Below are 56,085 nucleotides of genomic sequence, written 5' to 3' on the forward strand. Positions count from 1 at the left end.
ATGACAAAAGATCAATGGGGTCAACTTAAGCAGGACCTGCTCAAGACAATCGGCAAGAGCAACTATAAGAGCTGGATCGAGCCGCTGGAGCTGTCTCATGTTGATGAGGGTGTTGCGATCTTTGCGGTTCCCACCAGTTTTGTCGGCAATTACGTCTCGCAGAAGTATGGCGACCAAATTCTCTATCATGCGCAGGGTATTTCACCAGAGATCCGCCGCGTGCATTTCCAAGTGCCTGCAAATCAAGCCCGCCGCCCTGCGGCCGCCCCGCGCGCGGCAGCCAAGGTCGAAGCCGCGTCCAAACGGGACGCAGGCATCCCGGCAGCACCGCTTGACCGCCGCTTCACCTTTGATACGTTTGTGGTGGGCAAGCCGAACGAGTTGGCTCATGCGGCGGCCAAGCGCGTTGCAAATGGCGGGCCAGTCACGTTCAACCCTCTCTTTCTCTATGGCGGCGTGGGACTGGGTAAAACGCACCTGATGCACGCCATCGCGTGGGAGCTGTCACAGCGCCAGCCCGAGTTGAACGTCGTCTACCTGTCGGCCGAGCAATTCATGTACCGCTTTGTGTCGGCATTGCGCGAACGAAAGATGATGGATTTCAAATCCATGTTCCGCTCAGTTGATGTGTTGATGGTTGACGATGTGCAATTCATCGCCGGCAAGGATAGTACACAAGAAGAATTTTTCCATACATTCAACGCACTTGTCGATGGTGGAAAGCAGATTATCATTTCTGCCGACCGCGCACCGGGCGAGATCGAGAACCTCGAAGAGCGGATTAAATCGCGCCTGCAATGTGGCCTTGTTGTCGATCTACATCCCACCAATTACGAACTGCGCCTCGGCATCCTGCAATCCAAGGTCGAGTATTACCGCGCGCAGTATCCCGGCCTCGTGCTGGCCGATGGCGTGCTGGAATTTCTGGCCATGCGGATCACCAAGAACGTGCGGGTTCTGGAAGGCGCGCTGACGCGCTTGTTTGCTTTCGCGTCCCTTGTTGGCCATGAAATCACGCTGGAGCTGACGCAGGATTGCCTCGCTGACGTGTTGCGCAGCAGCGAGCGCCAGGTGACTATCGAAGAAATCCAGCGTCAGGTCTCAGATCATTACAACATCCGCCTTAGCGATTTGATCGGACCCAAGCGGGTGCGGATCTTTGCCCGCCCGCGCCAAGTCGCGATGTACCTCAGCAAGCAGATGACATCACGCAGCCTGCCGGAGATCGGGCGCCGCTTTGGCGGGCGCGATCACACCACGGTCATGCACGGCGTTCGCCGCATTGATGAGCTTCGCATAGCGGATAACCAGATCGCTGAGGATATCGACCTGCTGCGCCGCACACTGGAGGCGTAAGGCGGCAGGTATTGACCGCCTTGCTATTCCAGCCCAAAAAGCCAACAAATGACTTGCACAGCAAGGCGGTGTTGATACCGTGCCATTCCCGGCGCGGCGTCGGCGCCTTTTAGGGAGTATCGGCATGAAGCTCAGCATCGAACGCGGAACACTGCTCAAGGCCGTTGCCCAGGCGCAATCGGTTGTGGAGCGGCGCAATACGATCCCGATCCTCGCCAACGTACTGATCGAGGCCGAGGGAAATACTGTTAGCTTTCGCGCCACCGATCTGGATATTGAGGTCACCGACAAGGCCACTGCGCAGGTCGAGCGTCCCGGCGCGACGACTGTATCGGCCGTCACTTTGCACGAAATCGTGCGTAAGTTGCCCGATGGCGCGCTGGTCACGCTGATTGATGACAGCGCCGCGGGCCGCCTGACGGTCGAGGCTGGCCGCTCTAACTTTAACCTCGCCACGCTGCCGAAAGAGGATTTCCCGGTGATGGCGTCGTCCGAGTACGCCTGCAATTTCTCGGCCAAGGCGCCGGTGCTGCGGCGGCTGTTCGACAAGTCGAAGTTCGCCATATCTACCGAGGAAACGCGCTACTATTTGAACGGCGTCTATATGCACGTCTCGGATGCTGAGAGCGGCAAAGTGCTGCGCTGCGTTGCGACAGACGGTCACCGTCTTGCCCGCATTGACGCAGATCTGCCTGAGGGCGCATCGGACATGCCGGGCGTGATCGTGCCGCGCAAAACGGTGGGCGAGTTGCGCAAGCTGCTGGAAGACGACGATATGATAATCGCCGTGTCGGTTAGCGAGACCAAGATCCGTTTTGCCACGCCTAATCTGACACTGACATCCAAGGTAATCGACGGCACGTTCCCCGATTACACCCGCGTCATCCCGCAGGGCAACACCCGCAGGATGGAAGTGGACGCCGCCGAATTCGCGCAGGCCGTCGACCGTGTGGCGACTGTGAGTTCCGAACGCTCGCGCGCGGTCAAGCTGTCGCTGGACGAGGATCGCCTGATCCTGTCAGTTAATGCGCCCGATAGCGGCGCCGCCGAGGAGGAGCTCGCCGTTGCTTACGGCGATGAAAAGCTGGAGATTGGCTTTAACGCCAAATACCTGCTGGAAATTGCCTCTCAGGTTGATCGCGAAAACGCGGTTTTCCTGTTTAACTCGGCCGGCGACCCCACGTTAATGCGAGAAGGCAATGACCTGAGCGCCGTTTATGTCGTTATGCCGATGCGCGTGTGACGCCGACCGAATTTTGAGTAATCTTGCCAAGATGAAAGGCCGGGCATGACGGAGCTTTACCTGTCATCGCTCGGCCTTTCGCATTTCCGCTCGTACAAGTCGGGGCGGCTTGACTTGGATGCGCGCCCGATTGCGATCCATGGACCTAACGGCGCGGGCAAAACTAACCTGATTGAGGCGGTATCGCTCTTTTCGCCCGGGCGCGGGCTGCGCGGGGCGTCGGCGCAGGATATGGTGCGACGCCCTGAGGCGCTGGGATGGAAGCTGTCGGGCATCTTGCACTCGCTGGACATTACCCGCGAAGTGGTGATCTGGGCCGAAGGCGGCGGGGCGCGGCAGGTGCGCATCGACGACAAGGCAGCGCCGCAACTTGCGCTGGGACGTATCGCGCGTGTGCTGTGGCTGGTGCCGTCAATGGACCGCCTGTGGATAGAAGGGGCAGAGGGGCGGCGACGGTTTTTGGACCGCGTCACGATGAGCTTCCTTCCGTCACATGCCGAGGCGGTGCTGGATTTTGATAAGGCCATGCGCGAGCGCAACCGCCTGCTAAAGGATCAGGTGCGAGATGCCCATTGGTATCAGGCGCTCGAAGCGCAAATGGCCCGCAGCGGCGCCCAGATTGATGCAGGTCGGCGCGCCGCGCTGGTGGAATTGCACCGCGCGCAGGGCGAGGCAGAAACTGCCTTTCCTGTGGCCGAGCTGGAGTTGACAGCAACGGACGGCGAGATGCCCGGCAGTGAAGATGATTACCGCGCCGCACTGGCCGAGAGTCGGTTTCGCGATTTGATGGCTGGGCGCACTTTGGTCGGGCCACACCGGGCGGATCTCTATGGCGTCTATGCCGCCAAAGGTGTTCCTGCGCGCGATTGCTCGACCGGCGAGCAGAAGGCGCTGCTTGTTTCGCTGATTCTGGCCAATGCGCGCGCTCTGGCAAAGTCCTTTGGCGCGCCGCCCATCCTGCTATTAGACGAGGTCGCCGCGCACCTGGATGCAGGGCGCCGCGCCGCGCTGTATGACGAGGTCTGCGCTCTTGGCGCTCAGGCGTGGATGACCGGCACAGGAGCGGAACTGTTTGCAGAACTTGGCGCGCGCGCCCAGCATATCGAAGTGACGGACGAGGCTGGGATCTCGCGCGTCACGCCGCTGTAGCGCGGAGCGGAAATTGCCGCATAGCTGCGTGACATCCCCCAGCGAAACCCTTATAAAATAACAAAATCACTAAGGAAATTCCGCATGTCCGAGGCTGTGACCGCGCCCGAAGAATACGGCGCCGATTCTATCAAGGTTCTCAAGGGTTTGGATGCCGTGCGCAAGCGCCCCGGCATGTATATCGGTGACACCGACGACGGGTCGGGCTTGCATCATATGGTGTATGAGGTCGTCGACAACGGCATCGACGAGGCGCTGGCAGGCCACGCCGACCGCGTGACCGTTACTATCCACGACGACAGCTCAGTTTCGGTTAGCGACAATGGGCGCGGCGTGCCCGTCGCGATCCATGAAGAAGAGGGCGTCTCGGCCGCTGAGGTCATCATGACCCAGTTGCATGCGGGCGGCAAATTCGACCAGAACTCTTACAAGGTGTCGGGCGGTCTGCATGGCGTTGGCGTCTCAGTGGTCAATGCGCTCAGCGATTGGCTGGAACTGCGCGTCTGGCGAAATGACAAAGAGCACATCGCGCGCTTTGAGCGCGGCGATACGGTGAAGCATCTTGAGGTCGTCGGGCCGGCGAATGGCCGCAAGGGCACCGAGGTTCGCTTTCTTGCGTCAACCGACACATTTTCGAACCTTGAGTATGTTTTCGAAACGCTGGAGAAACGCCTGCGCGAATTGGCGTTTTTGAATTCTGGCGTGCGCATCCTGCTACGGGATGAGCGTCCAACAGAGCCACTAGAATCGGAGCTGTTCTACGACGGCGGCGTCAAGGAATTCGTCAAATATTTGGATCGCCACAAGATAGCGATGCTGCCTGAACCAATTTTCATCACCGGCGAGCGTGACGACATCGGCGTCGAGGTCGCGATGTGGTGGAACGACAGCTATCACGAAACGGTGCTGCCTTTTACCAACAACATCCCGCAGCGGGACGGCGGCGCGCACTTGGCAGGTTTCCGGGGCGCGCTGACGCGGACGATTAACAACTACGCGCAGTCCAGCGGCATCGCCAAGAAGGAAAAGATTAACTTTACCGGTGACGACGCGCGCGAGGGTTTGACGTGCGTTTTGTCGGTCAAAGTGCCCGATCCGAAATTTTCTAGCCAGACCAAGGACAAGCTGGTCTCCTCCGAGGTGCGCCCTGCGGTTGAAAACCTCGTGTCTGAGAAGCTGGCAGAATGGTTCGAAGAGAACCCGGCTCAGGCCAAGATTATTACCTCCAAGATTGTAGAGGCCGCTTTTGCCCGAGAGGCGGCGCGCAAGGCGCGGGATTTGACGCGGCGAAAATCGGCGATGGATGTGAATTTCCTTGCTGGCAAGCTTAAGGATTGCTCGGAAAAAGACCCGACCAAGACCGAGGTTTTCCTGGTCGAGGGTGACAGCGCCGGTGGCAGCGCTCAGACAGGCCGCGATCGTGGCACGCAGGCGATTCTGCCGCTCAAGGGCAAGATCCTGAACGTTGAGCGCGCGCGGTTTGATCGGATGCTGGGTAGCCAGGAAATCGGCAATCTGGTGATGGCCCTGGGCACAGGCATCGGCCGCGATGAATTCAACCTCAGCAAGCTGCGCTACCATAAGATTGTCATCATGACGGACGCCGACGTCGACGGCGCGCATATTCGCACACTGCTGCTGACCTTTTTCTACCGCCAGATGCCACAACTAATCGAAAACGGTCATCTCTATATCGCGCAGCCGCCCCTATATAAGGTATCACGTGGCAAGTCCGAAGTGTATCTCAAGGACGAGGCCGCGATGCAGGATTACCTGATCGAGCAGGGCGTTGACGGCGTCACTCTGCGGCAGGGCAACGGCGAGGATATCGCCGGCGCCGATTTGACCCGCGTGGTCGATACCGCCCGCCAGTTGCGCCGCGTGCTTGAGGCGTTTCCGACCCATTATCCGCGCCACATTTTGGAACAGGCCGCTATTGCGGGTGCGTTTACTCCGGGCGCGGTCGAGGCCGACCTGCCCGGCGTGGCCGCTAAGGTCGCCGACCGTCTGAACCTTATCGCGCTGGAATACGAACGTGGCTGGACGGGCCGGATTACCCAAGATCACGGCATCCGCTTGGCCCGCATTTTACGCGGCGTCGAAGAGGTACGCACGCTGGACGGCCCCGCTCTGCGCGGCGGCGAGGCGAAGCGCACAGGCTCGTTCACCAAAGCCCTGCAGGAGGTCTACGACCTTCCCGCAACGTTGATGCGCAAGGACCGTACTCAGATGATTTATGGTCCGATGGACCTTCTTGATGCCATCTTGACCGAGGGCGAAAAGGGTCTGTCGCTGCAGCGTTACAAGGGTCTGGGAGAGATGAACCCAGATCAACTGTGGGAAACAACGCTGGACCCTGACGCGCGCACTTTACTGCAAGTGAAGGTTGATGACGTGGCCGAGGCGGACGATCTATTTACCAAGCTGATGGGCGATGTCGTCGAGCCGCGCCGCGAATTTATCCAGCAAAACGCACTTAATGTAGAAAATTTGGATTTCTGATTTTGTAGAGAAGCGCATAAATCGGTGCAGCATGTAAGCTTTGCAAAGATCTCAAATGCAATCTGCCCGGCCGAAAAATTTAGTACTTTCATGCGTTTCCGCGCCTCTCCCAGCGCAGGAGATGGGGTATGTCTAAGGTGCCGATATCATATGGTTATTTTCATAGTCGCTCATGCTCAATCTCTCAGGCGCGCAAGCACATAGGCGCGCCGCCGCTTGGGGCCTCTTCATTTGGGTTGATGAAAGAGCGTGTCCAGATAGCTGCGTGTGTCGCCGAACATCTCCTCGAAGACTGACATTGGTGTTGGCCAAGAAGGGGCAAGCGTGGCCTCGACGTTGCCGACGTCGATCTCCAGATGTGCACTATGCTTTTTCGCCAAGCTCCGCATACTCATATTTTCGCGCAGGCAGAGCATATGAAGCGTTTTAACCCCGCGATTCTGCGCGGCAGCGATCAGGCGGCTGAGCAGGGCCTCGCCGATGCCCACGTCCTGCCATGCGGGTTCAACAAGTAGCGCAACTTCGGCGTTTCGAGGCCAACTATTGATGAGGCCACGCAACTCTGCGACACCGCGCAGCTCATCATCAGGAAAAGAGCCGAAAATCACCGCGTCAGTCGACAGGACCTGCTCGGCATATTCGCTGACAAACCCATCGCTCACCATGCCGCCAAACCTAAGGCGACGTGTTTCGTCGTCGAGCCTTTGAAAATGGTCGATCAACTGTGGCTGATCAGACTTCCACAGTCGCCTGATTCCCGGCTGGATACGTGCAGTTTCGTGAAACACAAGTAAGGACCTCGTACTTCCATCGGACAAAGCCGACGGGCATGTTGCCCTCCCGCGCTAAAGGTAATGCTGCAGTGCAGCGTCGTCCAGTGGTTTGGAAAAATTCTTTTTCGGAGCAGTTTTCAGCCATTGGGCGCGCGGGTCGAACTTTTCCGCTACTTCAATGATGCTTGTATTGGCGGTGTTACACGCGGTGACCTGCGCGCAGAAGAAAACAGGTCAAACGGGCTTTTGCGCCAGTTGCCATTTAATGCGGGCAAACCCCATTTGAAGTGCAAGGCCTAGGAAGACGTAGCCCATGTCAAAGATCCAAGGATCATAGATCAAAGCGGCTTTGATTGACTGGCCAAGGATCGACAACACGGTCCCCACCGCGAAGCAGGCAAGCCCAAACCGCCCCATCAAATCAATGGGCCAGACCCAGCGACTGGCGGACAGGCGTATCACCCAGCTTTGAGTGGACAGGAAATACACCAAAAGCAAAATGTGCAACAAACGCGGTGCAGCGAGGAAAGTTTTGTCAAAATCAGTGATGTAGAACGGGAAACCATGATCTCTTAAAAACGATAGGCCAGCGCGTCCGGTGCTTTGGACTATGTCGATTTTCATCCAAGCCAAAACAAAGACCAAAGCTGCCAAAGACGCCCATTTGGCCCAAGCCACATTAGGCAAAAGCCGTTGACCGGATTTCAGCCGCATCCCTGTGGCCAGCCCTATGGCAAAGAGAAACTGCCATGCGAATGGATTGAAGAACCAGCCCCCCGAGTTGGGAAACGCGGGCATATTCAGCCTCGTCTCGCCAGTGATGATCCACAATAAGAACGAGCCACCGAGCATGATCCAGATGTGGCGTTGCGCGACCAAGATCATCACCGGTGTCATTAGCAAGAGCGCCGCATACATTGGCAGGATGTTAAGATAGCCAAACTGGTGCCCCAAAGTCGCGATACCGATGGTGGCCTGAACGGGGGCTTTCATCCACGGGCCGACATTGTTGACCTGCCACATTTTTTCGGCGCCAAACCAATAGGCCGCACCCATCATTATCGCCAGACAGATGATCGAGATCACCAGATGCACGGCGTAAAGCGTCCATGCCCGCCCCCAGCATTTGGCCACAGCGCGCCAAAGCGGCAAGTGGGCAAAGGCTGCTGGATATGCCAGCCCCGCCGCCATGCCAGACATAAAGACGAAGCCTTCGGCGGCGTCGGAGAAGCCAAAATTGCGGTTGGTGAATATCTCAAGGGGATTGCCGGGAACATGGTTGATGAAAATCATCACAAGCGCGAGGCCACGAAAGAAATCGAGGCGCGGATCGCGAGGAGAGCCCGGAAGGCTGGTTGGCGACACAAGTCCAGACATATCAGGCGGAAATTCCTACGGCAGGGGCGATGGGTTCCGCTGTGGTTTGGGCCCACTTGTGCATGATCCGGCGGTAATCTGCGATAACCCGCGGTAGGGCGATTTCTTCCGGGGTCAGAAAAACAGGCGGTTTAGAGGGCTGTGAGGTGAGCCATATCACCAGCGGGGCCAAGACCAGAGGCGCCCCAATCGGCAAGACCCATAGCATGAGATTGGCAGCGAAGTTGTAGGTGAGAAAGATCACCGCGATCCCCCAAAGCTGGATCCACCAGCCAGCGGCGAAGGCATCTGGCAGTGTGAGCCGCCCATCACCCCGAGATTGAGCGGGCCAGCCGCCGTCGTGCCCCCTCAAAACCTGAAGCACCGCCCGCGTTTGCCACATCAGCATGATCGGCGCGTTAATCGATGACATTACTAATTCGCGGATCATGCCGCGCAGGGCGATCACGGTGCCGCCAAAATGCGAAACCCGGCCCCGCGCCGCCGCGTCCAACAAGATGAGCACCTTTGGAAAGACCAAGAGGCCAAACACACCGACCGCTACGCTGACTGCCTTTGAGGTCTGATCGGAGGGAAAGACCGGGAACAGCTGGAATGGGTCGGGAAAGAAATCCGGTTCGGGAGCGGTCGCCGCCGCGTAGAGGCTGGAGGCCAGAAACATCATCCAAAACAGCGGTGCGATATAGCTCAGGATGCCTTGGAAAAACACAAACCTTGACCACGCTTTGAGGCCCGGCGCCGAGATAACCCTGATATGTTGCAGGTTCCCCTGACACCACCGTCGGTCGCGTTTGGCAAAGTCGATCATGTTCTCCGGGCCTTCCTCATAGGAGCCACCGAGATCGGGATCGACGCGCACAGACCAACCTGCACGCGCCAAAAGCGCGGCTTCGACGTAATCGTGGCTGAGGATATGGCCGCCAAAGGGAGGCGGTCCGGAAAGCTCTGGCAGCGCACAACTCTCGGCAAAGGCACGCACCCGGACCAGAGCGTTGTGGCCCCAAAACGGGCCTGTGACACCCTGCATCGCGGCCTGACCGCGAGCGAAAATAGGTGAATAGAACCCAGCGGCGAACTGCATGGCGCGGCCGAATCGCGACTGCGCCCCTGTGATGCGTGGCAAAGTTTGCAACAGGCCCAAAGTTGGATCGGCCTGCATCCGGCGCACCATCTCGGCTATGGTGGCTCCTTCCATAAAGCTGTCCGCGTCCAGAATCAAAGCGAAGTCATAATTTGCGCCAGAGGTTTCAAAGAAATCCTGGATATTGCCCGCCTTGCGCCCTGTGTTGCGACGGCGACGACGGTAGAAGAACCTTGGCGCTTCACCTACCGCTTGGCGTGCAGCTTGGTGACGATCGTCCCACAGGCGGACGAACCAACGCTCTTCCTCAGCGCCCAATCGGTCGCTTTGCGTGTCAGACAGGATGGCGAAATCAAAATATTCCGTCAGTTCCAGCCGCGCTATGGCGTTATCCATCGCCGCCACGCGGGCAAACACCGCACCGGGATCTTCGTTGTAGACGGGCATTAAAATTGCGGTGCGAGCGGTAATGGGCGTCGTAAGCGGGGGGGCGGGCTTGCGTGATGAAATCAGCCCCTCGACCGACTGCACTGCACCCCATGCAAGCCAAAACGTGGTGATGAACACCAAAGCTGCGCGCACGCCGTCAACCATCTGATAGCCGTCGGCTGCGCCAAACTGCAAAAATAGCGCTGCTGCACCAGCCCCAAGGCCGACGCTTGTCACCAATGCAAACGCCCGCGCCGATAGCACGCGGCCAAAGGACGTTTTGCGGGTCATCAGTTAGCGGCCACGCGCCGTCCGGCCAAAGCCTTGGGCAAGCAAAGATAGCAGGCGATTTAGCCCGCCTCCTGCGGCGTGGATTGCGTTGGGACGTGAGGACTCAATCACCTGACTTGGCATCGCCAAGGGTGCATCGGGCAGCCCCGCGTCGCGTAAAATGGCCGACTTGCGGACTTCAACCGCAAGCGCATCGGACAAAAACGAAGAGGAACTCTGAATCATCATTCGCGTAGCCATTGATAAATCCATGTTTCGGTCAGTTTTCGACCAAAACCCGCGACATGGGCCACAAGTTCCACGACGCTTTCATTTTGTCCGTCCACATCAATCACAAGACGCCACTTGGTGGTGTTTCTGATCTTAGACAAGGCGACGTGCTGAATTTTTCCCTGCGACAGAGTGACAACAGGCTCCATCTTTGCGTCGTCCGAAAGTCCCGCCATCAATCCGCCATCAAAGTCGATGACAAATTTGCGCAACGAGGCTGTGGCTCCCGACACACCTGACGTGCCGCCTTTGCCGGCTAACGTGTTGACAATCCACGCGCGGTCGCCGTCGCGGTCAGTTCCAAGCGCGCCCCAACGCAAACGATAGGCGTACTCACGGCTTTCCCCTGCTCGCGGTTTTTCCGAGGGCACCCAAAAGCTGACAATGTTATCGTTGCCTTCGAGATCAGAGGGAATTTCGACCAATCGGATCGCCCCAGCGCCCCAGTCTCCCTGAGGTTCGACTAGAACGGATGGACGGTCTTGATACTGCGCGCCTGCGTCTTGGTAGTCGTCAAAGTCGCGATCCCGCTGGATCAGCCCAAAAGATTTCAGATTGGGTTCATTGAGATAGGTACTGGCCAGGCGCGGCGGGTTGTTGAGCGGGCGCCACAACACATCCCCGTCTGTGCGCATGACCATCAGCGCGTTGCTGTCATGGACCTGAGGGCGATAATCATCGAAGATATTGCTGTTTTTCTCATCGAACAGGAACATTGAGGTCAGCGCCGCCACGCCCAATTGTTCCACATCACTGCGGAAGTGCAGTTTGGCGGTGACGTCGATGGTCGTCTCAGCGCCGGGGCGGATAACAAAGCGGTAGGCCCCAGTGCAAGACGGGCTGTCGAGAGCGGCATATAATACAACTTCTTCTTGACCTGCGTTCGGGCGCTCCAGCCAGAATTCGGAAAAGCGTGGGAATTCTTCTTCGCCGGCAAGACCTGTATTTATCGCAAGGCCGCGCGCCGAAAGGCCATAGCTGCTGTCACGGCTCAACGCGCGGAAATAGGAGGCTCCGACAAAGGAGATCAATTCATCAAATTTATCGGCGCGGTTAAGCGGCGTGTTCAGACGAAACCCTGCCACGCCGGGCAATTCGGCGTGCTGAGGCACGCGAGGTAAAAGGTCGTCGAAATAGATGAAATCATCGGTGGAAAAGGCCATTGGGGTCTGAACCCCGTCCACGACCTCGTGGATCGCCACCGTTTGTTTATAGAGCCAGCCCGGATGAAACGCATGCAGCCGGAATAATACGCCGCCTTCATCCCAGCGGGCGCGTTTCGGATCAAACTGAATTTTACGGTAGTCGTCGTAGTCGAGGTCCGCGATCACTTCGGGCGCGTCAACAGGTGCAACGTACTCAGTCTGCGCGGTTTGGCTCATGCGTGCATCCAGCCACTCGAACGAGAACGGCTGAGGCGCGGGAGCTTCAGGCGTCGGAGCGTCGGGCGCCGTAGGGGCTATTTTTGTCTCTGAAACAGGCTCCGCAATATCCTGAGCTATGGCGCTGCGCGCGAAAGCGACAGCGGCCACAGAGCCGGTGAGAGCAGAGAGAAGAGTGCGGCGGTTAAGACGGCACAGGCTCTGTTCAGGAGACCGTGGCTTTAAAGACATTGAAACCCATAAACTCTTTCAAAGAGATGGCATCGTGTGCAGACGACTCACTCGAATGGCAGACCCATCACGTGGGTTCATTAGGCCCGGTTTTGCTGCACCGCCACATCAATCTGTCGAACTACTTGAGAACAGGCGGGTTTTCGCGAGTCTGGACCGAAAAAACCGGCAATTACGTTGAGTTTGAGCCTATTTTTTGTGCAGCTCCAAACAAGATCGACCTGACGTGCGGAGTGCTGTCTGCTGAACTTTTCGCCCAAAGTGGCTCTTGACTTAGAGCGCGCTCTAACTCGTAGAGTCCCTAGCGTGGTGATGAAAGAAGATGCAAAATGAAAATCGGAGATCTTGCAAAACGCACAGGATTGTCTGCGCATACGATCCGCTATTACGAGCGGATAGGACTGCTTCCCCGTGCCGACCGCGATTTTTCCGGCCGACGTGACTATGACGTCTCAATTCTGGTTTGGGTTGAGTTTTTGGGTCGACTGAAAACCACGGGGATGACGATCCGCGAGATGCTGCGCTACGCGAATTTGCGGGCAAAAGGTGCGGATACAGCACCAGAACGTCGCGCATTGCTTGAGGCGCACCGCGAGAAGGTTCGCGCGCACGTCGCGGAACTGGAGGCCTGTCTCATTGTCCTCGACACCAAAATAGGCAGTTATGCCGAAGCAAAACAGAGGATACAGAACCATGACGCAGAATGATTTGCAGAGTAGCGAAACACGGTTAGAGCGCGGGCAGCGCGCACTTGCGGCGATCGACGGCGAGGGCGGCCAGAGGGTGATTGACGCGCTTGCGGGGATAGCGCCTGACTTCGCAACCTACCTTCTTGAGTTCCCGTTTGGCGATATCTACTCCCGGCCCGGCCTATCGCTGCGCGACCGCGAGATTGCTACTATTGCAGCGCTTGCGGCGATGGGGACAGCGCAACCGCAGCTCAAGGTGCATATCGAGGCAGGCTTGAATGTCGGACTTTCGCAGGAAGAAATCACTGAGATTTTGATGCAAATGGCGGTCTACGCTGGTTTCCCAGCAGCATTGAATGGGCTGTTTGCAGCAAAGGAAGTGTTCGCTGATAGTCATCAATCGGACGGTTGATGTCATGAACCGCACTATCCACAGGCATTCGCCTGTCTCCAAGCGAGACCGGTCGGCCTGTGCGCCGCGACGAATTTGATCGCGCGGCTCTGACTTTCGGCGATCGACCCACTCTGCTTCCGTCAGTGATTGGCGAAGATCTCATTGTTGGGCCGACGAAGAAAGAAGAAACTTGGACCGCGCATCGTGACATTGTCCTCACTTACTGCAACGCAGATCACTGCGCCGCCCACCCGCCATGGGGAAAGTCACGCTTGTAATCGGGCACTCTGCCGCGCCTCGAAGGCAGACATCACCACACCGCCGGCCAAGGATTCAGACACCTTCGAGCAGGTTGAGGTCATTCCCCTCTGGATCGGCGAGGGCCGCCCACCTGAGTGTATCAAAACCTTCGACCTTTTGCGGATCAGGCACGGCGATGCCAGCCTTCCGCAGTCTTTCAATCTCGTCCGTCAGCCCTACAATGCGCAGGGACACTGCCGCGCGCTCGCCTTCGGGCGCATTTAAGACCTGAAACAGGACCGAAGGGGCCAGTTCCCATTCCCGGCAATTTGGCATGGGGGATTGGTCCGGGCCGCGTCCGAGAAGCGTCGTCCACCAATTGGTCTGCGCCTCGAAATCGCGAGCATTTATACTGAGGAAGATGTCGGTGACCCTCATGATTTTCTCCTTTGGTTCGCCAAGTTCTAGCTTAGGTCAGGGTGCGCCCTCATACTTCGCAGCGTTCTCTTCGAATGGCTGCATCTTTTCATCGAGGGCTGTGCGAAATTCGGGCCGTGCCGTGTGGCGGTCAACGAATTTGCGAAGCGCCGGCATTTTCGCGGTCAAATTTGGCCGATTTAATTGCTGCGGGGTGGTGAGGACGTCATCGCAAACGCCCTTTGTGGAGAATTCTGGAAAAGTGGATGTTTACGAGGTCAGTGACGCGCACCCTTCGCCGCTGCCTCGATCGCGGCGACGTCTATCTTTACCATTTGAACCATTGCCTCCATGACCCGCCTTGCCTTTGCGCGATCTGGATCGGCAAGGAGACGAGGCAAGATACGCGGCGTGACCTGCCAATGAAGTCCGAAGCGGTCTTTGATCCATCCACATTGAATGGGCGCGCCACCCTCTGACAGCGCGCTCCAATAGTGGTCGACTTCCGCCTGATCGGAGCAGTCGATGCTTAGCGAAATCGCATCGGTAAAGGGATGCCCCGGCCCCCCGTTCATCGCAATAAAGCTGCGCCCAGAGAGCGTGAAGGCGACGGTGATCACGTCCCCTTCCTTGCCACCGGGATAGTCCATAGTCGTGTGTGTTTTCTCGTCGATGTGGCTATCTGGAAACAAGCCGGTGTAGAACTCGGCCGCCGCTTCTGCCTGACCGTCGAGCCACAGAAATGTGCTAATCGCGCCCATCACATCGCTCCGTTCTTGCGCTTGCCAGTGAACATTACTTTCGCGCCTTGTGGGTCATTAAGCTGGATCATCCAGTCGCCCTGATCGCCCGGCAACTCGATCGGCCCATGGGTAATTGTGCCGCCGCCGGATTCGACCGCCGCCTTTGCGCTGTCGATGTCTGCCACATTGAAAGCAAAGTTCCAGAACGGTGCCGCGCCCTCGTCTTGCGTGTTCATCATCGCGCCGAACATCTCAACGTCACCTTTGCCGAAAAAAGTGTAGTTGCCATTCTTGCCCATGGGCATTGACCCAGTTTTCTCCCAGCCGAACAGCTTGCCATAAAATGCCAGCGCCGCATCCTGATCGGACGTCACCAGTTCGTTCCAAGAGCAATGGCCAGCCTTCATTGGCGCAAATGCGGTGCTACCGGCATCCGTATGGCCGCGCATCAGGTAGAACATAGCGCCCTGCGGGTCAGCGACGAACGCAAAGCGGCCGACATCGGGAATGTCCTGCGGCTCCATATGAACGCTGCCGCCAAGGGCCTTGACCTGCTGGGCCGCTGCATCCACGTCTGCGACCGCGAAATATACTGCCCAAATTGGCGCGAATGAGGCGTCCGCTGGTGCCTTCATAACACCGCCGACGCCTTCACCATCGGTCGCTGCAAAGGTGCGGTAGTCACGTAGCAATCCTCCGGGTGGGGAGGAGAAGGTCCATTCCATCACCGCGCCGTAGAAATCCTGCGCAGGTTTGGGATCGTGGGTAATCAATTCATACCAGATCGGGGTCCCGTCACTGTTTTTCATTTGCTCTCTCCTTTCCGTCCCATCTCAAAGATGGGAGAAAAGCCGCCAAAGATCATACGCTGCATGTCGAATGGTGGGTCTGCTGGCGGTTTCATCCGGTCGTCGTCCTGCATTTTAATCTCGGCGGCGTCGGCGGTGGCTTTATCTGGCCAGACGATCCACGAGAAAACGACGACCTCGTCATCCTCGGCTTGGACTGCGCGCTTGAAGTCAGTGACCTTGCCGTCTCGCACGTCCTCCCCCCAAGCCTCCATGATCTCGAAGGCGCCGTACTCTCGGAATATGTCGGCCGCGTCAGCCGACATTTTTCGGTAGTCCTCTTTCCGATCCATCGGGACCGGAATCAGAAATCCGCTGATATAGCTCATTTGTGTTCTCCCACTTCCGGGTTATTCGCACGAAACTCCGGTAAGCCGCCCCGCCAAGATCAAAGGTATCGGATGCAGTTGTAGCGCGCCGTTGCAGGTACGCTGCTGCGTGTCTGGGCCGTGCACTGGCGTGCGACGGCGCAATAGAGTTGGGGTCATAGCCCGGATGATCCTCCGATTCCCTTGACAATAAGTTGATATCAACTTAAAATATCCTGTGTCAACAAATTCCCCAACCCACGCAACTTTCGGCATGACTTTGCGTGTGCGAGACAGCTGCCTATGCCTGCATACACAGCGCGCAGCCCGCGCGATTGCCCGTAGGTTCGACGATGCACTACGCCAATTGGGGCTTAAAAGTGGGCAGTTTTCACTTCTTATCTCGCTGAACCGGCCCGAGCCGCCGACCGTCGGATCTGTCGCAAGTTTGCTCGCTATGGATCGCACTACGCTGACCGCGAACCTGAAACCGTTGGAGCGGCGCGGCCTGCTAATCGTGACACCCGATGCCCAAGATCGCCGCGCCCGTCGACTGAGCTTGACCAACGAGGGATTGGACCTGTTGGAGCAGGCAATCCCGATATGGATCGCGACCGAAGAAGAGATTGAGCGAGGTCTGTCTGGCAGCGTCGATGACCTTCGGACGTCCCTCAATACGCTCGCGATTGTAGGGAACGAGGGGCCGCCAAATTAGTTGTGACCGAGTTAAAAGTTACTTCACTGGCCAAATTTCGGGTCCGTATTGGTGGCGTTGCATTAGGTGAAATTTTGGATCTGCTCGGCCCATGCCCACCAACGCGCCGATCGATAAATTCATAGGCCTTTACGCAGCGCTGGTCGCGCCGCGCGTATACGGCAGCGCTGTATTAAACGAAAACAGATAAGAGCAAATTAAGGATCGGCCTTTGGTCCTCCGGGGATGTGTCTCACGAGTGACGACTTAGGCATCATCCGCATGTGTTTTCAGTACGTCGAGGGGTACGATATCCACCGCCCGTATGTGCGTCGCGGCAAGGTGGACGCGCGGCGCGCAGCCCTCATCGTGTGCCTGCAAAAAGCGCGCAGCGCACAGGCACCAAGCGTCGCCCGGCGCTAGACCCGCAAAACCGAATTCAGGGCGCGCGGTGCTGAGGTCGTTACCTACATATTTGGAAAACGCGAGAAATTCGGCGGTCATCACTGCGCAGACGGTATGGCTGCCACGATCCTCGGCGCAGGTGTTGCAATGGCCGTCACGAAAAAAACCGGTGACCGGATCACGCGGCGAGCATGCGGTAAGCGGACCTCCGATAGCGTTTACAGATGCGTCTTTTTCCATAATCCTGACCTTTCCTTGCTCGCCTCAGCGTAGCGTGGCACAGCGTGCGCGCAAGCGGCGCGCGGCTTAGCGAAACCTGTCGGCCAGTTTCTGCAATGTACTGCGCGTGTCCTCGGCCTCGGGTTGGGCGGCGGGCGTCGCTTTTGTGGTGGGCTGCGGTTCAGCCTTTGCCGCGGCCTCTGCCGTTTTGCGACCCTTTGGCGCTGTCCCGCCTGAGGATCGCGGCGGCGCAGTGCGCAGGGCAACTGCGTTTTGAAATCTTCCGCTATCGCCTGCTGCCAAATGCGGCGCGCCGTCCGAACAACCGCGCAGGACATCGTCTAGCCAGTTCTGATCAGCCTTGCCGAAATCGTGCAGAACATAGCCCGGCACCGCCTCCTTGCGGCCCGGATGGCCGACGCCCATGCGCACGCGGCTATAGTGCGGTCCAATATGCTGATGGATTGAGCGTAATCCGTTATGCCCCGCATGACCGCCTCCGTCCTTGACCCGCACCTTGCCGGGGGCAAGGTCGATCTCGTCATGGAAAACGGTGATGTCGGTGGTATCCAGCTTGAAAAAGCGCATGGCCTCGCCCACCGACTGCCCGCTGAGGTTCATGAATGTATCGGGCTTGAGCAGCAGCACTTTCTCGCCGCCCAGCGTTCCCTCGCTGGTCTGGCCCTGAAAGCGCGCCTTCCATGGGCCAAAGCCGTGATCTCTGGCAATCATATCCAGCGCCATGAAGCCGATATTGTGCCGGTTTCCAGCATATTTCGCGCCGGGATTTCCCAGCCCTACAAAGATCAGCATGACGTGCCCCTAGTTGGCTGTGGACGGTTTAGCGTGTTTCGGCAGAGATTTGAATTGGGGAATATCGTCAATGGCCGCAATGCATATTCGCAACGAAAAACGCGGCCCCCGTATCACAGGGGGCCGCGTTTGAAATTCTTGCAATAGAGGCCGAAAGATTACTCTTTCTCGGCGTCCTCTGGTGCGTTGTCGACTTGCTCGGTCGCGGGCACTTCGTCCGCATCGACCTCGTCCTCGTCATCGCTATCCGATTTGAGGGCCGACGGCGCAGACACGTTGCAGATCATGAAGTCACGATCCTTGATCACCAGTTCGGCACCCTTGGGCAGCTCGATATCCGAGATCGTGATAGTGTCGCCGATGTTCTCCAGCTTCATCATGTCAACGATCAACGCTTCGGGAATGTCGCCTGCCGTGACCAGCAGTTCGACTTCGCCGCGGATCGTGGTCATGACGCCGCCTTTGGCGATGGCCGGGCACTCTTCTTCGTTCTGGAAGTCGATCGGGATGAACAGGTTGATCTTGGTCGTACGCTTAAGGCGCATCAGGTCCAAGTGCGTCGGCAGATCTTTTACCACGTCGCGCTGAACGTCGCGGCAGATGACGCGCACATCGTCGTGGCCTTCGACCTTCAGGTTGAACAATGTCGACCGGAACCGGCCCTGCTTGAGCCGCTTGAGCAGTACGTTGAATGGGATATTGATCGGCAGCGGGTCGTTGTCACCACCAAAAACGATACCAGGAACCATGCCAGCGCGGCGTGCGGCACGAGCGGCGCCCTTGCCTGTCCCCGTGCGTTCCTGGGCGTGAAGATCAGGAATCTCTCCAGCCATGTGTAATTCTCCATCAGATAAGGGCGGGGCTCCTCCAAGGCTGTAGCCCCGCGTGAAGCCGTGGCCTTAGAGGATTTGAGCGCGAATGGGAAGGGGCAATGTCGCGCGGGGCGCGCCGCTTAGAGGTCGTGAGAACCGCGTAATGGTGAATCGGCCAATGGCCCATACTGCGCCGCGCAGGCCAACGCGAATGCGGGATTCTAATCGAAAACCGCCTACGAAATATCATTGGGGCGCTGGACGCGGCCCCATGACACATCACTGAGCAAATCGGTGTCCAGCGTATCGCCGTGCAGGACGCTAACGTCGCCCGTTGCCTCCAACACAATCGCGCGCACGCTTCCGGGACTAATGGCGTTCGCCTCGCGCATTTTAGAGCGGATATCGTCCCGAGATACCCGCGCAAGCTTGAGGTTTTCTTCGAAAAACTGACCCTCGTAAAAGAGCACCAGAGGCGTGTTGTCAGTAATGCGCTGTGCCAAGGACGAGCGCTGCCGCAGCGCCGATATCACGTAGCGCGCCGCAAACAGGACGATCAGCGCGACCAAACCCGGCCAAGGTGTCTTGGCGCTGGTCATCATAGTGGCAAGCACCGATCCCGTCGCGACAGTCAGCGCGAAATCGAAACTCGACATCTTAGAGAATGAGCGCAGGCCGTTCACCCGCGCCAAGACGATCACGACGACAACTGCCAAAAGGGTCTGCCATACGATATCGAACAGATCCATCGCGTTAATCCTTTCTAAGGGCGGCAAGGCCGCGCGCCGCGAAAACCCATGACAGTACGGCGATTGCGGCGCAAAAGGTCAGGCCGACGACCCGCTCTAGCAGGCCATCAATCGTGGTGGACGAGAGTAGGAAAATCGGCGCCAATACCGCCCAGCAGATGCCCGACACGATCAACGCCCAGTAAGCCTTTGGATGGTCCGATGCGCGTAGTCCCGGTGCCATCGCCGAACATGTAAAGGGCACCAGCACGCCCATCGCATAGACCAGATAGATGTGGATAACGACGCCCTTGCTATCACCGTCGCCATATTCGTTACGCGCACCGATAACGATGACAATGCTAGCGAGGACAGCCAAAGCCAAGATACCTAGCGTCCACCAGATCCCACCCAGATGAGCGTGAGATGCAGCCAACGCTACCGCGAAAATGCCCGCAGCAAACCCATAAAGGGCAACGTCCATGATGATCTCTGACTGCCCGGCGGCAAGATCGCTGACCGTGTCAGAAATTGAGTTATAATCAGGAACGAAAAGTGGTGCGATAATAGTCCCTGCAATCAGCGCTGCACATCCCGCCAGCCCCAAGGCCGCGAACACAAGCAGCAACCAAGGCCGCTCTGCATGTGTGGCCTGCTCCGAAGTGTGATGTTGGGGCGGCATGGTGCGGGGCCTCTGCGTTCAGGACTGCCATGCAAACGCGCCGAGCGCTACAATGTTCCGTCCAGGGTCGCCACGATCATTGCCAGCCGTCTGAAAAGCCCTTTGGTATCATCAGGATATCGCGGTCCACGCCGGTTATGTCGCGGTGCCCGCAGAACGCCATCGACATGTCCAACTCCTTGTGGATCACCTCTAGCGCACGGGTGACGCCAGCCTCGCCCATCGCGCCGAGACCGTAGATGTACGCGCGCCCGATATAGGTGCCGGTCGCACCCATCGCCAGCGCCTTGAGCACGTCCTGACCGGAGCGGATGCCGCTATCCAGATGCACCTCAATTTTATCGCCGACCGCATCCATGATGGCGGGCAGCGCGCGGATCGACGACAGTGCGCCGTCCAGTTGGCGGCCGCCATGGTTGCTGACGATGATCGCATCGGCGCCCACGTTCAGCGCCTCTCGCGCATCGCGCGGATCAATGATTCCTTTGATGATCAGCGGGCCGTCCCACATCCGCCGAAACTCGCGGATACGGTCCCAATCCAGCGAGACATCGAACGCCTCGTTCGTCCATGAGGTCAGATCGCCAGGGCTGCTTACACCCTTGACGTGGCCCACGATATTGCCGAATGAGCGCCGCTTGGTGCCCAGCATTTCCAGTCCCCAACGCGCCTTGGTCGCCATATTTGCGATACTTTTGGCAGTCAGTTTTGGCGGGGCCGACAGGCCGTTCTTGATGTCTTTGTGCCGCTGGCCCAGCATTTGCAAGTCGACGGTTATGACCGCGGCCGAGCATTTGGCAGCTTTCGCGCGGTCAAAGAGGCGTTGCATAAAATCGGCGTCTTTAACCGTATAGACCTGCAGCCAAAAGGGCTTGTCCGTATTCTCGGCCACATCCTCGATTGAGCAGATGGACATAGTCGATAGCGTGTAGGGTACGCCGAACTTGGCAGCGGCGCGCGCAGCCTTGATCTCGCCGTCCGCGCTTTGCATGCCAGTCAGGCCAACGGGGGCAAGGGCGACGGGCATCGCCACATCCTGCCCGATCATCTTGGACGCTGTTGAACGGCCCGCCATGTCGACGGCCACGCGCTGTCGCAGCAGGATTTCGGTGAAATCAGCGCTGTTGGCGCGGAATGTCTGCTCGGTCCAGCTGCCCGATTCGGTGTAGTCGTAGAACATGCGCGGTACGCGGCGGCGATAGATGCGGTGCAGGTCTTCGATGTTGGTTATCACGGGCATGGCGGGCCTTCCGAAGTGCGAGTGCGCTCCGATTCTAGCGGCTCTTGCGGCCTGCGCGCAAGGCTGGCTCAATCAGCGGTCTGTATCAGACCTGCAATCAGCGCCTTGGCGCTATCGCTGCTCCAATGCGCGTCGCCCGAAAGTCGCGCGACCTCGCGCCCAGCCGGGTCAAGGATGACTGTAATCGGCAGGCCCAAAACGCCCATGTCGCGGGCAACCTGCTGTTTCGGATCGCGGTGCATGGGCAGGTTCGTCACGCCAATTTCTTCAAAGAAGCCCTCAATGGCGGGCACTGGATTGCGCCCCGTAGCCAACGTGAGCACCTCAAATTCCTCGCCGCCGAATTCGGTCTGCAACTCAGACAGCATGGGCATTTCTTTGCGGCAAGGCGCGCACCACGTGGCCCAGAAGTTCAGCAGAACATATTTGCCCTGATAATCCGCGAGCGTTGCTGTGCTGCCATCTTCGGTTGTGAAGGTACTTGTCGAGACGGGTTTGGGCGCGCCGTGAAAGTTCAGCTTCTTCATATCGCCGTCCAATGCGGAGGCCAGCGCGGAGTAATCGCGCGCAGGCGCATCTGACGCGGCCTCGGGCGCGCTGCCGAGGGCAAAGAAGAGACCCACCGCGATTGCACCGAGGGCGGCGGCGGGATAAAGCAGGGAAAGACGTGAAATGCGCATTTTTCCTCCGAAAGGGGCAGGCATGGCAGACAAGACCTCGAACCAGATGTGGGGCGGCCGTTTCGCCGCCGGACCCGATGCGATCATGGAGGCAATAAACGCCTCCATCGGGTTCGACAAGCGTATGGCGGCACAAGATATCGCCGGATCGAAGGCCCACGCAGCCATGTTGGCGGCCACGGGCATTGTTACAGATAGTGACGCGGCGGCGATGGCGAAAGGGCTGGATAGCGTTCTGGCCGAAATCGACGTCGGCGAATTCGCATTTTCGGCGGCCCTTGAGGACATTCACATGAATGTCGAAGCGCGATTGAAGGACTTGATCGGTGAGCCTGCCGGCCGACTGCACACAGGCCGGTCGCGCAACGATCAAGTCGCGACCGATTTTAAGCTGTGGGTGCGTGACCAGTTGGACGCGACCGAGGGCGCGTTGATCGCCTTGATGCGTGCGCTGGTGGCGCAGGCAGAGGCTGGGGCCGATTGGGTCATGCCCGGTTTTACCCATCTGCAAGTCGCGCAGCCGGTGACATGGGGCCATCATATGATGGCCTATGTCGAGATGTTCGCGCGCGATCTGTCCCGCGTCCGCGACGCCCGCGCGCGGATGAATGAATGTCCGTTGGGGGCGGCGGCCTTGGCCGGGACCAGCTTTCCCATCGACCGCGACATGACGGCTCAGGCGCTGGGCTTTGACCGCCCGTCTGCCAACTCGCTGGATGCGGTCAGCGACCGCGACTTTGCGCTGGATTTTCTGGGCGCGGCCAGCATTTGCGCCATGCACCTTAGCCGTATGGCCGAAGAGCTGGTGATATGGTCCTCGGCGCAGTTCCGGTTTGTCGCGCTTAGCGACCGCTTTTCCACCGGTAGCAGCATCATGCCGCAAAAGAAGAACCCCGACGCAGCCGAGCTGATCCGCGCCAAGATCGGGCGCATATTCGGCGCCAATGTCGCGCTGATGATGGTGATGAAGGGTCTACCGCTGGCCTATTCCAAGGACATGCAGGAAGACAAAGAGCAGGTGTTCGATGCCGCCGATAACCTGATGCTGGCGCTGGCCGCGATGGAGGGCATGGTGCGCGACATGAGCGCCAACAAAGATGTGCTGGAGGCCGCCGCCGCCACTGGATTCTCCACTGCGACGGACCTTGCCGATTGGCTGGTTCGGGTGCTGGGCATGCCTTTCCGCGAGGCGCATCATGTAACCGGATCACTGGTGGCTCTGGCCGAGAAGAAGGGCTGCGATCTGCCCGATCTGGCGCTATCTGATATGCAAGCCGTGCACGGTGACATCAGCCGCGATGTGTTCGATGTTTTGGGTGTGCATAATTCGGTGGCGAGCCGTGTCAGCTATGGCGGCACTGCACCCGGCAACGTGCGCGCGCAGGTCGCGCGCTGGCAGGAGATCCTGGGATGAAATATCTGATCACATTTGTGGCACTGGCTGCACTGGCCGCCTGCGGCGTCGACGGCGCGCCGATCCGGCCCAGCAGCCAGGATGAATTGGCGCCCGCGCCAAACGCGACGCCCAAAGCTGCCAATGGCGTGATTGGCGGCACCGTCAGCGCCCATACGGCGACGACGTTATGAAGTACGTCTATCTCGCGCTGGCCGTCTGGGGCACGATCCACCCGATGAGCTATTTCCTGCGCTGGTTTTTTGAACATGGGCTCGACTTGGGCGGCATGGTGAAGGCATGGCACGTCAATCCAGCCACCAGCGGACTGGTATGGGATCTGACCATCGCCGCAATTGCGCTGACACTGATGGTGCTGGCCGAGACGTGGCGCAGCCGGGACTGGATGCGCCTGATCGCGGTCCCCGCAACGTTCCTCATCGGGGTCAGTTGCGGACTGCCACTGTACCTATACCTCCGCCTGCGTAACGCGTAGGAGCAGGATCTAAATATTTGCCGAAAAACAGCCGCAGGCGGCAGCGAAGGACATAGGGCGTGGATCATTTTCTCTACCAAGGCGGCAATTTGCATGCCGAGGACGTGCCGGTGGCCGAGATTGCGGCTGCGGTGGGCACGCCCTTTTACGTCTATTCGACCGCCACGCTAGAACGGCATTTTCGCCTCTTTGACGATGCGCTGGACGGGATGGACCATCTGGTCTGCTATGCAATGAAGGCGGCCAGCAACGTGGCAATCCTCAAGACGCTTGCGGCACTGGGGGCGGGGATGGACGTCGTGTCGGGCGGCGAATACATGCGCGCCAAGGCAGCAGGCGTTCCGGGCGATCGCATCGTGTTCTCTGGCATCGGCAAAACACGGGATGAGATGCGTCTGGCGCTGGAGGGCGGTATCCGCCAGTTCAACGTCGAGAGCGAGCCGGAGATGGAAGTTCTGAGCGCCGTGGCTGTGGAACTAGGCTTGCGTGCGCCCATCACGGTGCGTGTGAACCCAGATGTGGATGCTAAAACTCACGCCAAGATCGCCACTGGCAAAAGCGAGAACAAGTTCGGAATTCCCATTGCGCGCGCGCGCGAAGTGTACCGCCTTGCCGCCAGCCTTCCGGGGCTGGAGGTGATCGGGATCGACGTGCATATCGGCAGCCAGCTGACCGAGCTTGAGCCGTTTAGGCAAGCGTATCGCAAAGTCGCTGAGTTGACCGAAACTCTGCGCGCAGATGGCCATGATATCAGACGTCTGGACTTGGGCGGTGGCCTTGGCATTCCGTACGCTCGCGGCAACGAGGCGCCGCCGCTTCCCAGCGATTATGGCGCGCTTATACGCGAAACGCTCGGCCATCTGGGTTGCGAGATTGAGATTGAGCCGGGCCGTCTGATCGCTGGTAACGCAGGGCTTATGGTAAGCGAGGTCATCTATGTGAAGTCGGGCGAGGGGCGCGATTTCTTGATCCTTGACGCTGCTATGAATGATCTCATCCGGCCTGCAATGTATGACGCTTGGCATGATATCGTGCCAGTGGTTGAGCCTGAGGCAGGGGCCGAGCAGCGCCCTTACGACATCGTCGGACCTGTCTGCGAAAGCGGTGATACCTTTGCCAAGCAGCGCATGATGCCACTGTTGAGGGCGGGTGATCTGGTCGCCTTTCGCAGCGCGGGCGCTTATGGTGCCGTCATGTCCAGCGAGTACAACACGCGGCCCCTGATCCCCGAGGTTCTGGTCAATGGGCAGGACTTTGCCGTGATCCGGGCAAGGCCAAGCTTTGACGAGATGATAAATCGAGATACCATTCCCGAATGGCTGTAGTATTCTGCGGCCCCATCCGGAGAGTCGAATGGACAAGCGTCCCGATCTGACAGGCCCCCTGCGGGCGCGGCTTCGCGCCCCGCTGACGCTGACATGGGCCGGCCTTTTGGCCGAGCGGCTGGTGCGTGCCTTCTGGCCGCTTTGGACGTTGCTAATTGCCGCCGGTGCCTCAGTGATGCTGGGCGTTCAGGATTATGCCTCGTTTGAACTGGTGGCAGGCGCTGGGATTGCGGCTGCGCTGGGCGCGCTCGCGCTGATGGTTGTGGGCCTCAGCCGCTTTCGCTGGCCGCGCCGCGGCGAGGCGCTGGACCGGCTAGACGCCGCGCTGCCTGGCCGCCCTTTGCAGGCGCTGGGCGACACGCAGGCGATCGGTCAGGGCGACGCCGCATCCGAGGCATTATGGCAGGCGCACCGCACCCGGATGGAGCGTGCCGCCGCCGCGGCCCGTGCGCCCAAACCTGACCTAAAAATTTCGCGCCTCGATCCCTTTGGCCTGCGGCACATCGCGATGCTGGGGCTGGTTGTTGCGATGCTGTTTGGATCGGTCTGGCGGATCGCGTCGCCGGGGTTGATGATACCGAATGGCGCCTTGGCCGCCGGCCCGACATGGGAGGGGTGGATTGAGCCGCCGGTCTATACTGGCCTGCCCAGCCTCTATTTGGCAGATCAAAAGGCGCGCATTGATGTGCCTGCGGGCAGCCGCGTTACCTTGCGATTCTATGGCGAGGTCGGCGCATTGGCCCTGTCTGAGACCGTATCGGGCCGTACCGACGGTATCGCCCCCGCCACCGACCCGTCGCAGGACTTTGCCGTGGCGCAGGACGGCACGCTGTCCATCGCGGGGCCCGGTGGTCGCAGCTGGGGCATCCGTGCTGTGCCGGATACTGCCCCCTCTGCAACGCTGCTAAGCGAGGGCGCAAAAACCACCTTTGACGGGCAGATGAGCCAGCCGTTTACGGCAATTGACGACTACGGCGTGACCGGCGGTACAGCGACCTTTGCGCTAGATCTCGGCGAGGTTGACCGGCGCTATGGTCTGGCCGCCGAGCCTGAGCCGCGCGAGGTGATCACGCTGGACCTTCCCTTGCCGATCAATGGCAGCCGGACCGAATTTACTGAAGCGCTGATTGAGAATCTGTCGCAGCATCCGTGGGCACATCTGCCCGTCACGCTGACCATTGAGGCGCGTGACGCGGCGGACCAGACCGGCGTTGCCGCGCCGTTGCAGATGAGCCTGCCAGCGCGCCGCTTTTTCGATCCGGTCGCTGCCGCGATCATCGAGCAGCGCCGCGATCTGCTGTGGAGCCGCAGTAACGCGCGCCGGATCGCGCAGGTGGTCCGTGCGATCACCTATCAGCCAGATGACGCGCTGTTCCGCGACACTGCGGATTTTCTAAAGCTGCGCACTATCCTGCGGCGATTGGAGGCAGCATACGAAGGTGATGCCCTGACGACCGACGTGCAGGAGGAGCTGGCGGCGGCGCTGTGGGATCTGGCCGTGACACTAGAGGATGGCGATATCGAGGACGCGCTGGAGCGCATGCGCGAGGCGCAGGAGCGATTGACCGAGGCGATGCGCAACGGTGCGAGTGAGGACGAAGTCGCGCGCCTGATGCAGGAGCTGCGCGACGCAACGGAAGACTATCTGCGCCAGAAAACGCAGCAGGCACAGCGCGAGGATGGCACTGATCAGCCGGACCAGGGCGAGCAGAATATGACTACGCTTAGCCAGCAGGATCTGCAGGATATGATGGACCGCATCGAAGATCTGATGAGCCAGGGCCGCATGGCCGAGGCCGAAGAGGCGTTGCGCCAGTTTCAGGAAATGATGGAGAATTTGCGCGTGACCGAGGGCCAGCCCGGTGATGGTGAGGGCAGCCCAGGTCAGCAGGCGATGGAGGGGCTTGCCGATACGCTGCGCGAGCAGCAGGGCCTGTCGGATCAGGCCTTCCGCGATTTGCAGGAGCAGTTTAACCCCGGCGCGCAGGCAGGTGAAAGCCAAGGCAATGAGGGCCGCAATGGCGGGCAGGGCCGCGGACAGAGCCATGAGGGGCAGGGCGGCCAAGGCCAAAGCGACGGCGGAAGCGCTGATGGCGAAGGCCAACAAAGCGGGCAAGGCGGCGGCCAGCCTGGTGATCTGGCCCAGCGGCAGAACGCGTTGCGCCAAGAGCTTGAGCGCCAGCGCGGTAGTCTGCCGGGCGGCACTAGCGAAGAGGCACGCGGCGCGCTTGACCGCGCTGGCGACGCTATGGACGGCGCCGAAGAGGCGCTGCGCAACGGCGATTTGGCCGAGGCGATCGACCAGCAGGCCGAGGCGATGGACGCACTGCGTGATGGAATGCGCGGGCTAGGCGAGGCGATGGCCAAGGAGAATCAGAACCGTCAGGGCGGGCAGGGCCGTGCTGCTGGCGCGACGGGCGGGCAGCAGTCTGATCCGCTGGGCCGCACGCCAGGGCAGGGCAACCGCGCAGGCACCGAAGGTGATTTGCTGCAGGGCGAGGACGTCTATCGCCGCGCGCGAGAGTTACTGGACGAGTTGCGCCGCCGGTCTGGCGAGGGTGCGCGACCCGAAGTAGAGCGTGACTATCTGGAGCGTCTGCTGGAGCGGTTCTAGCGCTTTGCTTCGCTGATGGCAGTCGGGCGCAGGGCGGCGATCGCCTCAATCAGGGCCGCTCCGATGATTAGCACCCCGCCCGACATGCGGTAAAGGCCGAATGGCTCGTCCAGCAGCAGAGCGCCCGACACAACGCCAGCCACGATTTCTAGCGTAAAGAGAAAGCTGAGAAGGCCGGGTGGCAGACGCTGAGCGCTCCACATCGTGATGCCGAGGACTGGCAAGAGGTAGATCGCCCCGACCGCCAAGGATGTGCCAAACGCGGGCGCGCTGGCCATGGTGGGCAGCGCCTCGCCCGTGCCCCACGCAAAGGCCAGCGACAGCAGCATGGCGGATACGACCGTGGCAAGCGTCAGTGCAGAGGTGGTCGATTTCTGGCCGGAAAATATCAGCGCCGCGCCAATCGCCCAAGCCACCCCCGAAATCAGCGCCAACGCATCGCCGAGCGTGATGGCAGCTAATGAGACGTCACCGCCCAAAACCAGATACGCGCCGCCCAGTGAAAGGATCAGCGTCACTGTGGATGTGCCTTGCCAACACTGGCCTAAAAATACCCATTCGATGATCTTGCTCCAGGCGGGGGCGAGGTAGAACAGCAAGATCGCGCGCACGACGTCGGACAGGGTCAGCGACAGCGAATAGCAAGCGAAGGCCAGCCCGACCAGAACCGCGCCGAGCAGCGTTCGCGCGCTGAGACGCAGCTGCATTCGTGTGGCCAGCATGTAGCCACCAATGGCCAGCGCCGCGCCCAAATTGCACACAATGCCGGCCTGCGCGCCGCTTAGGCCCATGGACTCAATCCAGCGGATTGTGATCCACCATAATCCCCACAGGATCGCTGAGCAGAAAGTCAGCAGAACCGGGGTCAGCGGCCTGCCGGTGGCGGGCATCATTGCGGCGGCGTCCGCATTCTAGCCACCGGTAGGCGCGGTTGAGGTCAGCCCGTCCAGCCATAGCATCGCGCCGGCCACCTGCCCGTCGAGCCACTGGCGCAGCCCGTCAACCCAAACGACATAATCGGCCAGCACACCCTCCAAGGCGGGCATCAGATCTGCCAGCTGGTTTGCAAAGATGTAGACCAGCAGCGCGGCGATCGCGATCAGAAGCGACACTAAGAAACCCCGGCGAAACCCGCCTGCTGGACGCGGTGCAGCCTCAGGGTAGGGATCATAGGAGACCTCGCCTGCCTGCGGCTCCTGAGCGGGCGAAAGGGAGGAATTGATTTCCTCAATGTCGGGAAACAGGCTGCGGCGGGATGTGGGGTCGATGTCGGTGTCATCTTCCTCCTCTTCCTCCGTATCGGGACGGACGCTGTCTTCGCCGCGCATTCGCGCCATGCGTTGCTGTTTCTCGCGTGCGCGCTGCCTCTCGTCCGGATCACTCTCAAGGCCCAGATCGGTCTGTGTCTCTAATCCGGTTTGCGACGCCGACCGCGCGCGCGCTTCGCGCTCGGCCTCTTCGCGCAGAACGCTGGCAACGGAGGGATCTATTTCGCGTCGCTCGGGCCGCTCAATCCGGGATGGTGGCGCATCGACAGTCGGCGCATCTGCGCGTTTCTTTTCCGGCTCAGGCGCGACTTCGTCGGTTGCGGGCGGGGATGGTGGCGCGGCAAAATCCTCGGCGGCGGGCGGGGCGGGGGCCGTATCGGGCACGTCCTCCTGCCAGTCATCCGCGCCGGATGGGCGTTTTGCCGCGTCTGCGTCGCCTTGCTCCACGTCATTCGCGTGCGCCTGAAACCAGGTATCGCCGCAGTTAGAGCATTGCACATCCCGGCCCGCCTCGGGGATCACATCATCCGGAACTTCGTATTGCGCGCCGCAATTTGGGCAAGTCAGCCTCATGTTAACACCCGTCCCCTGTCACCTGTCCCCGTTTTACGGGGTTCTATCTGATTTCGGTCACTCTAGGGTTTAAAGGATGCATCGAAAAGAGCAAAGGAATTGCACCGCTGCGATTGCAACGCGGGCCATGCTGGGGCATTTAAGAACCATAACGGGCATAAGGGGCAGCCGGTGATCGAGCTGGAGAATGTGGCCTATTCCTATGGCGGCGGCGAATTGCTGAGCGATATCACGCTGCGACTGCAGCCGGGATCGTTCCATTTTCTGACCGGTCCATCAGGCGCAGGCAAGACGACGCTGCTGAAACTGTTCTACGGCGCTCTATTGCCCACGGCAGGGCATGTGCGACTATTCGACGACAACGTCCGCGAGATGACGCGCGACGGTATTGCACTTGCTCGGCGCAGGATTGGCGTCGTGCATCAGGATTGCCAATTCCTAAACCACCTCAGCGTTTCCGAGAATATCGCTCTGCCGCTGATGGTGTCGGACCGCGATATGCTGGCTGAGGACGCGAACCTGCGCGAATTGATCGGCTGGGTCGGCCTGACGCAGCGCGCGAATGCCTTGCCGCCAGAGCTATCGGGGGGCGAGCGGCAGCGCGCCGCACTGGCCCGCGCGATCATCATGTCGCCTGACGTGATCCTCGCGGACGAGCCGACGGGCAACGTCGATTGGGAAATGTCGCAGCGCCTGATGCGCCTGCTGATCGAGCTGAACCGAATGGGCAAGACGATCATGATCGCTACGCACGATCTGGCGTTGATCCGTGCGACGAAATCACAAGTTCAGGCGCGTGTACTACGCATCTCGAATCGGCGATTGCAATTGGCAGGGGCAGATCTGTGAAGCTGAATATTGATCGCTTGCGCGGCTTGCTCCCTCAGGATGCGAGCGCGGACCGCGTGGTGCCGCCCACGGGCTATACCGCTTGGCTGACGCTGTTTGTCGCCGGGGCGATGGCCTTTCTCGCGGTCTTTGCGCTGGCGCTGTCGTTGGCCACCTCGCGGCTGGCAGATCGCTGGGGGGACGCGCTGGCGCGAAGCTCCACCTTGCGCATTTCGGCGCCGGAGGGCCAGAGGCTGGCCCAAACCGATGCCGCGTTGAAAGTTTTGCAGACTACGCCGGGCATTGCCTCCGCCCGCGCGCTGACGTCTGAGGAGCAGCGGGCACTGCTGGCCCCATGGTTCGGGCCTGACCTGCCGGTCGAAAGCCTGCCAATCCCGCAACTGATCGAAATTATCGAAGATGACGTAGGCTATGACGCCGCCGGACTGCGCCTGCGCCTTGCGGCCGAGGTGCCGGGCGCGGTGCTTGACGATCACACGCGCTGGCGGGCGCCCTTGGTGCGCGCGGCGTCGCGTCTGCGTCTGCTGGGTTGGGTGTCGCTGCTCCTGATCGGTGGCACCGTGGCGGCGATGATCACGCTAGCGGCTAACGCGGCACTGTCGGCCAACGCTCAGGTCATCGGCGTGCTGCGCCTGGTGGGCGCGCGCGATAAGTATATTTCGCAGGCCTTTGTGCGCCGCTTCACCTTGCGTAGCCTTGGCGGGGCAGCAATCGGTACGGTGCTGGCCTGCATTGCGGTGGCGTTCCTTCCACGCACCGATGTCGGTGGCGGATTTCTGACGGGGCTTGGCTTTCAGGGCTGGCACTGGCTGTTGCCCCTGATCATCCCGCTGCTGTCTGGCGCGGTTGCCTACGCGGCCACCCGCGCGGCGGCGCAGCGCACTTTGCGTGACATGCCATGAGCGGCGCCGTGCAATGGCTGCGCTCGCTGGTGTTCATCATCCAGATGTATGTGGCTATGGTGATCATAGGAATAGCCTTTTTTCCATGGGCATTGGTTAGTGCACGCGGCGCGCGCGCGGGTAGCAAAGCGTTCTGCCTGTGGGTCCGTTGGAGCGCTGGGTGGATGGTGGGCCTGCGCACCGAAATTCGGGGCACGCCGCCCACGGGCGAAGTGATGATCGCCGCGAAACATCAATCCTTCTTTGACATCATCCTCATATTCAGCGCGGTCCCGGCGGGTAAATTCATCATGAAGCGTGAATTGCTATGGACGCCGGTGCTGGGCCAATACGCCTTGCGCATGGGCTGCATCCCAGTGAACCGAGGCAAGCGTAGCGCGGCGATCAAGAAGATGGTCGCAGACGTCGCGCATGGTGCCACTCAGCCCGGCCAGCTGATCATCTATCCGCAGGGCACACGCGTCCCGCCCGGCGTGGTTGCACCCTACAAAATAGGCACGGGCGCGATTTACGCGGCGCTTGGGCAGGACTGCGTGCCGACCGCGACGAATGTGGGCGTATTCTGGCCCAAGCGCGGCCTTCTGCGCAAACCGGGACTAGCGGTGATCGAGTTTCTGCCGACCATCAAGGCGGGCATAAACCGCGCCGAATTCATGCAGCGGCTGGAGAACGATATCGAAAGGGCGTCGGATGCGCTGCTTTTGGAGGCGGGGTTTGAGCCAACTGAACCACGTTGAGCATTTCGCGGCGCTAGTGGCGATTTACGGCGTGCCGAGCGTAATCTGGTCCTGAGGCAGCGGACACAAAAAAGGCGGGCGCTGCGATTCAGCATAGCGCCCACCCGATTTTGGCGTCTCACAAATTTAAGCGTGGATCGCCCCATCGCCGCAAGCCAAAGCGGCCTCGCGCACCGCCTCGGAATAGGTCGGATGCGCGTGGCAAGTCAGAGCCAGATCCTGTGCGGCGGCGCCAAATTCCATCGCGACGCAGACCTCGTGGATAAGATCGCCCGCCATTGGGCCAATGATGTGACAGCCCAGAATTCGGTCGGTTTCCTTGTCGGCGAGGATCTTGACAAAGCCGTCGGCGGCGAAGTTCGCCTTGGCCCGGCCATTACCCATAAAGCTGAACTTGCCGACCTTATATGCGCGGCCATCCTTTTTTAACTCGTCCTCAGTCTTGCCGACCGTTGCCACCTCGGGATGGGTGTAGATTACACCGGGGATGACGCCATAATTGACGTGGCCATGATTGCCGGCCAGCACCTCGGCGCAGGCCATACCCTCGTCCTCGGCCTTGTGGGCCAGCATCGGTCCATCAATTGCGTCGCCAATGGCATAGATGCCTTTGATGTTCGTTTGCCAGTGATCGTCCGTTTTGATCTGGCCGCGCTCGGACGTCTCGACGCCCAGATCCGCTAGGCCCAGACCATCGGTATATGGCTTGCGGCCCGTCGCCAGCAGCACGGTGTCGGCCTCAATCTCGGCCTCGCTGTCGTCTTTGCGCAATTTGTATTTAACGACCGCCTTGCCGCTCTTGACCTCACAGGATTGTACGGCCGCGCCCATGATAAAGTTGAGCCCCTGCTTTTTCAGTATCCGCTGGAAGGTCTTTTGTACCTCGGCGTCCATGCCGGGCGTGATCGCGTCGAGATACTCAACCACCGTCACCTCGGCACCAAGGCGCGAGTAGATGCTACCCATTTCCAGCCCGATGACACCTGCGCCGATCACGACCATTTTCTTGGGTATCTTGCCCAGCACCAGCGCACCGGTCGAGGATACAACGGTTTTCTCGTCGACCTCGACACCCTTGAGACTGGAAGGCTCGGAGCCGGATGCGACGATGATACTTTTCGCCTCATGCGTGTCTTCGCCGACCTTGACCTTGCCAGCCTCGGGGATAGAGGCCCAGCCCTTGATCCAGTCGATTTTGTTCTTTTTGAACAGAAATTCGATGCCCTTTGTATTGGTATCAATCGTTTCCTGTTTGTAGGTCTGCATCTGTTTCCAGTCGACGGACGGCGACTTTCCCTTGAGGCCCATGGCGGCAAAATTATGCTCGGCCTCGTGCAGCATGTGTGACGCGTGCAGCAGCGCCTTGGAGGGGATGCAGCCGACATTCAGGCAGGTACCGCCCAGCGTATCGCGCCCCTCCACGCAGGCAGTTTTCAGGCCCAACTGGGCGCAACGGATGGCGGCGACATAGCCGCCGGGACCGGAGCCGATAACGATGACATCATAACTGGCCATTGGAATATCCTTCAGATCAAGTTTGATTTGCACCAAGCAGATAGCGAATTGCCCGGGAGGTCAACCGGACGCGCTGCTTGTGTGGGTTTGGCTGTGAGCCGTCTAGACGCAGCAATAGATCAGACCAGCGCCGCCAGCAGCATCAGGGTGGTTGCGCCAAAGCCTACGGCCCAGATGACCGACCGCCATGGCACGAGGCCAAAGTAGTAGGCTGGCACATAAGCGATGCGCGCGGCGAGATATACCCAAGCGCAGGTCGCCGTCAGGCTGGTCGACTGCCCCGAAACCGTGATGACGGTGCAGGCGATGCCAAAGAGGATCAGCCCCTCAAAGTGGTTGTTCAGCGCGCGTACAAGCCGACCGGTTTTGGGATTGATCTGGTCGATCATTGCGCCGCCCATCTGCGCCGGATCGCGAGGCGACATCGTTTTGGCGGGCCCAAGCTCTAGGTTAACCGGAACGGCCATAAGCATGAATTGGACAACCTGAAGTAGGGCGGCAAGCGTTAGCGCGGTGAGTTCGGGGGTCATGCGTTCTGCACTGCCTTTGCGATGAGGGCCGCGCGCATGTCGTAACTACCGATGCGGGCCGACGGATGTGGGGCCGGGACGTGGTCAACACCGAAATGGGTCAGAACCTGCGCCGCGTCAATGCCTAGCGCGATGGGGCGGCGGCCCATAAGCTCGTGTCTGCCGATCGCGTCAAAGCTGGCGCGTGCGTGCGCGGCGGGGATGGTCGATGAGCGTTTGGGCGTCAGCAGGTGGAAAACGGGGCTGATGTAGATGTCGGCGCGGTTGAGATTTAGGATAGCCAGCGCCTTGTCTATAACGCGGATGAACGGGTTATCGGGCAGGTGGCCAGTCTTTTGGAGCTCCTCCCGGTGGGCAAGCGCGGAGGGGGCATCGAGCCAGTCCTTGGAAATAAGCAGAGGGCCGGTAAGGTTCCCGCAGGCGATTTGTATGGGCGAGACGTAGTCACCGTCAAAGCCGAGATCGGCGAGGGTGGGATAGCCGGGAATGCGGAACTTGCGGCGGGCGGCGATGGCGCGGGAGCGACAGGTCGAAATGTCGGGCTTTGTTGCGCTAATCTCGCAGGCGTCGCCCATTTTCCCAACGCATAGCGCGTTCTGAGGGCTAGTCATTTGTCGCCAGCCTTTTTGGTTTTTATCCAAAAAACGAAAGGGATTATCCACCCGAGGATCGCAAAAAGAAGCACGAGTTTTTCGGACAGACGGTCTAAGCTCTCAAGTCCCCCCAGTGGTATGATGATGCCAAAAAGGAAGATAGACGTCAGCCATACCCTTAGCCAAAAAGCGACTGGCCGCTCTTTGGCGAATGGAAATAGCCTTCTAAACAGCAAATCAATAAACCAATACCGGAGAAAATTAATACGCCGATGCTCTACTTCCCAATTATCGGGTTCAGGCTGATAGCTCATCGTACCTTTGTTTCTGCTGGCTAGGCGGGTGGCAGCCAGCTTATTGCCGGTTTTGCGCTAGGGCGATTGTCGCCCCAAAATCACAAATCCATCAACAATCGCCGCGGATCCTCCAACGCCTCTTTTACCCGCACGAGGAACGTCACCGCACCTTTGCCGTCCACGATCCGGTGGTCGTAGCTCAGGGCCAGATACATCATCGGGCGGATTTTAACCTCGCCCTTGATCGCCATGGGACGGTCCTGAATTTTGTGCATACCAAGAATGCCCGATTGCGGCGGGTTCAGGATGGGCGAGGACAGGAGCGAGCCGTAAACGCCGCCGTTCGAGATGGTAAACGTGCCGCCCTGCATCTCGGCCATGGTCAGCTTGCCGTCACGCGCCTTGGCGCCCATTTCGCCGATAGCCTTTTCGATCCCGGCAAAGCTCATCGCGTCCGCGTCGCGTATCACCGGCACGACAAGGCCGGTGGGCGTGCCGGCAGCGATGCCCATATGCACGAATTTTTTGTATACGATCTCGGTGCCGTCGATTTCGGCGTTAACCTCAGGCACCTCGTTTAGCGCGTGAATGCAGGCCTTGGTGAAAAACGACATAAAGCCCAGCTTGACGCCGTGCTTCTTGAGGAATTCGTCCTTGTATTCGCTGCGCAGGGCCATCACCTCAGTCATGTCGACCTCGTTATAGGTGGTCAGCATGGCGGCGGTATTTTGGCTTTCTTTCAGACGCTTGGCGATGGTCTGGCGCAGGCGGGTCATCTTGACCCGCTCTTCGCGGTCGGCATCGCTAGCAGGCGACGCGGCGCGCGGCGCCGGTGCGGCCTTGGGCGCGGGGGCAGCGCCATCCTTGGCGGCCTTGGCGACGTCTTCCTTCATGATGCGGCCATCCTTGCCGGTGCCGGTGACTTGATCAGCGGTCAAGCCCGCCTCGGCCATGGCCTTCTTGGCCGATGGGGCATCCTCAACATCTTTCATCTTGTCGCCGCCAGCCTCTGGCTGCTGGTATTGCTCGCCGTCTGCGGGCGCGTCATCTGTCGCCTGCGCCACGCCGGCGTCCGAGCCGGACGACAGGATCGCCAGCTTGCCGCCTGCCTGCACGGTGTCGCCCTCGTTCGCGAGGATTTCTGACAGCGTACCTGCGCCGGGGCTGGGCACCTCCACGGATACCTTATCGGTCTCCAACTCGCACAGCATCTCATCGGCCTCGACTTTGTCGCCGACTTTTTTAAACCAAGTGCTGACGGTCGCTTCGCTGACACTCTCACCCAAGGTGGGGACCATCACATCAATGCTGCCGCCGCCTTTTCCAATAGACTTTTCAGTCTGCTTGGCAGGTTCCGCTTCAGATTTCTCTTCCTTGGCAGGCTTATCCTCGGCCTTGGCCGGTTTATCGCCCTTGGGCCTGGCGCCAGCGCCTTCCTCGATCGTGGCAAGCAGGGCATCGACGCCCACTGTCTCACCTTCGGCGGCGACAATATCACCCATCGTGCCGGCGGCGGGGCTGGGGACTTCGACGGTGACCTTGTCCGTCTCCAACTCGCACAGCATTTCGTCAGCCTCGACGGCATCGCCTGGTTTCTTGAACCATGTGGCCACGGTGGCCTCGGAAACGGATTCGCCCAATGTTGGGACGCGTACTTCGGTGCTCATGGTCTAGTTTCCTTTAATCGTCAGGGCGTCGTCAACGAGCGCCGCTTGTTGTGCCTTGTGCTGGCTGGCGAGGCCCGTGGCGGGCGATGCAGCAGCTGCGCGGCCCGCGTATTCGGGGCGGGAATGTTTTGCGTCGATACGGCCCAGAACCCATTCAATATTCGGCTCAATGAAATTCCAACCGCCTTGATTTTTTGGCTCTTCTTGGCACCAGACCATTTCGGCGTGTTTGAAGCGCTCCAATTCTTTGACCGCCGATTGCGCGGGGAAGGGATAGAACTGCTCAAACCGCATCAGATAGACATCATCAATGCCGCGCTTGTCGCGCTCTTCGAGCAGGTCAAAGTAGACCTTGCCAGAGCACATGACGACGCGCTTGATCTTGTCATCGCTGGCCAACTGCGTATCGGAATTGCCGTATTGCGCGTCGTCCCATAGAACGCGGTGGAAGCTGGACCCGATAATAAATTCTTCGGCTTTGGACACGGCCATCTTGTGACGCAAGAGCGATTTTGGCGTCATCAGGATCAGCGGCTTGCGATAGGTGCGATGCAGTTGGCGGCGCAGGATGTGGAAATAGTTTGCCGGAGTGGTGCAGTTCGCGACGATCCAGTTGTCCTGCCCGCACATTGTCAGGAACCGCTCCAGCCGTGCCGACGAATGCTCGGGGCCTTGACCCTCATAGCCATGCGGCAAAAGGCAAACGAGCCCGGACATGCGCAGCCATTTACTCTCGCCGGAACTGATAAACTGGTCGAACATAATCTGGGCGCCGTTGGCGAAATCGCCAAATTGCGCCTCCCAAAGGGTCAGCGCATTCGGCTCGGCCAGCGTATAGCCATATTCAAAGCCCAGAACCGCGTATTCGGACAACATGGAATCGATGACCTCGTAGCGGGCCTGCCCCTCACGAATGTTGTTGAGGGGGTAGTACCGCTCCTCGTCGTCTTGGTTAATGATTGCCGAATGACGCTGGCTAAATGTGCCACGGCTGCTGTCCTGCCCGGATAGGCGCACGCCGAACCCTTCGGTCAGAAGCGAGCCGAACGCCAGTGCCTCACCAGTGGCCCAGTCAAATCCCTCGCCGGTTTCGAACATCTTGGCCTTGGCATCAAGGATGCGCTGCACCGTCTTGTGGATCGGGAAACCATCCGGCGCGCGGCAAAGCGACGTGCCGATCTCGTGGAACGTCTCTTCTTTGATGGCAGTCTGGCCGCGCTGGTAATCCTCTTCCTTGCGGTCAAGATGTGCCCACTTGCCGTCCAGCCAATCGGCCTTGTTCGGCTTGTAATTGGTGCCGGCCTCAAATTCCTCAGCGAGGTAGGACTGGAAGGCGTCCTTCATATCCTCGACCTCGCCCTCGGGGATCAGGCCGTCTTTGACCAGTCGCTCAGTATAGAGGGTCAGGGTCGTCTTTTGTTGCTTGATCTTCTTATACATCAACGGATTGGTGAACATGGGTTCATCACCCTCGTTATGACCAAAGCGGCGATAACAAATGATGTCGATCACGACGTCCTTGTGGAATTTCTGGCGGTACTCCGTCGCGACCTTGGCGGCATGCACCACGGCCTCCGGATCATCGCCATTGACGTGGAAAATTGGGGCCTCAACCATCAACGCGATGTCGGTGGGGTACGGACTGGAGCGGCTAAAATGCGGCGCTGTGGTAAAGCCGATTTGGTTATTCACTACGATATGCATCGTGCCACCCGTGCGGTGGCCGCGCAGGCCCGACAAACCGAAACATTCCGCAACGACGCCCTGACCGGCGAAGGCCGCATCACCGTGCAGTAGGATCGGTAGGACCTTCGTGCGCTCAGTATCGTTCAGTTGGTCCTGTTTTGCGCGTACCTTGCCCAAGACGACAGGGTTAACCGCCTCTAGATGGCTTGGGTTCGCAGTTAGCGAAAGGTGCACTTTGTTACCGTCAAATTCGCGGTCCGAACTGGCGCCGAGGTGGTACTTTACATCACCAGAGCCATCGACATCCTCTGGCTTGAAGCTGCCGCCCTGAAACTCGTTAAAGATGGCGCGGTAAGGTTTGCCCATCACGTTGGCCAAGACTGACAGGCGGCCCCGGTGGGGCATTCCAACGACGATATCCTCGACGCCCAGATTGCCACCGCGTTTGATGATTTGCTCCATCGCGGGGATCAAGCTTTCGCCGCCATCAAGGCCGAAGCGCTTGGTGCCCATGTATTTGACGTGCAGGTATTTCTCTAGACCCTCGGCCTCAACCATCTTCTTGAGGATCGCCATGCGGCCCTCTTGGGTAAAGCTGATCTCGTTGCCGTAGCCCTCGATCCGCTCTTTCAGCCACCCGGCCTGTTCGGGGTCGGAAATATGCATGTATTGCAGCGCGAAAGTGCCGCAATATGTGCGCCGCACGATGCTGAGGATCTCGCGGATCGTGGCAATCTGCAAGCCCAGCACGTTGTCGATAAATATCGGGCGGTCCATGTCGCCGCTGGTAAAGCCATAGCTTTCCGGGTCCAGTTCAGGCCGGAATGGCTGTTCGCGCAGGTTCAGCGGGTCGAGGTCGGCGATCAGGTGGCCACGGATGCGGTAAGCGCGGATCAACATGAGGGCGCGGACCGAATCCAGAACCGCCCGCTGAACGACCTCGTCGCTGACCTCGATACCCTTCTCCCGGGCCTTTTCGGTCAATTTCTTGCCAACGGCCTTCGCCTCCGGCTCGGCCGGATATTCGCCCGTCAGCGCAGATGTCAGATCGTCCTGCGGCATGGGGGGCCAATCCGCGCGCGCCCACGACGGGCCAGCCGCCTCGGCGGTCACGTCGGCATCGTCGTCGCCCATTTCGGCAAAGAACTTCTGCCACGCTTCGTCGACCGCATTGGGGTCATTCGCGTAGCGCGCGTAGAGTTGTTCAAGGTATTCCGCGTTATGCCCCTGCATAAAGCTGGAGGCATGGAACTGATCGTTGGAGGATTGGTCGGTCATTGGAGTACCTCAAGCGGCAGGATGCAAGACGGGCAGTCAGGACGGGGCGCGACCCGTCCTGAAATAGTTATGGGCAGAGCAGCGTCAACCAATTGCCTCAAGCACGGCTTCGCCCAGCCCCGCAGGGCTTTCGGCGACGACGATCCCGGCGGATCGCATGGCTTCGATCTTGTCATCCGCGCCGCCTTTGCCGCCGGCGACGATGGCGCCTGCGTGACCCATGCGGCGGCCCGGAGGGGCTGTGCGCCCTGCGATAAAGCCTGCGGTCGGCTTCCAGCGGCCCTTTTTCTTCTCATCAGCGAGGAATTGCGCGGCTTCCTCTTCGGCTGACCCGCCGATTTCGCCGATCATGATAATCGACTGCGTCTCATCGTCGGCGAGGAACCATTCCAGCACGTCGATGTGCTCGGTCCCTTTGATCGGGTCGCCGCCGATGCCGACGCAGGTAGATTGGCCAAGGCCGACATCGGTGGTCTGCTTGACCGCCTCATACGTCAGTGTGCCCGAGCGGCTGACAACGCCGCAACTGCCGCGCTGGTGGATATGGCCGGGCATGATGCCGATCTTGCATGCGTCGGGCGTAATGACACCGGGGCAGTTGGGCCCGATCAGCGTGGATTTCGACCCTTGCAGCGCGCGCTGAACACGCATCATGTCCAGCACCGGGATGCCCTCGGTGATGCAAACGATCAGCTCCATCTCGGCGTCGATCGCCTCAAGGATGCTGTCGGCCGCGAAGGGGGGCGGGACGTAGATCACCGATGCATTTGCCTGCGTCTCGTGCCGCGCCTCGTGAACCGAGTTATAGACCGGCAGATCCAGATGCACTTGCCCGCCCTTGCCGGGGGTCACGCCGCCGACCATTTTTGTGCCATACGCAATGGCCTGCTCAGTGTGGAACGTGCCTTGCGAGCCGGTAAGGCCCTGACAGATAACGCGTGTATTTTCGTCTATGAGAATGGCCATTGATTAGGCTCCTAGTTCAAAAGTTCTGTGCGATTGCTATGACAAAGCAGGCGAGGCCGAACGATCCGATGGCAAAGCCAATCCACTGCCCCATCCCGCCAAAAAATTTGTATGCGCGGAAGTAGCCATCCGGCATCCAACTGCGCTGTTCGGCTACCGTAGCCGAGCGCTTCGTGGCGAAGAATAGCAGCGGATTGTTTCGCGCTTGCCAACGTACTTGATTGGGATGCGAAGCCATTAGCAGATTGTCTTTGCCAATTACCCAGAAAAGCACTCCCAAGCCCGCGAGAATGAGTGCGTGAACTGGGCTCTCTAACGGTGAGAAGGCAAAGGGGAATGGATCAATCTGCATAAATGACTCCTTGGGCTGCGCCTAGCGCATCACCCCTTAACCGCCTTCACGATCTTCTGCGCGCCGTCCTTCAGGTCGTCCGCCGCGATCACGTCCAGCCCGGAGTTATTGATGATCTCCTTGCCCTTCTCGACGTTGGTCCCTTCCAGCCGCACGACCAGCGGCACCTTTAGGCCGACCTCTTTGACAGCCGCCACCACACCATCCGCGATCACGTCGCAGCGCATGATGCCGCCAAAGATGTTGACCAAAATGCCCTTAACTTGCGGATCGGACGTAATGATCTTGAACGCTTCGGTCACTTTTTCCTTGGTCGCGCCGCCGCCGACGTCGAGGAAGTTTGCAGGCTCGGCGCCGTAGAGCTTGATGATGTCCATCGTTGCCATGGCAAGGCCCGCGCCGTTGACCATGCAGCCGATTTCGCCGTCCAGAGCGATGTAGTTCAGATCGTATTTGGACGCCTCTAGCTCTTTGGGGTCTTCTTCGGTGGTGTCGCGCAACTCCGCTATGTCGCTGTGGCGGTACATGGCGTTGCCGTCAAAGCTCATCTTGGCGTCGAGGCATCGTAGATCGCCCTTGTCGGTCACGATCAGCGGATTGATCTCCAGCATCTCCATGTCTTTGTCGATGAACATCTTATAGAGCGTGCCCATCAGCGCTACGCACTGCTTGACCTGCCCACCCTCAAGGCCGAGGTTGAACGCGATCCGGCGGCCATGAAACGGCTGGTATCCGGTGGCGGGATCGACGCTGAAGCTCAGGATTTTCTCGGGCGTATTCTCAGCCACTTCTTCGATGTCCATGCCGCCCTCGGTGGACGCGACAAAGCTGACGCGCGATGTCTGGCGATCGACCAGCAGCGCCAGATACATCTCTGTCTCGATGCCTGCGCCATCCTCGATATAGATGCGGTTGACCTGCTTACCGGCTGGTCCGGTCTGCTTGGTCACCAGCGTACGGCCCAGCATACGCTTGGCTTCGGAGGCTGCCTCCTCGACCGATTTGGCCAGACGGACACCGCCGGCCTCGCCTGCGCCGTCCTCTTTGAAGCTGCCCTTACCGCGGCCGCCTGCGTGGATCTGCGCCTTGACCACCCACAAGGGGCCGTCCATTTCGCTGGCGGCTGTCTTTGCCTCTTCGGCGCGCAGCACGACGCGGCCATCCGATACGGGCGCCCCGTAGGAGCGCAGCAGCGCCTTGGCCTGATACTCGTGGATGTTCATGAAACTGTCCCGTTTTTCTGTGTTCGGTTCTGATATACATATAACGCTTAGCGAGGATTAAACGGTTTATTGCCAAGTCTGTACGATAAGAGGCAAAATTCCGCCCTTTGTGATCACAGCCACAAAGCGTGTGATCACAAATTTCGGTACCTTTACCGCTGGTAGGGAATCACGGCGCAAAAGCCTTGCGGCGAAATAGCCGGGCAACGGCGAATCTTCGGCGGCAGGCACTGTATGCGGCCCGTGCGCAGGGGCGGAGACCTGAGAATCGGTTGGTACACATGAATGCCGAAGAGTTTTCGTCGCAGCACGCGCCACTGTGAACATTCGGCCTCCCGTTGCTGCGTAAGGTGCCCGGCGCCGTGGTTGAGGTCAGTGCGTGCGCATTCAATAAACAGGCATTGCGGCGGCTGCCGAAACGAAGGGGCGGGGTTACTGCAAAGTGCAACAGTGGCCGAAGGGAGGGAAAAAGGAACGCGATCACCTGAAATGAAAAAGACCCCAGCGCAAGCCGGGGCCTCTGATCATTTCTGTAGGCAAATTCAGCTTAGTGAGCCGTCGATGCTTTTGCACGCGTCGACCAAGCCCTTAACGGCGGTAACCGACTTGTCGAACATCGCCTGCTCGTCCTTGTTCATCTTGATCTCGATAACCTTTTCGATGCCGCCCGCGCCGATCACTGTCGGCACGCCGACGTAAAAGCCGTTCAGGCCATAGGCGCCGTCGACATGTGCGGCGCAGGGCAGGACGCGTTTTTGGTCCTTCAGATACGCCTCGGCCATTTCGATGGCGGATGTGGCGGGCGCATAGAACGCGCTGCCGGTTTTCAGCAGGCCGACGATTTCGGCGCCGCCGTCGCGGGTGCGCTGCACGACTGCGTCCAGCTTCTCTTGGGTAGTCCATCCCATGTCGATCAGGTCGGGCAGGGGAATGCCGGCAACGGTAGAGTAGCGCGTTAGCGGCACCATCGTGTCGCCATGCCCGCCCAGAACAAAGGCGCTGACATCACGCATCGAGACGCCAAATTCGAGGCTGAGGAAGTGACGGAAGCGTGCGCTGTCCAGAACGCCCGCCATGCCGCAGACCTTTTCGTGCGGCAGGCCGGAAAATTCGCGCAGCGCCCAAACCATCGCATCAAGCGGGTTGGTGATGCAGATCACGAACGCATTCGGCGCGTGATCGCGGATGCCTTCACCGACCGACTTCATCACCTTCAGGTTGATACCTAGCAGGTCGTCGCGGCTCATCCCCGGTTTCCGCGGGACGCCAGCGGTCACGATGCACACGTCCGCACCTGCGATGTCGGCATAGGATTGCGTGCCCTTGAGCGTCGCGTCAAAGCCTTCGGCGGGGCCCGATTCGGCGATGTCCAAGGCTTTGCCCTCGGGCGTGCCTTCGGAGATGTCGAACAGGACGATATCGCCCAGTTCCTTGATCGCGGCGAGGTGGGCGAGCGTACCCCCGATTTGTCCGGCGCCGATCAGTGCTATCTTGGGTCTGGCCATGGGTTGTTACCTCCGATTGGCAAGGAAATTTGGGCGTGAGGTAGTCCTATTTACGTCCGCTTGCAAGGGCGCTGCACTGCAGGGGCGTCCCGCGCGACAGTGGAACAGGAGGCCAAAGCAGCGCGTAGTATGTGTTCTGGGCACCACCATTCGGGAATACGTGCGCTGCGCTGCGGCGAAAAAGCTCTTGAATGATTGCACCCAAAAATGGCATCCCTGCGCAATAATGTTTCCAGCGCAGCAGGAGAGAGCATGGACGTCGCCCACCGCCCTTATCGATCGGTCCTCTACATTCCTGCTGCAAAGCAGCGCGCGCTGGAAAAGGCGCGCGAGCTGCCGTGCGATGCAATAATTTTTGATCTGGAAGATGCCGTTACGCCGGATGCCAAGGCTGCCGGGCGCACCGCGCTGGCCGCTGCGCTAAAGGAGGGAGGCTATGGCCACCGCGCCCGAATCGTGAGGATTAACGCGCTGACCACCGAATGGGGTCTGGATGACGTGCGCGCATTGAAGGATGCAGGCGCCGATGCGATTCTAATGCCCAAGGTAAGCGCAAGCTGCGATATCGACACGCTTGCCGACCTTTTGCCGGGCGACATGCCAATCTGGGCAATGATGGAAACACCCACCAGCATATTCAACGCGCGCGAAATCGCGGCGCATGGCCGTGTGGCGGGGGTCATCGCAGGTACCAACGATTTGGCCAAGGATTTGGGCAGTCGCACCCGCGCGGACCGCTTGCCGCTGATGACGGCGCTGCAAACCATCGTGATGGCCGCCCGCGCCGCCCGCATTCTGGCCATCGACGGCGTCTATAATCGCTTCAAGGATGACGAAGGTTTAGCGGCGGAGTGCGAGCAGGGCCGCGATCTGGGTTTTGACGGCAAGACGCTGATACACCCCGCGCAAATCGACGGCGCCAACCGCGCGTTCGCACCGGCGAGCGCCGAGATCGATCTGGCCCGCCGCCAGATCGCTGCGCATGAGGCCAGCGCGGCGTCGGGCGATGGTGTGGCCGTGGTCGACGGCGCTATCGTCGAGAATTTGCACGTTATAGCCGCGCGCAGCATACTGGCCAAGGCGAAGATCCTGGCCGAATTGGGGACGACATAATGGGCATTGCCATACTGATTTTGGGTCTTGCGCTGTGGTGCGGCGGGCATTTCTTTAAGCGCATAGCGCCAGATGCGCGCGCGGGTATGGGCGCCAAGGCGCGCGGGCCCATTGCGCTGGTTCTGTTGGCGGGCATAATCTTGATGGTCATTGGCTACCGCATGTCGGACGGCGCCGTATTCTGGGGCCGCCATCCCGCGACGGTGGGGATCAACAATCTGCTGATGCTGCTGTCGGTGTATCTCTTTGCCGTTTCGGGCATGAAAACCGCGCTGGCGCGCAAGATGCGCCATCCAATGCTGGCGGCGGTCAAGGTCTGGGCGATTGCGCATTTGCTGGTAAATGGCGACGTGCCGTCTTTTATCCTCTTTGGCGGCCTGCTCGCTTGGGCGGTGAGCGAAGTGATCGTCATCAACCGCGCCGAGCCGAACTGGACACCCCCGCCTGCCAAGCCTGCGAGCAAGGAGGTGATTGCCGTCGTCGCGACACTGGTCGTCTATGCCGTGATCGTCGCCATTCACTATGCGCTGGGCTATCCTACATTCGGCTGAGGCCGCTCTATCGATGAGGACAACATGAAACTTTACCGCTTTCTTAGTGCCGACGACACGTCCGCGTTCTGCCACAAAGTCACGGATGCGCTAAACAAGGGATGGGAGCTATATGGCAGCCCGACCCAAGCCTTTGACGGGGCTAACGGCGTCATGCGCTGCGGGCAGGCCGTGACCAAGGAGGCGCCGGGCGTCTACACTCCGGACACCAAACTGGGCGCGCAATGAGCAAGACAAGCGCGGCAAAGACAAACGCTGGCCGGTTTTTCGAGGATTATACGGTCGGGCAGGTGATCGAACATGCGGTGCCGCGCACAATCGGGGCGGGCGAACGCGCGCTTTACCATGCGCTTTATCCGGCGCGCCACGCGCTCTATTCGTCGGACGAATTCGCGCGGTCTTGCGGGCTAACTACTGCGCCGCTGGATGATCTGATCGCCTTTCACACCGTATTCGGCAAGACGGTGCCGGATATTTCGCTGAACGCGCTCGCCAATCTGGGCTATGCCGAGGGGCGCTGGCTGGCTCCCGTCTATGCGGGTGATACGCTGCGGTCGGTGTCTAACGTGATCGGGCTAAAGCAAAACTCGAGCGGCAAATCTGGTGTGGTCTGGGTCCGGACGACAGGGATCAATCAGCGCAGCGAGGCTGTGCTGGATTATGTGCGCTGGGTGATGGTGAAAAAGCGTGATCTGGACGCGCCCGCGCCTGAAACGGTGATCCCCGATCTGGCCCCTGCGCTGAGCGCGGATCAATTGGTGATACCGGACGGCCTTGATTTCACAGGCTATGATTTCACACTTGCGGGCGAGCCGCATCGCTGGGGCGATTACGCAGTGGGCGAGGTGATTGACCATGTCGACGGCGTCACGATCGAGGAGGCCGAGCATATGCTGGCCACGCGCCTATGGCAGAACACCGCCAAGGTGCATTTCGATAGTACAGCCCGCGAGGGCGGGCGGCTGATCTACGGCGGGCACGTCATCTCGATGGCCCGCGCGCTAAGCTTTAATGGGCTGGCCAATGCACAGATTATCGCGGGCCTGAATGGCGGCGCCCATGCAAACCCCTGCCACGCTGGCGATACAATCCGCGCTTGGAGCGAGGTTCTGGACCGGGTCGAGACATCCGCGCCGGGCGTTGGCGCTCTAAGGTTGCGGCTGGTCGCCACCAAGGGCGGCGCGGTGGGCGAGCTGCGCGGCGAGGATGGCAAGTATCTGCCGGACGTGCTGCTGGATCTGGATTACTGGGCGCTGGCGCCGGTGTGACAACCTGCGCGGTGGCGCTATGATCTGGGTCGTAGCACGCGTGTCGTGCCGAGAAGTTTGAGTATTTGTGCCAAGATGAGAGGTCTGTCTGATGGTGGCGGTATCGCTATGCTGGGAGCCGTGGGCAGACCAAGATCTGGGCCTGCCGGATTATGCCACATCCGGGGCTGCTGGGGCTGATCTGCGGGCAAATTTCCCGCAGGACGCCCGCGACGGGATCACTGTGGCACCGGGCGCGCGGGCGTTGGTGCCGACGGGACTGAGGCTGGCTATACCTGACGGGTATGAGGTGCAGTTGCGCCCCCGGTCGGGGCTGGCGCTCAAGCATGGGATGACCCTCGCCAATACGCCGGGTACCATTGACGCCGACTATCGCGGACCGTTGGGTGTGATCGTGATCAACCTTGGCGATGCTGCATTTCACATCGAACATGGCGCGCGGATTGCGCAGATGGTTCTGGCGCCTATTATCTTCGCTGAGTTCGCGGTGGTAGATACGCTGCCGGGGACGGTACGCGGCGCTGGCGGCTTTGGCTCAACGGGGCATGGCTGATGCTGCTCGTCTTAATCCTTGGCGGCGCACTGTGGGGGCTTGGCGCGCTGCTCGGAACGCCGAAGCAGGTGCGCTGGACGATGGTCGGCTTGCTCTGGGTTGGGGTCATGTTGCTACATGTCGTGCTTCCTGCAAGCAGCCCATTGCGCGCGATGACAGGCGGCAGCGCGGCTCCTTGGGCATTGCTGGGCGGTCTGGCGGTGCTGGTGCTGGCCTACCGCTCGGTACTGCGCCGGGTGCGCGCGCGGGTTGACGCACGCGAGGCGGCGCCTCAGGCCGGAGGCGCCTTTTCCGAGGTTGAGCTGGAGCGCTATGCGCGCCACATCGTGCTGCGCGAGGTCGGGGGACCGGGCCAGCGTGCACTCAAGGATGCGCGCGTTCTGGTGGTTGGCGCCGGCGGTCTTGGCGCGCCGGTGATGACGTATCTGGGCGCGGCAGGCGTCGGCACGATAGGTGTGATTGACGACGATGTGGTCGAGCTGTCGAACCTGCAACGGCAGGTCATCCACCGCGACCGCGATATCGGCATCCCCAAGGTTCATTCCGCCGCCGCCGCCGTGCGCGCGCTGAACCCGCATGTGGTGATGCGCCCCTACCAGCGGCGCCTGACTGATAAGATTGCGGCTGATCTATTCGCCGACTACGACATTATTTTGGACGGCACCGATAATTCCGAGACGCGCCACTTGGTCAATCGCGCCGCCGTGGCCACGGGAAAGCCGCTGATTTCCGGTGCACTGACTCAGTGGGAGGGGCAATTGAGCGTGTTTGACCCCGCCCATGGCGCGCCCTGCTATGCCTGCGTTTTTCCCGATATTCCAGCGGACGGTCTGGCCCCGTCCTGCGCTGAGGCTGGTGTGATGGGGACGCTACCGGGCGTCATTGGCGCCATGATGGCAGGCGAGGCTATCAAGCTGATTACCGGCGCGGGCGCGCCGTTGCGCGGCACGCTGCTGATCTATGACGCGCTCTATTCGGACGCGCGCCGCATTCAAATCAAGCGCCGCCCCGATTGCCGGGTGTGCGGCGCCAAGGAGGATACATGACCAACCCACTACTGGACACATGGGACACCCCGTTCGCCATCGCGCCGTTCGACCGGGTGAGCGACGCAGACTTTGCCCCCGCGCTCGAGACGGCGCTAACGCTCGCGCGCGCCGAGGTGGCGGCAATTGCCGAGGGTCCCGCCGCGCCGACGTTTGAAAATACCATCGAAGCGCTGGAGGCAGCGGGCAAGACGCTGGACAAAGTGCTGAGCGTTTTCTTTACGGTTGCGGGCGCGGACAGCAATCCGGCGCGCCAAGCACTTCAACGTGATTTTTCGCCCAAGCTGGCGGCTTATTCGTCGTGGATCTATGCGCAAAAACCCCTCTTTGCGCGGATTAAGGCGCTATGGGACGGACACGATGCACTGGATCTGACCGATGAGCAGGCGCGCGTCCTGATGCTGACGCATCGCAGCTTTGTGCGCCACGGCGCCGCGCTGAGTGGCGCCAAGGAAGCCCGGATGCAGGCGATCATGGCCCGTCTGGCCGAGCTGGGCACGCGGTTTACCCAAAACCTGCTGGCGGATGAGGCCGATTGGCATATGGAGCTGTCCGAGGCTGATCTGGACGGCCTGCCTGATTTTGTGGTCCGCAATGCCCGCGATACAGGCAGCGAAAAGGGGCTGAACGGGCCTGTCATTACGTTGTCGCGGTCGTTGATCGTGCCGTTCCTGCAGTTCTCGCCCCGGCGCGACTTGCGCGAGCGGGCGTTTGCGGCTTGGACAGCGCGGGGCGCGAATGGCGGCGCGACGGACAACCGCGACATCGCCGCCGAGACGCTGGCGCTGCGACAGGAACGCGCGCAACTTCTGGGCTATGACAGCTTTGCCGCGTTCAAGCTGGAGACGGAGATGGCCAAAACGCCGGATGCCGTACGCAATCTGCTAATGCAGGTCTGGACGCCCGCCAAGGCGCAGGCTGATCGCGATGCGGATGTGCTGACGCAGATGATGCACGAGGACGGCTTCAACGGCGATCTGGCCCCGTGGGACTGGCGCTATTACGCGGCCAAGCGCAGACAGGCCGAGCATGACCTGAACGAGGCCGAACTGAAGCCATATCTGCAACTGGACCGCATGATTGAGGCAGCATTCGCCTGCGCGAGCCGCCTGTTCGGGCTGAAGTTCAAACCCATCGACGTGGCGCTCTACCACCCCGACTGCAGGGCGTGGGAAGTGACACGCGGGGGCGCACATGTGGCAGTATTCATCGGCGATTACTTCGCCCGCGCCTCCAAGCGGTCGGGCGCATGGTGCAGCGCGATGCGCGGTCAGGCCAAGTTCCCAGTGGTGCAGGGGCCAGTGGTGATCAATGTCTGTAACTTTGCCAAGGGCGATCCTGCGCTACTGTCCTACGATGACGCGCGCACCCTGTTTCACGAGTTCGGCCATGCGCTGCACCAGATGCTATCAGACGTGACGTATGAAAGCGTCAGCGGCACCTCCGTCGCGCGCGACTTCGTCGAGCTTCCCAGCCAGCTGTATGAACATTGGCTGGAAGTGCCCGAAGTACTGGGCAAGTTCGCCACCCACGCCGAGACGGGCGAGCCGATGCCCGCCGCTCTGCTGGAAAAGGTGCTGGATGCCGCCACGTTCGATATGGGGTTTCAGACGGTTGAATACGTCGCTTCGGCTCTGGTCGATCTGGTGTTTCATGAGGGCGCGCCGCCCGCAGACCCGATGGCGCGGCAGGCCGAAGTGCTAGAGAGTATCGGGATGCCCGCCGCGATCACCATGCGCCATGCCACGCCGCATTTTGCTCATGTCTTTGCCGGGGACGGCTATAGCGCAGGCTATTATAGCTACATGTGGTCCGAGGTGATGGATGCCGACGCCTTTGCCTCGTTCACCGAGGCGGGCGGTGCATTTGACGCCGGAAGGGCGCGCGCACTTGAGGAAAACATCCTATCGCGCGGTGGCTCAGCGGATGCCGAAGCGCTTTATCTGGCGTTTCGAGGCCGGTTGCCCGGAGTAGAGGCGCTGCTGAAGGGGCGCGGCCTGTTGGCGTGATCTTGCGCGCGGGGGCGGGTGGTGGCATGATCGCGCGGCCCGCCTGTAGGAGAACACGATGCGCAAATTCATGGTCGTTCTGGACGACAGCCGCGAGTGCCTGAACGCGATGCGATTTGCAGCGATGCGCGCTGCGCACACCCAAGGCGGCGTTACCGTGCTAGCGATCATCCCACCCGAAGAGTTCAACCACTGGATCGGCGTCGGCGATATTATGCGCGAAGAGCAGCGCGATCGCATTGAGGCGCATTTCGAGGTATTCGCCAAGTGGATGCGTGACAAGCAGGGCGTTAACCCGCAACTGGTCATCCGCGAGGGCGAGCCGGTGAACGAAATCATCGCGCAGATCGCCGACGATCCCGAGGTTGGCGTGCTGGTGCTGGGCGCATCGGACGACCGCAATGGGCCCGGCCCCCTGGTGTCGCAGCTCGCGCGCGGGGCTGGTAGTCTGCCGATCCCGATCACGATCGTTCCCGGTGATTTATCCAAGGAACGTCTGGAAATGATCACCTGAGGGTGAGAAGACTCTGCAAATTTCTGCCTCGGGCGGGGTTATTTTACCGCAAGAAGATGCCGGGCGTGACCGCAAGAGAACTATCCGCCGCGCGTTGATTTGCGCGGCGGATTTTTTGTTTAGCCGAACACCTTTGTAAGTGCTTTGTCGGTGGCCGAGATCATTTCGTCGATGTCGTCCTTCGTAGCGATCAACGCGGGCGAGTAGCATAGCGTATTGTTAAAACCGGGGATGGAGCGGTTCGTCATCCCGATAATAACCCCCTGCGCCATGCAGTCGCCTGTGACGGCGGCGACCTTCTTCTCGTCCATCGGCTCTTTGGTGGTGCGGTCGGTGACCAGCTCGGCCCCGAGAAAGAGACCCTTGCCGCGTACGTCGCCGATGACCTCATGCTTGTCCTTGAGGGCGCGCAGCTCGTCCAGCATGTAATCGCCCATTTCTAGGGTATTTTTGAGCAGGCCTTCTTCTTCGATGATGTTCATATTCTCAAGCGCGGCTGCCGGGCCGGCCGTGCAGCCCCCAAAAGTCGAGATGTCGCGGAAGTAATTCATCGGATCGCTTGCGTCGTCCTTGAACATGTCGAACACGCGCTCGGATGTGGCGCAGCAGGCGATGGCGGCATAGCCCGAGGCGACGCCCTTGGCCATGGTCACGAAGTCAGGCTCGACCCCGTAGTTTTGGTAGCCGAACCACGTACCCGTGCGCCCAAGGCCGCAGACCACCTCGTCAATATGCAGCAAGATATCGTATTTACGGCAGATTTCCTGAACGCGGGGCCAGTAGCCTTCGGGCGGAACGATCACGCCGCCACCGGCTGTCACAGGCTCTAGGCAGATCGCGCCGACGGTATCGGGGCCTTCGCGCAGAATGACTTCTTCGATGGCGTTGGCCGCCGCTAGTCCATATTCCTCGCCGCTCAAGTCCCACTGTGCGCGGTACTCAAGGCAGTGAGGTACGGCGACGAAGCCGGGCGTGTAGGGGCCGTATTGCGCGTTACGCTCCTGTTGGCCGCCGGCGGACAGGCAGGCGATAGTCGTGCCGTGGTAATCGCGGTCGCGGTAAAGGATCTTGTGCTTTTTGCCGCCGTAGCGCTTGTGCGCGATCTGGCGGACCATCTTGAACGCCTTTTCATTCGCCTCAGAGCCGGAGTTTGTATAATAAATCCGGCTCAGGCCCGGCATTTTCGCAATAATGCGCTCAGAAAACATCGCGCCGGGGATCGATCCGGCAGATCCTGCGAAATAGTTCAGCTTAATCAGTTGGTCGCGCACTGCGTTGGCGATCCGCTCACGGCCATAGCCGACATTGACGGTCCAGACGCCGCCCGACACGCCATCCAGATGCTCTTTGCCGTGCTGATCCCAGACGCGCATCCCCTTGCCCTCGACGATGATCCGAGGATCTGACGTCTCGTAGGGTTTATGCTGGCTGAGGTGGTGCCAAACATGGGCGCGGTCGGCTGCGACGACCTTTTCGATATCATTGTCCAGAAACTTGCCGTCCATGAGGGATCCTCCATCGGGGTCAGGCCGCGCGGGCGTGGTGGGGCAGGGTATGCCCATTATCATACCACTCCAGCAGGGCGTTTGCGATAGGTCCAGCGGGGCATGATGCATAGTGCCAGATGGCGTGCGGCGCGGTCAGGATTTGGCCCAGCTTAGCCCGTCCTCGGTCCGGGCTGCCGGAGCGTATTCGCCTGCGACGACACCTGCGTAGCGATCCGCATCCAGCCTTGCAAAGAAGGCGGGATAGTCGATGGCGCCTGCAAGGGGTTCGTGCCGGCCCTCAGCGGCGGCGACCTGAGCATGCGCGGCGCGGTGGCCATGGATGGCCCATGTCGCCATGACGTCGCCGGTGATGCGATGGGCGTGATAGGCATCAAATTGCAAAGCTAGGTTGGGCGCGTTCACGTCGTCCAATACTTCGGCGGCGAGGTCGAAGTCGCTGAGGAAATAGCCAGGCATGTCGTGGCTGTTGATCGGCTCAATTGTCAGGCCCTGATCGGGCGCGTGGGCGGCGGCCCAGTGGAGGTTTTGGGTATACGTCTCGCGCGCCTCGTCCCCCGACGCGACGCCTGCCATGATGTGAATATGCCGGACATTCAGCGCCTCTGCGTACCGAAGCGCCCGCTTGAAATCGTGCTGAAACCGCGCTGTGCCGCCGGGAATAGCAGCAAAGCCCCGATCGCCGCCTGTCCAATTGGGCGGGGGCGTGTTGATCAAAACCATGCGCTGGCCAGTCTGGCCCAGAATGCGCCGAAGGTCGGCGCCGTTTGCCTCATAAGGAAAGAGCAGTTCGACCAGATCGAAACCTGCGGCCTTTGACGCGGCGAATCGTTCAGGTAGCGGATGCTCGCAGAACAGCATCGACAGATTGGCGGCAAAGCGCGGCATTCAGGTAGCGGGCAACTCGGCCGACGGGATCAGGCCAAAGAAGGTGCCGCCGGACCAGAGGCCAAACCAGCCCTCGTGATGCACGCCAATATCGACGAGACGATAGAACGATTTGCGGTCAATCAGCGCCTCTAGGTTATGGCGCACCAGCACATAGGGCGACGGCTCGCCTGTGCTTGGGTCACGCTCAACGCGAATCGGGGCATCCGCGCTAGCGGTCACGGAATCGTCGACATTCGTGTGAAAACTGATGCGTTGATCGGTGCCATTGCCCGTGACGTCGAAATCAACAGCGACGAAGGGCGCATCATCGACAGTGATTCCCACCATCTCGACTGGCGTGACGAGGAAATATTTATCCCCATCCCTGCGCATAATCGTGGAAAAGAGACGCACCAACTCCTTCCGTCCGATTGGCGTGCCCAGATAGAACCATGTGCCATCTCGGGCGATACGCATGTCCAAATCACCGCAAAAAGGCGGGTTCCAGTCATGCACAGGCGGCAGGCCGCGCCCCTTTGTCGCGGCTTTGGCCGATGCGGCAATGCCCTCTGCCGAGGGGGATGCAGAAGGTTTGCCTGACGGTGTCGTGATCGGATCGTCGCTCATTGCTTTTGCCATTTTTGTCATGCGCTATACACTCACAGCGACGATATAGATCAATCCGGAGAATTTCCATGACCGAGAACGCCGATCTGGTGGCCGAGATAGATGCGCTGCAACTGCGGCTGGCTGCGGCCCGGGCGCAAGTTGCACGCCGATTTATCGGGCAAGAGCGCGTCGTCGACCTATCGCTGGCCGCATTGCTAAGTGGCGGACACGGCCTGCTCGTGGGCCTGCCGGGGCTGGGCAAGACACGTCTGGTTGATACGCTGGGCACAGTCATGGGGCTGAACGCGGGCCGCGTTCAATTCACGCCCGATCTGATGCCGGCAGATATTCTGGGCAGCGAAGTGCTTGAGACAGGGGCAGGCGGCGCCCGTGCGTTCAAGTTTATTCCTGGCCCGATATTTTGCCAGTTGCTAATGGCGGACGAGATCAACCGCGCCAGCCCGCGCACGCAATCGGCGCTGCTTCAGGCCATGCAAGAGAGGCAGGTAACTGTCGCTGGCGAAAACCGCCCGCTTGGCGCGCCATTTCACGTATTGGCCACCCAAAACCCGATCGAGCAGGAGGGCACGTACCCGTTGCCCGAGGCGCAGCTTGATCGATTTTTGATGCAAATCGACGTGCCATACCCAGATCGCAATGCAGAGCGGGATATCCTGCTGGCCACCACCGGCGCGGTGGAGGACGAGGCGCAGGCGGTATTCAGTGCGGCCGAGTTGATTGCGGCGCAGACGCTATTGCGCCGGATGCCGGTGGGCGAGGGGGTGATGGACATGATCCTTGACCTCGTGCGCGCCTTCCGGCCCGATCAGCCGGGCGCTTCGCAACGCGTGCAGGACAGTGTCGCATGGGGCCCCGGCCCGCGCGCGGCACAGGCTTTGATGCTGACGGTGCGTGCCCGCGCGCTGCTGCAAGGACGGCTCGCGCCCAGCGCCGAGGATGTGGCCGACTTGGCCCAGCCCGTGCTGATTCACCGGATGGCGCTGAACTTTGCGGCGCGCGCGCGGGGCGATAGCCTGAGCGGCCTGATCGCCGATACGCTAGCCGATCTAGGCCACACCAAGGCCGCCGCTGCGTGAGCCAAACCGTCCATCCCCATGCAGGGCCAAGCGCGCATCTACGCACGCGCGCCGAGGCCGAGGCGGCCCGCCTGCCGCCGTTGTTGGCGCGAGCGGAAAGGCTGGCAGGCGCTGTATTGCTGGGGCAACATGGGCGGCGGCGCGCGGGGCTGGGCGATGATTTCTGGCAATATCGCCCGGTACGGGAGGGCGACCAGCGCCGCCAGATTGACTGGCGTCGCTCTGCCCGCAGTGATGCGGAGTTTGTCCGCGAACGTGAGTGGCAGATCGCGCAGACGGTGATGTTGTGGGTTGATGGCGCGGCCTCCATGCGCTTTTTCAGCGACAAGAATCTGCCCGAAAAGGCGGATCGCGCGCAGCTATTGGCACTGGCTGCCGCCATCGTGCTGGACCGGGGCGGCGAACGGATTGGCCTATCAGGCCACGCCCTGCCGCCGCGGCGCGGCGCCGCGCAGATTGCACGACTAGCGACCATGCTGGCCGAGACGCGCGGCGATGCGGACTATGCCGCACCGGATGCACGCGGTCTGCCGCCCCGCGCGCGTGCGCTATTCGTCTCGGACTTTCTGGGCGACATTGAGCCGGTACGCACCGCGCTGACCAGTGCCGCAGATCGCGGTGTGCGGGGCGTGCTGCTTCAGGTGCTTGACCCGGCCGAGGAGGCGTTTCCCTACCAGGGTCGCGCGATATTTGATTCCATCGGCGGCACACTATCGCATGAGACGTTGAAGGCAGGCGATCTGCGCGCGCGGTATCTGGAGCGTCTGGCCGCCCGCAAGGATGCGTTGCGGGATCTGTGCCGCGCGGCAGGCTGGGACTACGCCTGCCACCATACGGGTAGCAGCCCGCAGACCACGCTAATGTGGCTCTATGGCGCATTGGGCGAGGGCGCGCGATGACCTTTGGCGCCATAGGATTTGCCGCTCCGTGGTTGCTGATCGCATTGGCGCTGCTGCCTATTCTGTGGGTGCTGCTGCGCGCCGTACCGCCTGCGCCCGTACGGCGGCGGTTTCCGGGTGTTGCGCTGCTGCTGGGCCTTCGGGACGAGGATAGCGCGGCGGACCGCACGCCGTGGTGGTTGCTGCTGCTGCGTGTACTGGCGCTGGCCGCTGTCATCATCGCGATGGCCGGTCCGGTGCTGAACCCGCGCGGCGAGGATGTGGCGCGTGGCAACACCAGCTTGCTG

56 protein-coding genes (1 of these 56 only partly in view) are annotated in these 56,085 nt (G+C 60.3%); 26 read left to right on the top strand and 30 right to left on the bottom strand.

Going from position 1 to position 56,085, the window contains the following annotated elements; all coding sequences use genetic code 11:
- The 4 genes from dnaA to gyrB all read left to right on the top strand — a co-directional run bounded on the left by dnaA (nt 1) and on the right by gyrB (nt 6,250).
- Nucleotides 1-1,356, top strand: a complete 1,356-nt coding sequence (gene dnaA / locus MK6180000_RS00005) for a chromosomal replication initiator protein DnaA (protein WP_138932846.1) — start codon at nt 1-3, stop codon at nt 1,354-1,356.
- Between the two features lie 124 nt (nt 1,357-1,480).
- Nucleotides 1,481-2,599, top strand: a complete 1,119-nt coding sequence (gene dnaN / locus MK6180000_RS00010) for a DNA polymerase III subunit beta (protein ID WP_138932847.1) — start codon at nt 1,481-1,483, stop codon at nt 2,597-2,599.
- Between the two features lie 45 nt (nt 2,600-2,644).
- Nucleotides 2,645-3,748 carry a DNA replication/repair protein RecF gene (gene recF / locus MK6180000_RS00015; RefSeq protein WP_138932848.1) on the top strand — a complete coding sequence of 368 codons (1,104 nt, stop codon included), beginning with the start codon at nt 2,645-2,647 and terminating at the stop codon, nt 3,746-3,748.
- An 84-nt stretch (nt 3,749-3,832) separates the two neighbouring features.
- Complete coding sequence (gene gyrB / locus MK6180000_RS00020) at nt 3,833-6,250, top strand: DNA topoisomerase (ATP-hydrolyzing) subunit B (protein ID WP_138932849.1); 2,418 nt, start codon at nt 3,833-3,835, stop codon at nt 6,248-6,250.
- Between the two features lie 227 nt (nt 6,251-6,477).
- On the opposite strand, the gene MK6180000_RS00025 is transcribed toward gyrB, so the two are convergent.
- From MK6180000_RS00025 to MK6180000_RS00040, 4 genes are all read right to left on the bottom strand, one after another.
- Complete coding sequence (locus tag MK6180000_RS00025) at nt 6,478-7,038, bottom strand: GNAT family N-acetyltransferase (RefSeq protein ID WP_138932850.1); 561 nt, start codon at nt 7,036-7,038, stop codon at nt 6,478-6,480.
- Nucleotides 7,039-7,257: 219 nt separating this feature from the next.
- Nucleotides 7,258-8,400: an OpgC family protein gene (locus tag MK6180000_RS00030; RefSeq protein WP_138932851.1), complete on the bottom strand. Its 1,143-nt coding sequence runs from the start codon at nt 8,398-8,400 to the stop codon at nt 7,258-7,260.
- Between the two features lies 1 nt (nt 8,401).
- Nucleotides 8,402-10,201, bottom strand: a complete 1,800-nt coding sequence (mdoH, locus tag MK6180000_RS00035; RefSeq protein WP_138932852.1) for a glucans biosynthesis glucosyltransferase MdoH — start codon at nt 10,199-10,201, stop codon at nt 8,402-8,404.
- 224 nt (nt 10,202-10,425) lie between these two features.
- On the bottom strand, nt 10,426-12,084 hold the full coding sequence (locus MK6180000_RS00040; protein ID WP_138932853.1) for an OpgD/OpgG family glucan biosynthesis protein: 1,659 nt from the start codon (nt 12,082-12,084) through the stop codon (nt 10,426-10,428).
- A gap of 329 nt (nt 12,085-12,413) precedes the next feature.
- Here MK6180000_RS00040 and MK6180000_RS00045 point away from each other — a divergent pair, with 329 nt between their 5' ends.
- Entirely contained in the window at nt 12,414-12,791 is a 378-nt protein-coding gene (locus tag MK6180000_RS00045) for a MerR family transcriptional regulator (protein WP_138932854.1), read from the top strand.
- A complete protein-coding gene (locus MK6180000_RS00050) occupies nt 12,778-13,185 on the top strand; it encodes a carboxymuconolactone decarboxylase family protein (RefSeq protein WP_138932855.1) in 408 nt (135 codons plus the stop codon). The genes MK6180000_RS00045 and MK6180000_RS00050 overlap by 14 nt, the downstream gene beginning before the upstream one ends.
- A gap of 315 nt (nt 13,186-13,500) precedes the next feature.
- Here the strand turns inward: MK6180000_RS00050 and MK6180000_RS00055 are convergent, their stop codons facing one another.
- The 4 genes from MK6180000_RS00055 to MK6180000_RS00070 all read right to left on the bottom strand — a co-directional run bounded on the left by MK6180000_RS00055 (nt 13,501) and on the right by MK6180000_RS00070 (nt 15,744).
- Nucleotides 13,501-13,845, bottom strand: a complete 345-nt coding sequence (locus tag MK6180000_RS00055) for a VOC family protein (RefSeq protein ID WP_138932856.1) — start codon at nt 13,843-13,845, stop codon at nt 13,501-13,503.
- 257 nt (nt 13,846-14,102) lie between these two features.
- Nucleotides 14,103-14,585, bottom strand: coding sequence for a VOC family protein (locus MK6180000_RS00060; RefSeq protein WP_138932857.1), 483 nt, complete (start codon nt 14,583-14,585; stop codon nt 14,103-14,105).
- Nucleotides 14,585-15,376 (bottom strand): VOC family protein, encoded by a 792-nt coding sequence (locus MK6180000_RS00065; protein WP_138932858.1) that lies wholly within the window; start codon nt 15,374-15,376, stop codon nt 14,585-14,587. The genes MK6180000_RS00060 and MK6180000_RS00065 overlap by 1 nt, the downstream gene beginning before the upstream one ends.
- Nucleotides 15,373-15,744, bottom strand: a complete 372-nt coding sequence (locus tag MK6180000_RS00070) for a DUF1428 domain-containing protein (protein WP_138932859.1) — start codon at nt 15,742-15,744, stop codon at nt 15,373-15,375. The genes MK6180000_RS00065 and MK6180000_RS00070 overlap by 4 nt, the downstream gene beginning before the upstream one ends.
- Before the next feature lie 253 nt (nt 15,745-15,997).
- Here MK6180000_RS00070 and MK6180000_RS00075 point away from each other — a divergent pair, with 253 nt between their 5' ends.
- On the top strand, nt 15,998-16,438 hold the full coding sequence (locus tag MK6180000_RS00075; RefSeq protein WP_138932860.1) for a MarR family winged helix-turn-helix transcriptional regulator: 441 nt from the start codon (nt 15,998-16,000) through the stop codon (nt 16,436-16,438).
- A 246-nt stretch (nt 16,439-16,684) separates the two neighbouring features.
- Here the strand turns inward: MK6180000_RS00075 and MK6180000_RS00080 are convergent, their stop codons facing one another.
- The 7 genes from MK6180000_RS00080 to MK6180000_RS00110 form a co-directional block, all read right to left on the bottom strand.
- Entirely contained in the window at nt 16,685-17,062 is a 378-nt protein-coding gene (locus tag MK6180000_RS00080) for a DUF2237 family protein (RefSeq protein WP_138932861.1), read from the bottom strand.
- Between the two features lie 66 nt (nt 17,063-17,128).
- Nucleotides 17,129-17,854: an aminoacyl-tRNA hydrolase gene (gene pth, locus MK6180000_RS00085; RefSeq protein WP_138932862.1), complete on the bottom strand. Its 726-nt coding sequence runs from the start codon at nt 17,852-17,854 to the stop codon at nt 17,129-17,131.
- Between the two features lie 158 nt (nt 17,855-18,012).
- A complete protein-coding gene (locus tag MK6180000_RS00090; protein WP_138932863.1) occupies nt 18,013-18,687 on the bottom strand; it encodes a 50S ribosomal protein L25/general stress protein Ctc in 675 nt (224 codons plus the stop codon).
- Nucleotides 18,688-18,902: 215 nt separating this feature from the next.
- Complete coding sequence (locus MK6180000_RS00095; RefSeq protein ID WP_138932864.1) at nt 18,903-19,415, bottom strand: DUF421 domain-containing protein; 513 nt, start codon at nt 19,413-19,415, stop codon at nt 18,903-18,905.
- A gap of 4 nt (nt 19,416-19,419) precedes the next feature.
- The gene (locus tag MK6180000_RS00100) at nt 19,420-20,076 is read right to left on the bottom strand and encodes a DUF998 domain-containing protein (RefSeq protein WP_138932865.1); all 657 of its coding nucleotides are present in this window, start codon (nt 20,074-20,076) and stop codon (nt 19,420-19,422) included.
- A gap of 76 nt (nt 20,077-20,152) precedes the next feature.
- The gene (locus tag MK6180000_RS00105; RefSeq protein ID WP_138932866.1) at nt 20,153-21,316 is read right to left on the bottom strand and encodes an alpha-hydroxy acid oxidase; all 1,164 of its coding nucleotides are present in this window, start codon (nt 21,314-21,316) and stop codon (nt 20,153-20,155) included.
- 68 nt (nt 21,317-21,384) lie between these two features.
- Complete coding sequence (locus MK6180000_RS00110) at nt 21,385-21,996, bottom strand: TlpA family protein disulfide reductase (RefSeq protein ID WP_138932867.1); 612 nt, start codon at nt 21,994-21,996, stop codon at nt 21,385-21,387.
- Between the two features lie 22 nt (nt 21,997-22,018).
- On the opposite strand from MK6180000_RS00110, the gene argH reads away from it, so the two are divergent.
- From argH to MK6180000_RS00130, 5 genes are read left to right on the top strand one after another with little or no spacing between them, the layout of a single operon-like run.
- Complete coding sequence (gene argH, locus MK6180000_RS00115; protein ID WP_138932868.1) at nt 22,019-23,410, top strand: argininosuccinate lyase; 1,392 nt, start codon at nt 22,019-22,021, stop codon at nt 23,408-23,410.
- Nucleotides 23,407-23,583, top strand: coding sequence for a hypothetical protein (locus MK6180000_RS20185; RefSeq protein WP_171054484.1), 177 nt, complete (start codon nt 23,407-23,409; stop codon nt 23,581-23,583). The genes argH and MK6180000_RS20185 overlap by 4 nt, the downstream gene beginning before the upstream one ends.
- On the top strand, nt 23,580-23,885 hold the full coding sequence (locus MK6180000_RS00120) for a DUF2834 domain-containing protein (RefSeq protein ID WP_138932869.1): 306 nt from the start codon (nt 23,580-23,582) through the stop codon (nt 23,883-23,885). The genes MK6180000_RS20185 and MK6180000_RS00120 overlap by 4 nt, the downstream gene beginning before the upstream one ends.
- 59 nt (nt 23,886-23,944) lie before the next feature.
- Nucleotides 23,945-25,210, top strand: a complete 1,266-nt coding sequence (gene lysA / locus MK6180000_RS00125) for a diaminopimelate decarboxylase (protein WP_138932870.1) — start codon at nt 23,945-23,947, stop codon at nt 25,208-25,210.
- A gap of 28 nt (nt 25,211-25,238) precedes the next feature.
- Nucleotides 25,239-27,824 (top strand): TIGR02302 family protein, encoded by a 2,586-nt coding sequence (locus MK6180000_RS00130; RefSeq protein ID WP_138932871.1) that lies wholly within the window; start codon nt 25,239-25,241, stop codon nt 27,822-27,824.
- On the opposite strand, the gene MK6180000_RS00135 is transcribed toward MK6180000_RS00130, so the two are convergent.
- Nucleotides 27,821-28,717 (bottom strand): DMT family transporter, encoded by an 897-nt coding sequence (locus tag MK6180000_RS00135; RefSeq protein ID WP_138932872.1) that lies wholly within the window; start codon nt 28,715-28,717, stop codon nt 27,821-27,823. The two genes, MK6180000_RS00130 and MK6180000_RS00135, sit on opposite strands and share 4 nt — an antisense overlap.
- Nucleotides 28,718-28,735: 18 nt before the next feature.
- Nucleotides 28,736-29,665: a zinc-ribbon domain-containing protein gene (locus MK6180000_RS00140; RefSeq protein WP_138932873.1), complete on the bottom strand. Its 930-nt coding sequence runs from the start codon at nt 29,663-29,665 to the stop codon at nt 28,736-28,738.
- Between the two features lie 171 nt (nt 29,666-29,836).
- Between MK6180000_RS00140 and MK6180000_RS00145 the strand changes: the two genes are divergently transcribed.
- From MK6180000_RS00145 to MK6180000_RS00155, 3 genes are read left to right on the top strand one after another with little or no spacing between them, the layout of a single operon-like run.
- The gene (locus tag MK6180000_RS00145; protein ID WP_138932874.1) at nt 29,837-30,514 is read left to right on the top strand and encodes a cell division ATP-binding protein FtsE; all 678 of its coding nucleotides are present in this window, start codon (nt 29,837-29,839) and stop codon (nt 30,512-30,514) included.
- Nucleotides 30,511-31,416: a cell division protein FtsX gene (locus MK6180000_RS00150; protein WP_138932875.1), complete on the top strand. Its 906-nt coding sequence runs from the start codon at nt 30,511-30,513 to the stop codon at nt 31,414-31,416. Before MK6180000_RS00145 ends, MK6180000_RS00150 begins: the two co-directional genes overlap by 4 nt.
- A complete protein-coding gene (locus tag MK6180000_RS00155; RefSeq protein WP_138932876.1) occupies nt 31,413-32,153 on the top strand; it encodes a lysophospholipid acyltransferase family protein in 741 nt (246 codons plus the stop codon). Before MK6180000_RS00150 ends, MK6180000_RS00155 begins: the two co-directional genes overlap by 4 nt.
- Nucleotides 32,154-32,279: 126 nt before the next feature.
- Here MK6180000_RS00155 and lpdA read toward each other — a convergent pair whose 3' ends face one another.
- From lpdA to mdh, 10 genes are all read right to left on the bottom strand, one after another.
- On the bottom strand, nt 32,280-33,668 hold the full coding sequence (lpdA, locus tag MK6180000_RS00160) for a dihydrolipoyl dehydrogenase (RefSeq protein ID WP_138932877.1): 1,389 nt from the start codon (nt 33,666-33,668) through the stop codon (nt 32,280-32,282).
- Between the two features lie 119 nt (nt 33,669-33,787).
- On the bottom strand, nt 33,788-34,198 hold the full coding sequence (locus tag MK6180000_RS00165) for an MAPEG family protein (protein ID WP_138932878.1): 411 nt from the start codon (nt 34,196-34,198) through the stop codon (nt 33,788-33,790).
- On the bottom strand, nt 34,195-34,809 hold the full coding sequence (locus MK6180000_RS00170) for a hypothetical protein (protein WP_246040381.1): 615 nt from the start codon (nt 34,807-34,809) through the stop codon (nt 34,195-34,197). Before MK6180000_RS00170 ends, MK6180000_RS00165 begins: the two co-directional genes overlap by 4 nt.
- Nucleotides 34,806-35,105 carry a hypothetical protein gene (locus MK6180000_RS00175; protein WP_138932879.1) on the bottom strand — a complete coding sequence of 100 codons (300 nt, stop codon included), beginning with the start codon at nt 35,103-35,105 and terminating at the stop codon, nt 34,806-34,808. Before MK6180000_RS00175 ends, MK6180000_RS00170 begins: the two co-directional genes overlap by 4 nt.
- An 80-nt stretch (nt 35,106-35,185) precedes the next feature.
- On the bottom strand, nt 35,186-36,754 hold the full coding sequence (gene odhB / locus MK6180000_RS00180; protein ID WP_138932880.1) for a 2-oxoglutarate dehydrogenase complex dihydrolipoyllysine-residue succinyltransferase: 1,569 nt from the start codon (nt 36,752-36,754) through the stop codon (nt 35,186-35,188).
- A gap of 3 nt (nt 36,755-36,757) precedes the next feature.
- Nucleotides 36,758-39,718: a 2-oxoglutarate dehydrogenase E1 component gene (locus MK6180000_RS00185; RefSeq protein WP_138932881.1), complete on the bottom strand. Its 2,961-nt coding sequence runs from the start codon at nt 39,716-39,718 to the stop codon at nt 36,758-36,760.
- Between the two features lie 84 nt (nt 39,719-39,802).
- On the bottom strand, nt 39,803-40,684 hold the full coding sequence (gene sucD, locus MK6180000_RS00190; RefSeq protein WP_138932882.1) for a succinate--CoA ligase subunit alpha: 882 nt from the start codon (nt 40,682-40,684) through the stop codon (nt 39,803-39,805).
- Between the two features lie 16 nt (nt 40,685-40,700).
- Nucleotides 40,701-41,036 (bottom strand): hypothetical protein, encoded by a 336-nt coding sequence (locus MK6180000_RS00195; RefSeq protein WP_138932883.1) that lies wholly within the window; start codon nt 41,034-41,036, stop codon nt 40,701-40,703.
- Between the two features lie 29 nt (nt 41,037-41,065).
- Nucleotides 41,066-42,259 (bottom strand): ADP-forming succinate--CoA ligase subunit beta, encoded by a 1,194-nt coding sequence (gene sucC, locus MK6180000_RS00200; protein ID WP_138932884.1) that lies wholly within the window; start codon nt 42,257-42,259, stop codon nt 41,066-41,068.
- A 542-nt stretch (nt 42,260-42,801) separates the two neighbouring features.
- Complete coding sequence (mdh, locus tag MK6180000_RS00205) at nt 42,802-43,764, bottom strand: malate dehydrogenase (protein ID WP_138932885.1); 963 nt, start codon at nt 43,762-43,764, stop codon at nt 42,802-42,804.
- A 252-nt stretch (nt 43,765-44,016) separates the two neighbouring features.
- On the opposite strand from mdh, the gene MK6180000_RS00210 reads away from it, so the two are divergent.
- From MK6180000_RS00210 to MK6180000_RS00245, 8 genes are all read left to right on the top strand, one after another.
- A complete protein-coding gene (locus MK6180000_RS00210; protein ID WP_138932886.1) occupies nt 44,017-44,877 on the top strand; it encodes an HpcH/HpaI aldolase/citrate lyase family protein in 861 nt (286 codons plus the stop codon).
- A gap of 5 nt (nt 44,878-44,882) precedes the next feature.
- Nucleotides 44,883-45,428 carry an NnrU family protein gene (locus MK6180000_RS00215; RefSeq protein ID WP_138936273.1) on the top strand — a complete coding sequence of 182 codons (546 nt, stop codon included), beginning with the start codon at nt 44,883-44,885 and terminating at the stop codon, nt 45,426-45,428.
- A 24-nt stretch (nt 45,429-45,452) separates the two neighbouring features.
- The gene (locus tag MK6180000_RS00220) at nt 45,453-45,656 is read left to right on the top strand and encodes a DUF1737 domain-containing protein (protein WP_138932887.1); all 204 of its coding nucleotides are present in this window, start codon (nt 45,453-45,455) and stop codon (nt 45,654-45,656) included.
- Nucleotides 45,653-46,696 carry a MaoC family dehydratase gene (locus MK6180000_RS00225; RefSeq protein ID WP_138932888.1) on the top strand — a complete coding sequence of 348 codons (1,044 nt, stop codon included), beginning with the start codon at nt 45,653-45,655 and terminating at the stop codon, nt 46,694-46,696. The genes MK6180000_RS00220 and MK6180000_RS00225 overlap by 4 nt, the downstream gene beginning before the upstream one ends.
- 91 nt (nt 46,697-46,787) lie before the next feature.
- Complete coding sequence (dut, locus tag MK6180000_RS00230; RefSeq protein WP_138932889.1) at nt 46,788-47,249, top strand: dUTP diphosphatase; 462 nt, start codon at nt 46,788-46,790, stop codon at nt 47,247-47,249.
- Nucleotides 47,249-48,295: a HesA/MoeB/ThiF family protein gene (locus MK6180000_RS00235; protein WP_138932890.1), complete on the top strand. Its 1,047-nt coding sequence runs from the start codon at nt 47,249-47,251 to the stop codon at nt 48,293-48,295. The genes dut and MK6180000_RS00235 overlap by 1 nt, the downstream gene beginning before the upstream one ends.
- Complete coding sequence (locus tag MK6180000_RS00240) at nt 48,292-50,304, top strand: M3 family metallopeptidase (RefSeq protein ID WP_138932891.1); 2,013 nt, start codon at nt 48,292-48,294, stop codon at nt 50,302-50,304. The genes MK6180000_RS00235 and MK6180000_RS00240 overlap by 4 nt, the downstream gene beginning before the upstream one ends.
- Before the next feature lie 58 nt (nt 50,305-50,362).
- Complete coding sequence (locus MK6180000_RS00245; protein ID WP_138932892.1) at nt 50,363-50,818, top strand: universal stress protein; 456 nt, start codon at nt 50,363-50,365, stop codon at nt 50,816-50,818.
- Between the two features lie 119 nt (nt 50,819-50,937).
- On the opposite strand, the gene MK6180000_RS00250 is transcribed toward MK6180000_RS00245, so the two are convergent.
- From MK6180000_RS00250 to MK6180000_RS00260, 3 genes are all read right to left on the bottom strand, one after another.
- Nucleotides 50,938-52,323 carry an aminotransferase family protein gene (locus MK6180000_RS00250; protein ID WP_138932893.1) on the bottom strand — a complete coding sequence of 462 codons (1,386 nt, stop codon included), beginning with the start codon at nt 52,321-52,323 and terminating at the stop codon, nt 50,938-50,940.
- A gap of 135 nt (nt 52,324-52,458) precedes the next feature.
- Nucleotides 52,459-53,211: a hydroxypyruvate isomerase family protein gene (locus tag MK6180000_RS00255; RefSeq protein WP_138932894.1), complete on the bottom strand. Its 753-nt coding sequence runs from the start codon at nt 53,209-53,211 to the stop codon at nt 52,459-52,461.
- On the bottom strand, nt 53,212-53,820 hold the full coding sequence (locus MK6180000_RS00260) for a DUF1285 domain-containing protein (RefSeq protein ID WP_138932895.1): 609 nt from the start codon (nt 53,818-53,820) through the stop codon (nt 53,212-53,214).
- Between the two features lie 68 nt (nt 53,821-53,888).
- Here MK6180000_RS00260 and MK6180000_RS00265 point away from each other — a divergent pair, with 68 nt between their 5' ends.
- The 3 genes in view from MK6180000_RS00265 to MK6180000_RS00275 are tightly spaced (each overlapping or abutting the next) and all read left to right on the top strand, a layout consistent with a single transcriptional unit that may run on beyond the window.
- Nucleotides 53,889-54,899: an AAA family ATPase gene (locus MK6180000_RS00265; protein ID WP_138932896.1), complete on the top strand. Its 1,011-nt coding sequence runs from the start codon at nt 53,889-53,891 to the stop codon at nt 54,897-54,899.
- The gene (locus MK6180000_RS00270) at nt 54,896-55,798 is read left to right on the top strand and encodes a DUF58 domain-containing protein (protein ID WP_138932897.1); all 903 of its coding nucleotides are present in this window, start codon (nt 54,896-54,898) and stop codon (nt 55,796-55,798) included. Before MK6180000_RS00265 ends, MK6180000_RS00270 begins: the two co-directional genes overlap by 4 nt.
- Nucleotides 55,795-56,085, top strand: the 5' end (the start) of a protein-coding gene (locus MK6180000_RS00275; protein ID WP_171054485.1) for a DUF4159 domain-containing protein. 2,457 nt of this gene lie beyond the right edge of the window; the window shows 291 of its 2,748 coding nt (coding positions 1-291); its start codon is at nt 55,795-55,797; its stop codon lies beyond the right edge, outside the window. The genes MK6180000_RS00270 and MK6180000_RS00275 overlap by 4 nt, the downstream gene beginning before the upstream one ends.

It is taken from the genome of Roseovarius arcticus, from assembly GCF_006125015.1.
Classification (GTDB): domain Bacteria; phylum Pseudomonadota; class Alphaproteobacteria; order Rhodobacterales; family Rhodobacteraceae; genus Roseovarius; species Roseovarius arcticus.

Excerpts from the sequence above, each read along its gene's own strand:
- dnaA (WP_138932846.1), top strand. The coding sequence starts at position 1 with ATGACAAAAGATCAATGGGGTCAACTTAAGCAGGACCTGCTCAAGACA.
- dnaN (WP_138932847.1), top strand. The coding sequence starts at position 1,481 with ATGAAGCTCAGCATCGAACGCGGAACACTGCTCAAGGCCGTTGCCCAG.
- recF (WP_138932848.1), top strand. The coding sequence starts at position 2,645 with ATGACGGAGCTTTACCTGTCATCGCTCGGCCTTTCGCATTTCCGCTCG.
- gyrB (WP_138932849.1), top strand. The coding sequence starts at position 3,833 with ATGTCCGAGGCTGTGACCGCGCCCGAAGAATACGGCGCCGATTCTATC.
- MK6180000_RS00030 (WP_138932851.1), bottom strand. The coding sequence starts at position 8,400 with ATGTCTGGACTTGTGTCGCCAACCAGCCTTCCGGGCTCTCCTCGCGAT.
- mdoH (WP_138932852.1), bottom strand. The coding sequence starts at position 10,201 with ATGACCCGCAAAACGTCCTTTGGCCGCGTGCTATCGGCGCGGGCGTTT.
- MK6180000_RS00040 (WP_138932853.1), bottom strand. The coding sequence starts at position 12,084 with ATGTCTTTAAAGCCACGGTCTCCTGAACAGAGCCTGTGCCGTCTTAAC.
- MK6180000_RS00045 (WP_138932854.1), top strand. The coding sequence starts at position 12,414 with ATGAAAATCGGAGATCTTGCAAAACGCACAGGATTGTCTGCGCATACG.
- MK6180000_RS00050 (WP_138932855.1), top strand. The coding sequence starts at position 12,778 with ATGACGCAGAATGATTTGCAGAGTAGCGAAACACGGTTAGAGCGCGGG.
- MK6180000_RS00055 (WP_138932856.1), bottom strand. The coding sequence starts at position 13,845 with ATGAGGGTCACCGACATCTTCCTCAGTATAAATGCTCGCGATTTCGAG.
- MK6180000_RS00060 (WP_138932857.1), bottom strand. The coding sequence starts at position 14,585 with ATGGGCGCGATTAGCACATTTCTGTGGCTCGACGGTCAGGCAGAAGCG.
- MK6180000_RS00065 (WP_138932858.1), bottom strand. The coding sequence starts at position 15,376 with ATGAAAAACAGTGACGGGACCCCGATCTGGTATGAATTGATTACCCAC.
- MK6180000_RS00070 (WP_138932859.1), bottom strand. The coding sequence starts at position 15,744 with ATGAGCTATATCAGCGGATTTCTGATTCCGGTCCCGATGGATCGGAAA.
- MK6180000_RS00075 (WP_138932860.1), top strand. The coding sequence starts at position 15,998 with ATGACTTTGCGTGTGCGAGACAGCTGCCTATGCCTGCATACACAGCGC.
- MK6180000_RS00080 (WP_138932861.1), bottom strand. The coding sequence starts at position 17,062 with ATGGAAAAAGACGCATCTGTAAACGCTATCGGAGGTCCGCTTACCGCA.
- pth (WP_138932862.1), bottom strand. The coding sequence starts at position 17,854 with ATGCTGATCTTTGTAGGGCTGGGAAATCCCGGCGCGAAATATGCTGGA.
- MK6180000_RS00090 (WP_138932863.1), bottom strand. The coding sequence starts at position 18,687 with ATGGCTGGAGAGATTCCTGATCTTCACGCCCAGGAACGCACGGGGACA.
- MK6180000_RS00095 (WP_138932864.1), bottom strand. The coding sequence starts at position 19,415 with ATGGATCTGTTCGATATCGTATGGCAGACCCTTTTGGCAGTTGTCGTC.
- MK6180000_RS00100 (WP_138932865.1), bottom strand. The coding sequence starts at position 20,076 with ATGCCGCCCCAACATCACACTTCGGAGCAGGCCACACATGCAGAGCGG.
- MK6180000_RS00105 (WP_138932866.1), bottom strand. The coding sequence starts at position 21,316 with ATGCCCGTGATAACCAACATCGAAGACCTGCACCGCATCTATCGCCGC.
- MK6180000_RS00110 (WP_138932867.1), bottom strand. The coding sequence starts at position 21,996 with ATGCGCATTTCACGTCTTTCCCTGCTTTATCCCGCCGCCGCCCTCGGT.
- argH (WP_138932868.1), top strand. The coding sequence starts at position 22,019 with ATGGCAGACAAGACCTCGAACCAGATGTGGGGCGGCCGTTTCGCCGCC.
- MK6180000_RS20185 (WP_171054484.1), top strand. The coding sequence starts at position 23,407 with ATGAAATATCTGATCACATTTGTGGCACTGGCTGCACTGGCCGCCTGC.
- MK6180000_RS00120 (WP_138932869.1), top strand. The coding sequence starts at position 23,580 with ATGAAGTACGTCTATCTCGCGCTGGCCGTCTGGGGCACGATCCACCCG.
- MK6180000_RS00130 (WP_138932871.1), top strand. The coding sequence starts at position 25,239 with ATGGACAAGCGTCCCGATCTGACAGGCCCCCTGCGGGCGCGGCTTCGC.
- MK6180000_RS00135 (WP_138932872.1), bottom strand. The coding sequence starts at position 28,717 with ATGATGCCCGCCACCGGCAGGCCGCTGACCCCGGTTCTGCTGACTTTC.
- MK6180000_RS00140 (WP_138932873.1), bottom strand. The coding sequence starts at position 29,665 with ATGAGGCTGACTTGCCCAAATTGCGGCGCGCAATACGAAGTTCCGGAT.
- MK6180000_RS00155 (WP_138932876.1), top strand. The coding sequence starts at position 31,413 with ATGAGCGGCGCCGTGCAATGGCTGCGCTCGCTGGTGTTCATCATCCAG.
- lpdA (WP_138932877.1), bottom strand. The coding sequence starts at position 33,668 with ATGGCCAGTTATGATGTCATCGTTATCGGCTCCGGTCCCGGCGGCTAT.
- MK6180000_RS00165 (WP_138932878.1), bottom strand. The coding sequence starts at position 34,198 with ATGACCCCCGAACTCACCGCGCTAACGCTTGCCGCCCTACTTCAGGTT.
- MK6180000_RS00170 (WP_246040381.1), bottom strand. The coding sequence starts at position 34,809 with ATGACTAGCCCTCAGAACGCGCTATGCGTTGGGAAAATGGGCGACGCC.
- MK6180000_RS00175 (WP_138932879.1), bottom strand. The coding sequence starts at position 35,105 with ATGAGCTATCAGCCTGAACCCGATAATTGGGAAGTAGAGCATCGGCGT.
- odhB (WP_138932880.1), bottom strand. The coding sequence starts at position 36,754 with ATGAGCACCGAAGTACGCGTCCCAACATTGGGCGAATCCGTTTCCGAG.
- MK6180000_RS00185 (WP_138932881.1), bottom strand. The coding sequence starts at position 39,718 with ATGACCGACCAATCCTCCAACGATCAGTTCCATGCCTCCAGCTTTATG.
- sucD (WP_138932882.1), bottom strand. The coding sequence starts at position 40,684 with ATGGCCATTCTCATAGACGAAAATACACGCGTTATCTGTCAGGGCCTT.
- MK6180000_RS00195 (WP_138932883.1), bottom strand. The coding sequence starts at position 41,036 with ATGCAGATTGATCCATTCCCCTTTGCCTTCTCACCGTTAGAGAGCCCA.
- sucC (WP_138932884.1), bottom strand. The coding sequence starts at position 42,259 with ATGAACATCCACGAGTATCAGGCCAAGGCGCTGCTGCGCTCCTACGGG.
- mdh (WP_138932885.1), bottom strand. The coding sequence starts at position 43,764 with ATGGCCAGACCCAAGATAGCACTGATCGGCGCCGGACAAATCGGGGGT.
- MK6180000_RS00210 (WP_138932886.1), top strand. The coding sequence starts at position 44,017 with ATGGACGTCGCCCACCGCCCTTATCGATCGGTCCTCTACATTCCTGCT.
- MK6180000_RS00220 (WP_138932887.1), top strand. The coding sequence starts at position 45,453 with ATGAAACTTTACCGCTTTCTTAGTGCCGACGACACGTCCGCGTTCTGC.
- MK6180000_RS00225 (WP_138932888.1), top strand. The coding sequence starts at position 45,653 with ATGAGCAAGACAAGCGCGGCAAAGACAAACGCTGGCCGGTTTTTCGAG.
- dut (WP_138932889.1), top strand. The coding sequence starts at position 46,788 with ATGGTGGCGGTATCGCTATGCTGGGAGCCGTGGGCAGACCAAGATCTG.
- MK6180000_RS00235 (WP_138932890.1), top strand. The coding sequence starts at position 47,249 with ATGCTGCTCGTCTTAATCCTTGGCGGCGCACTGTGGGGGCTTGGCGCG.
- MK6180000_RS00240 (WP_138932891.1), top strand. The coding sequence starts at position 48,292 with ATGACCAACCCACTACTGGACACATGGGACACCCCGTTCGCCATCGCG.
- MK6180000_RS00245 (WP_138932892.1), top strand. The coding sequence starts at position 50,363 with ATGCGCAAATTCATGGTCGTTCTGGACGACAGCCGCGAGTGCCTGAAC.
- MK6180000_RS00250 (WP_138932893.1), bottom strand. The coding sequence starts at position 52,323 with ATGGACGGCAAGTTTCTGGACAATGATATCGAAAAGGTCGTCGCAGCC.
- MK6180000_RS00255 (WP_138932894.1), bottom strand. The coding sequence starts at position 53,211 with ATGCCGCGCTTTGCCGCCAATCTGTCGATGCTGTTCTGCGAGCATCCG.
- MK6180000_RS00260 (WP_138932895.1), bottom strand. The coding sequence starts at position 53,820 with ATGAGCGACGATCCGATCACGACACCGTCAGGCAAACCTTCTGCATCC.
- MK6180000_RS00265 (WP_138932896.1), top strand. The coding sequence starts at position 53,889 with ATGACCGAGAACGCCGATCTGGTGGCCGAGATAGATGCGCTGCAACTG.